Source organism: Micromonospora profundi, assembly GCF_011927785.1.
Classification (GTDB): domain Bacteria; phylum Actinomycetota; class Actinomycetes; order Mycobacteriales; family Micromonosporaceae; genus Micromonospora; species Micromonospora profundi.
The window spans coordinates 5787477-5844513 of sequence record NZ_JAATJK010000001.1 but is presented as its reverse complement, the minus strand read 5'-3'; the positions used below and the strand labels follow the sequence as shown (position 1 = coordinate 5844513).

Genomic DNA, 57037 nt, shown 5'->3' with positions numbered 1-57037 from the left:
AACCGGGTGGGCCATCGATCTGGAGGAGGGTGCGGAATGTCGTGGAGCGTCAGCTCACGTGACGCTGGGCGATGACGAGGAGTTCGTCACGAACCGACGGCGAGTTGGCCGAACGCAGCGCGTGCTCGATGGCACGGGCGCGGCGGGTGGCGACGCGGTGGTTGCGGATTCGCTCGATCATGCTCATTGGTGGGTCCCCCTGGCTTATTCGATTGTCGGCCCCTGATGCGTCTATTTAACCGCATGCCGAGGCGGAAATCCATCGATTGTTAGGTGAGCTGAGACACCTGCCTAACGATCGAAGGCGGAGTGGGCACCTGGCCGACTGTTTCGTCGCTCAACGGACACGGCCGGTGTGCCGGGCGTTAACCCGTGGCACACCGGCCGTGTGGCCTGGCGTTCGAACCTGTCAGGTCCAGGCGAGCAGCGCCGCCTCCGGATCGGTGAGGAAGTCGCCCACGTCGCGCAGGAACTTCGAGCCCAACTCACCGTCGATGATCCGGTGGTCGAAGCTCAGCCCCAGAGTGGTGACCTGACGCGCCTTGACCTTGCCCTTGTGCACCCAGGGCATCTCCCGTACGGCGCCGAAGGCCAGGATCGCCGACTCGCCCGGAGGCAGGATCGGCGTACCTGTGTCCACCCCGAACACGCCGACGTTGGTGATGGTCAGGGTGCCGCCGGACATGGCCGCCGGCGAGGTGCGGCCGGACTTCGCCGTCTGCACCAGCTCGTTCAGCGCGTCCGCCAACTCGCGGAGCGAGAGCCGGCCGGCGTCCTTCACGTTCGGCACGATCAGGCCGCGCTCGGTGGCCGCCGCGATACCGAGGTTGACGTACTCCTTGACCACGATCTCGTCGCCGGCCCAGGTCGAGTTGACCATCGGGTGCCGCTGCACGGCCAGCAGCACGGCCTTCGCCACGAGCAACAACGGCGAGACCCGTACGTCGCGCCACTCCCGCCGGCCACGCAGCCGGTCCAGCGCCTTCATGGCCCGGGTCACGTCGACGGTCAGGAACTCCGTCACGTGCGGGGCCGTGAACGCCGAGCGGGACATGTTCTCGGCGGTGAGCTTGCGTACCCCCTTGACCGGGATGCGCTGCTCGCGGTCGGCGCCGAAGCTCGCGGCGCTCGTCGCCACCGACGTGACGGCAACCGGCTCGGCGGCCGTGGTGGCACCGCTCGCCGCCTGCTGTACGTCCTCCCGGGTGATCGAGCCGAGCGGCCCCGAACCCGTGAGCGCGCGCAGGTCGACGCCAAGGTCCTTGGCGAGCTTGCGCACCGGAGGCTTGGCAAGCACAAGCCCGCCGCCACTCACCTCATCGCGTCGATCATGGACTTGTGGTGCCGGAATCATGGGGATGGCAGCGGGTTTGTCCCCCACCACAACTCCATGATCGACTGCGGCGGAGGTGAGGGCCGGGGCCGGGGCCGGGGTGGGGGGCAGGGCTTTGCGGGGGCGGCGTTTTGCTGTTGTCGTTCGGGGGCCGTAGCCGACCAGGACCGCCGTGCGTCCGCCCGGGGCGGGGCCGCCGATCAGGCCGGGTTCGACCATGCCCTCCGCCGGCGCCACCTCGACCGCGGCCAGGGAGGCCGCCGACGGGGTGGGCAGGTCGCCCGTGGGGGTCGCCGTGGTCGACGGCGCCTCCAGCGGGCCCGCGCCCGGGTCGGTGTCGATCGCGATGATCGGGCTGCCGACCTCGACAGTGGTGCCCTCCGGGTGGAAGATCGCCTGCACCTGCCCGGCCCACTTCGCCGGGATTTCCACCGCGGCCTTGGCGGTTTCGACCTCGACGATCGGCTGGTTCAGCTCGATGGTGTCGCCGACCTTGACGAGCCAGGTCAGGATCTCGCCCTCGGTCAACCCCTCACCCAGGTCGGGCAGGTTGAATTCCTTGATCCGGGACATGGCGCTCACCAACCGAACGTGCGGTCGACGGCGTCGAGCACCCGGTCCAGGTCGGGCAGGAACTCCTCCTCTACCCGGGCCGCCGGGTAGGGGATGTCGAAGCCCGTGACCCGCAGCACCGGCGACTCCAGGGAGTAGAAGCACTCCTCGGTGATCCGGGCTGCCAACTCGGCGCCGAGGCCGATGTTCGACGGCGCCTCGTGCACCACCACCGCGCGGCCGGTGCGCTTCACCGACTCGTACGCGGCCGTCAGGTCCAGCGGGGACAGTGACCGCAGGTCGATTACCTCAAGCTCCCGGCCGTCCTCGGCGGCGACGGTCGCCGCCTCCAGGCACGTCCGCACCATCGGCCCGTAGGCCAGCACTGTCACGTCGCTGCCGGGCCGCACCACGCGGGCCGAGTGCAGGGGGTACGCCTCGGACAGCGGCGCGTCCAGGTCGACCTGGCCCTTCTCCCAGTAGCGCCGCTTGGGCTCCAGGAAGACGATCGGGTCGTCCGAGGCGACAGCCTGCTGGATCATCACGTACGCGTCCTGCGGGTTGGAGCAGGACACCACCTTCAGGCCGGCGGTGTGCGCGAAGTACGCCTCCGGCGACTCGGAGTGGTGCTCGACAGCGCCGATGCCGCCGCCGAACGGAATGCGGATGACCATGGGGATGCTGAGCTTGCCGCGCGAGCGGTAGTGCATCTTTGCCACCTGCGACACGATCTGGTCGTACGCGGGGTAGACGAAGCCGTCGAACTGGATCTCGCAGATCGGCCGGTAGCCACGGATGGCCAGGCCGACGGCGGTGCCGATGATGCCCGACTCGGCGAGCGGGGTGTCGATCACCCGCTGGTCGCCGAAGTCCTTCTGGAGCCCGTCGGTGATCCGGAAGACGCCGCCGAGCTTGCCGACGTCCTCGCCCATGATGATGACCTTGGGGTCGTTCTCCAGGGCGCGGCGCAGACCGGTGTTGAGGGCCTTTCCGAGGGTGAGCGTCTCCGTGGCCATCAGTGTGCGCTCCCCTCGAACGACTCCATGTAGCGGCTGAACTGCGCACGCTGCTCGTCCAGCAGCGGAGACCCGTTGGGGTAGACGTGGTCGAACATCGTCACCGGCTCCGGGTTGGGCATGGCCAGCACCCGCTCGCGCAGGTGCACCGACTCGCGGCGGGCCTGCTCGTCGACCTCGGTGAAGAAGGCGGCGTCGGCGATCTGCTGCTTCTCCAGGAACGCCCGTACCCGGGCGATCGGGTCCTTGGCCTGCCACGCCTCGACCTCGCTGGCGATCCGGTAACGCGTCGGGTCGTCGGAGGTGGTGTGCGCGCCCATCCGGTAGGTGTACGCCTCGATCAGGCTCGGACCCTGCCCGTGCCGGGCGTTGTCCAGCGCCGTGCGGGTGACCGCGTACGTGGCGAGCACGTCGTTGCCGTCCACCCGGATGCCGGGGAAGCCGAAGCCGGCGGCCCGCTGGTAGAGGGGGATGCGGGTCTGCCGCTCCAGCGGCTCGGAGATCGCGTACTGGTTGTTCTGGCAGAAGAAGACCATCGGCGCGTTGAACACGCCGGCCCAGACGAACGCCTCGTTGACGTCACCCTGGCTGGTGGCCCCGTCGCCGAAGTAGGCGATCACTGCTTCGCCGTCCTCGGTGCCGGTCTTGCCGTCCATGGTGATGCCCATGGCGTAACCGGTGGCGTGCAGGGTCTGCGCCCCGATCACGATCGTGTACATGTTGAACTTGAACTCGTTCGGGTCCCAGCCGCCCTGGTCGACGCCGCGGAACAGGCCGAGCGGCATGATCGGGTCGATGCCCCGGCAGTAGAGGACGCCGTGCTCCCGGTAGGTCGGGAAGGCCATGTCCTGCGTACGCAGAGCTCGCCCGGAGCCGACCTGGGCCGCCTCCTGGCCGAGCAGGCTGGCCCAGATGCCCAGCTCGCCCTGCCGCTGCAACGCGGTGGCCTCGGCGTCCAGCTTGCGGACCAGCACCAGGTCGCGGTAGAGCCCGCGGTACTCCTCGTCGGTGAAGTCGACGCGGTACTCGATGCCGTCCGGCCCGATGACGCTGTCGATCCGTTCGCCTTCGGGGGTGAGCAGTTGTACCAGGTCCGGATCGCCGGCCGCGCGCTTCTTGGAGCGGGGTGCAGCCCGCCTGCCGCGGGTGGGGGTACCCCCGGGGTCGCCCTTTGCCATCGGTGTCTCCCTGTCGTGTCTGCGGCGGCACCGGGGGGTCACCCGGCCGCGCAACTCGTGCGCCTGCCCGGCTGCTGCCGGGCCGGTTCCTGGCGGCCGCGCCTAGCCCCGGTGGGGGTTGCCGCGCGGCGTGAGCCGGATTCTTGGCTGAACCCGGTTCGGGAGCGCCGGCGCCGGGCCGCGCCTGCCGCGAGGGTGCGCGGCGGTCACGGCTGCGTTGCCGTCGTGCTCCATATTCGCAGAGCAGGTGAGCGCGCCCACAGTACGCCTGCCCCGCATTCCGAACGTCTACGGTTTGCTGCCGTTTGTCTTCATCGTGCCGTAGCGCGTCCACCGGGCGATCCGGCGATGATTCGTCACCGTTCGGTCAGTGCTGCGTGTCGACACGCGGTGGGGACTAGCTGACGGACGGTAACTAAGTCAGGCTGATTGCCACAGGATCGCGTTGATCGGGTGGTTTGCCGGCTTCCGGGCGACGACGCCTGTTCTCCCGCAGCGACGAACGACAGCAGCGAACGACAGCAGCGAACGACAGCAGCGAACGACAGCAGCGAACGACAGCAGCGAACGACAAGGGGGCGCGGTGGACGAGCCAGGTGACGGTGCCGGTGTACCGCTGCTCGGCCGACACCGGGCCGCTGGTGGTTACCGCCGGGTGGTCGGGGCGCACCGCGCACCAGGCATCGGCGGCCCTTCCCGGGGCTACCTGCTCACCGTCGCGCTACTCGTCGGCACCGCGTCGATGCCCATCCTCGCCGCGATCAGCGCGGGTTCGGCCACCCAGGGCAGCACCGCCCTACCGGACAGCGGCACACCGTTCATCCCGACGCCGTCGGTCGGGCCGGTGGTCATCCCGATGCCGATGACCGCCCAGCCGGCGCTCCCACCACCGGGCACGCCCGGCGCCAATCCGACGACGACCCCTGGCTGGCTGCCCGCGGCTCCCCGACCCGCAGCGGGCGAGTCCAGGTCCGGGCCGACGGCCGACGACAGGGTGCCCGCACACCGGGCTGCCCCCGCGCCGCCGGTACCGCGTGCGACCCGGAGCACCCCACCGGCCGCGCGCCCGCCCAGTCCGTCGCCGGTGCCGTCGCCCACCGGGCCACCGGACCCCGACCCGACCCCGACACCCACGCCGAGCCCGACGCCGACCGACCCGGTAACGCCTACCGCGACCGACCCGGTGACGCCCACGGCCACGGACCCGGTGACACCCACGGCCGTCCCGACGAGCACCTACAGCGTGCCGGCCGGCACACCGCCGTGCACACCTCCCGCCGGGCCACCTACCCGGACCGCCACTCCCACGGCTTCGGCCTCCCGGACCGCCACTCCCACGGTGCCGGCTTTCCGGACCGTCGCCCCCACAGCGCCGGCTTCCCGGCCCTCCCTGACGTCGGGCGCCCGGCTCACCCGGACCGCGCCGCCGCCTACGGTCGGCTCCTAGCCGGCCGGACCGAGGCATCCCACCGCTCCAGCAGCGGTACGGTGACGATCAGGCGCCACCGACACGGGCGGCGACGGTCCACGGTAGGCACGTACCGGAGGGGGTGGCGTGGGCGGCGGTGCGGAGCCCCGCCCGGTCGCCGTCCGGCCCGGCCCGGGGCTGCGGATCGCCCGACTGGTCACCGAGCTGACCGCGCCGGCTGTGCTGGTGTCGCTGCTGATGATCGCGGTGAGCTGGCACAGCTCCCCGGGCGGTGGCCGCGGCCTGGCGTGGGGCCTGCTCGCCACGCTCTTCGTCACCGGCATCCCGTTCGCCTACATCCTCGGCGGGGTGCGCCGGGGCCGGTTCACCGACCACCACATCGGCCGTCGGGAGCAGCGGCGGGTACCGCTGCTGGTCGGCCTCGGCTCGGTCACGGCAGGGCTCGTCCTGCTCACAGTGCTCGGTGCGCCACGGCCGCTGCTGGCGCTGGCGGTGGCCGGGCTGGTGGGGTTGGTGGTCGCGGTGTCGGTGAGCCACTGGTGGAAGATGTCGATCCACTCGGCGGTGGCGGCCGGCACGCTGGTCATCCTGGCGATGACCTTCGGACGCGGCTTCCTCGTCGCCGCACCGCTGCTCGCGGTGGTCGGCTGGTCCCGGGTGCGACTGCGCGACCACACCGTGCCGCAGGTGCTTGCCGGAGGCGTGGTCGGCGCGCTGATCGCCGCTCTCGCCTTCGGTCTGCTGCGCTGAGCGAACCTGCCGCTGCGTGTATCGAGCCGTGCGGAGGCAGGGCGTGCGGGAACCGCGCCGGCCGGCCCGGAGCCGTCAAGCCCCGTGCCGCCCGGCGCCCATCAGACGCACACGCCGCCCGGCGCCCATCAGAACGCACACGCCGCCCGGCGTCGTCAGACGCTCACGCCGCCCGGCGCGAGATCTCCCGCCCGGCGCTGGCGCCGTCAGGCGCCGTCGTCGGCCAGGCGGTGGCGGTTCGCCTCGATCCAGGCGTCGAGCGCGGCCGGGTCGTCCGGATCCACGCCGTCTGCCATCAGCTGGGCTACCGCAGCCGTGGCCGGGCTGCGCCGCTCGCCGGTCGAGTAGAGCCGCGCGAACTCCGGCACCATCTCCTCGATCGCCTCGTCGGTGCGTGTCGCGGCGGCCTCGGGCAGCCCGCGCTGGCGTGACGCGTACCGGGCCCAGGCGCGGAGCACCCGGGGCAGCATGGCCGCGTCGTCCATGTCGAGCACGGCACGGCGGTGCACCCAGTCGAGCAGGAAGAGCCCGGACACCGCAGGGCTCCACCGCATCGGGTCGGCGTCCGGGAAGGTCGCCGAGTGGTCCAGCAGCAGGCTCAGGCAGAAGTGCAGCGAGGCGAGCTCCGGGCCGTCGACGGTGTCGAGGCCGAACCGCGCGGCCTCCGGAGCGGCAAGGAAACGCCGGACCAGGTCGGTGCGCTCGGCGGCGGACAGCGGCTCGACCTCCGCCGGGCTGGTCGGGGCGGCGGCAGTGGGCAGCATCGCCAGCCGGGCGCCCACCAGCGCGCGGTCGGTGGCGAGCGAGCCTTCACCGGGCAGCTCGCTCAGGTCGTCGGTGACCGAGAGATGGCGGGCCACCTCGCCCCGCAGCCGGGACGGGTCCTCGGTGCGGAACCAGGTCAGCTCGTCCTCGGCGCACATCTGCCGGACCTGGTCCAGGATCCGCTCCGCCGGCCCGCCGACGAAGATGTCCTTGGTGACCCCGATGTTGTGGTCGACGAGGGCCACAAGCGCGTGCTCCGGGCCGCCTGCCGCGTCGTCGTACGCGAAGGTGGCGAGGTAGGAGGTCTGGTCGCCGTACACGTCGCCGTACGCCCAGCTGCCGGTGAGGTGGACCCGGCCGAGCTGACCCGACCAGGCGGGCGCCTGGCTGCCGGGACGGACCCGCTCGGCGCCCTCGGCGTTCGGGACGAGGATGGCGAAGACCTGCCGGATGGTGGTCGCCGACGCGATCCGGCGGCGGGCGGTGGCGGCGAGGAACCCGGTCACGAATTCCCGTACGGCGGTGTCGCGGTCGGTCTCCGCGATCGCGTAGACACTGCCCAGCAGGGCACTGCCGAGCATCTCGGCGTCGAGGGCGGACTCCAGCTTGGTCACGTCGCGTGCGGCGTGCAGCACCGCGTCGTAGGGGGTCTGAGGCGTGGCCATGCTCCGACCCTACGCCGCCGGAGGGGCTGTGCAGAGCGGTAGCGATGCGTCAACGGTGGGCGGCGTCCCCCAGCGCCTCCCGTGCCTGCTCGTACGAGGCGAGCACGGTCCGCACCGGAACGAGCACGTACTCGTGCCCCACGTCGGCCACCTTCACCGTCAGTCGCTGCTGCGCCCGACCGCGTGCCCGTCGGGCCGCCCAGCGGGTCACCGGGCGGGTCAGCGCCGCCACCAGAAGCCCGGCCAGCAGCCCGCCGAGCAGCAGCAGGGTGGGCAGCGGCACCTGGCCGACCATCGGGTTGTCCAACGCTGGCAGGCCGAGCACCCGCAGCGCGTACCCGAGCACCAGCCAGCCCAGCCCGACCACGGCGGCGAGGGTGACAAGCCACTGCACAGCGCCGACGACCCGCCACCAGAGCGGCCGCCGGTCCAGGCCGAGGTCGGCGCTGGCGATGGCGCGGTCCAGCGCGTCGGGCAGGTCGTTCAGGCGGGACCGGGCGGCCGCGGTGACAACTGACGGCCAGGCGGCGGGCAGGTGGGCGGCGGCCCGGTCGGCCACCGCGCGGATCGCCAGGCCGAGCGCCGAGCGTTGGGCGGCGGTCGGGTCCGGGACCGAGGTCGCCGCGACAAGGCTCTCCGCCGGGTCGGCCTGGTCGCCGGTCGGGCCGGGTAGGTGCAGGCGCCGCAGCGGGTCGGGCCGGAGCCGACGCCAGCCTCGTACCACGGGCCAGCCGGTGGCCGCGCCGGCCCGGTGCCGGTACGCCTGCTCGACCGCCTCGGCCACCGCCGGCACACCTGCCGCGCCGGCCAGCGCCCGGTTCAGTCCGGCGACGGCCGCGTCGTCCGGCCCGGCCGGGCGTCGCGCCGAGCCGACCAGTTCGTCGAGCCCGGCGACCACCGAGTCGACGTCGCCGGCCAGCCGGCGCAGGGCGGCCTGCCGCTCGGCGACGGTCCGCTCCAGGGCGTTGCGCAGCCCGACCATCCCGGCCGGGTCGATGGCGGTGGTGGCAAGCAGTGGAACTCCGGTCAGCCCGTCGCTGTCGAGCAGCCGGCGCAGGTCGTCCAGGACCCGAGGCAGCTCGGCCGGGGGCAACCGGTCGGCCTGGTTGAGCACGACGAGGGTGACGTCGCGGTGCCTGTGGAACTCGCGCAGGTAGCTGTCGTGGATCACCCGGTCGGCGTACTTCTGCGGGTCGACCACCCAGACCACCTGGTCGACCAGGCCGAGCAGCCGGTCCACCTCCAGCCGGTGGGACCGCTGCACCGAGTCGAAGTCGGGCAGGTCGAGCAGGATCAGCCCGTGCAGGGCCGTCTCGTCGTCCCCGTCGAGGGCGCTCTCGCGGACGAAGCGGTGCCGAGGCAGCACACCAGTCCAGTCGAGCAGCCGGTTGGCGCCCTCCAGCGGACCCCACACGCAGGCATGGGTGACGCCGGTGGTCGGCCGGCGGACCCCTACCGGCGAGAGTTCCAGTTGGGCCAGGGCGTTGAAGAGACTGGACTTGCCGCTGCCGGTGGCGCCTGCGAGGGCGACAACTGTGTGGTCGCGGGACAGCGCGAGCCGGGTGCCGGCCCGTTCGACGAGGGTGTGCGCGGGCACCAGATCGGCGTCGGGCAGCAGGCCGTCGACGGCGGTCAGGAACCGGCGTACCGCGTCGACGCGGGCGATCAACGCATCCGGGTCGATGCGCTGGTCGCCCCGGAACGCCTCGCGTACCCGGCCGGCGATGTTCGTCACCGGGAGTCCTCCTCGTCGCCGCCCGCCGGCAGGTCGCTGCCTGTGGCCAGGCCGCTGCGGTGCCGGGCCAGTTCGACCTGGCCGGCGGCGCGGCGCAGTTCGTCACCGGCCGCCGCGGCGGGCCGGGCTTCGGCGGTGCGGGCCAGGAAGCGGTCGGCCTCCGTGTCCAGCAGCGCCCGTACCCGGGCCAGCAGGTCGGTGCGGGCCTTCGCGGCAAGGGTACGCACCGCCTGGTCGCCGAAGATCGCCTGGAGTACGGCCTGGGCGGCGACGGTCGTGCCGGCCCCGGTGGCCAGCTCCAACCCGGTGGGAATGAACGCGGTGGAGGCGAACACGGCGATCATCACGGCCAGCCCTGTGGCGTTGACCGCGTACGCGGCGGTGCGCGCCACGAACCGCTTGTCGCCGCCCTCGACCCGGACGAGTTCCAGCACGCCGCGCTGCCAGTCCCGGACCATCCGCTCGGCGCGTTCGGGCAGGTCGTCGCTCGGGTGGGCGAGCCCCGGCTCAAGCAGGTCGGTGCCCGCCGGATGCGCCTTCCACCCGGTGTACGCGGCCTCGGCGGCCTCGGACGCCACCCCGCGCAGCAGTGTGACGAGCTGCGACTCGATGGCGTTGCGCAGCTCGGCGGCGGGGGCAGGCCGACCGGTGACGGCGGCCACCAGCCGGTCCCGTATTCGACCGATCCGTGCTTCGAGCGTGCGGAAGAATTCGCCGGTGCCGACGAACTCCTGCCAGCGGGCGAGCACCTCGCCGCGGAGCAGCCGGCCGTCCCGCAGGCCCTGCTCGACAGTCCGCTCGGCGCCCCGGTAGGCGCCCCGGACGCGCTCGTCCAGACCGTCGGCGGCGGCGACCTGCTCGTCGGCGGCGTCGGCCAGCTCCTCGACGGCGGGGTGCAGGGCGGCCAGCGCGCCGTCCAGGGTCTGCCGGACCACGGCGGCGCGGGCGTCGGCGTCGGCGGCCAGCCGGGCGAACCAGTCGGCGAGCGGCGCGGTGACGCCCTCCGGGAGCAGCCCCTGGCCGTCGACCCAGGTCTCCGGGAGGACGAAGAGAGGTGCCCGGCCCAGATCCTGCTCGGCGAGCATCTCGGTCAGGTGCGCGGCGATCTCGTCGCTGGCCTCGGCGGGCACCCGGTCCAGCACCATGGCGATCACCGCGCCCCGGGCCCGCGCGCTGCGCAGCAGTTCCCAGGGCACCGCGTCGGCGTACCGGGCGGCGGTGGTGACGAAGAGCCAGAGGTCGGCGGCGGCGAGCAGTTGGCTCGCGAGCGCCCGGTTGGCGTCGACGACCGAGTCGATGTCGGGTGCGTCGAGGAAGGCCAGGCCGGGCGGCAGGGCCGGGGCGGTGACCAGGTGCAGGGCGCGGGGGTCTTCGCTGGGCTCAGTGGTGCGGGTCAGCCCGGGCAGCAGGTCACCCTGCCGGAACCAGGTGGCGTCGGCCGGGTTGCAGACCAGCACCGGCGAGCGGGTGGTGGGCCGGAGCACACCGGCGGCGCTGACGCGGGCCTTCACCAGGCTGTTGACAAGCGTCGACTTGCCCGCGCCGGTGGAGCCGCCGACCACCACGAGCAGAGGGGCGTCCAGGCGGGCGAGCCGGGGCAGCAGGTAGTCGTCGAGCTGGTCGGTGAGGGCCGTGGCGGTGTGCCGGGCGGAGTTGGCGGAGGGCAGCGCGAGGGGATACCGGGCGGCACCGATCGCGGCCCGGAGGCCCGTCAGCGCGCCGGGGAGGCTGTCGTCCCCGGTGGTGGCGGGCGGCTCCTCCGCGGCGTCCGGCGGGCCGGTGCGGGCTGCGACGGCGGGCGCGCCGGAACGGGTGGCGGAATCGCCGTGCGTCGTCACCGCTAAAGCGTGCCCGACCGATGCAAGGGAAGACAACCGGACGGTAATAACGTCTGGGTTGCGTCGGGTCGGCTCAACTCGACTTGACGATTCGCCAACGCGTGGCACTATTGAGTCAAGTTCACTCAACTTGTGGTGGGGCCCGCTGCGGGCGGCGCCCGCCAGGCAGTCGCGGGCAACACCCGCCACCTGCACAACCTTACGAAGCGAGGAAGCGAAGATGGCACGTGCGGTCGGTATCGACCTCGGCACGACGAACTCCTGCGTCAGCGTTCTCGAGGGCGGTGAGCCCACCGTCATCGCCAACGCTGAGGGCTCGCGGACGACCCCGTCGATCGTCGCGTTCGCCCGTAACGGCGAGGTGCTCGTCGGTGAGGTCGCGAAGCGCCAGGCGGTGACCAACCCGGACCGGACGATTCGTTCGGTCAAGCGGGAGATCGGCACCAACTGGTCCGTCGACATCGACGGCAAGAAGTACACCCCGCAGGAGATCTCGGCCCGGACGCTCATGAAGCTCAAGCGGGACGCCGAGGCGTACCTGGGTGAGCAGATCACCGACGCGGTGATCACCGTCCCGGCCTACTTCAACGACGGCCAGCGCCAGTCGACCAAGGAGGCCGGTGAGATCGCCGGCTTCAACGTGCTGCGGATCGTCAACGAGCCGACCGCGGCCGCCCTGGCGTACGGGCTGGACAAGGGCTCCAAGGAGCAGACCGTCCTGGTCTTCGACCTCGGCGGCGGCACCTTCGACGTGTCGCTGCTCGAACTGGCCGAGGGCGTTGTCGAGGTCAAGTCCACAAGCGGTGACAACCAGCTCGGTGGGGACGACTGGGACCAGCGGATCATCGACCACCTGGTCAAGACGTTCCGCGGCGAGCACGGCATCGACCTGGGCCAGGACAAGATGGCGCTCCAGCGGCTCCGTGAGGCCGCCGAGAAGGCCAAGATCGAGCTGTCCGCCGCCACCACCACCAACATCAACCTGCCGTACATCACCGCTGGCGCGGCCGGCCCGCTGCACCTGGACGTGACGCTCAGCCGCGCCGAGTTCCAGCGGATGACGCAGGACCTGCTGGACCGCTGCAAGGGCCCGTTCGAGCAGGCCGTGAAGGACGCCGGGATCAAGGTCTCCGACGTCGACCACGTGATCCTGGTCGGCGGCTCCACCCGGATGCCGGCCGTCACCGACCTGGTCAAGCAGCTCACCGGTCGCGACCCCAACAAGGGCGTCAACCCGGACGAGGTCGTTGCCGTCGGCGCCGCTCTGCAGGCCGGCGTGCTCAAGGGCGAGGTCAAGGACGTCCTGCTGCTCGACGTGACCCCGCTGAGCCTGGGCATCGAGACCAAGGGCGGCATCTTCACCAAGCTGATCGAGCGCAACACCACAATCCCGACCAAGCGCTCCGAGGTGTTCACCACTGCGGACGACAACCAGCCGTCGGTGCTCATCCAGGTGTTCCAGGGTGAGCGGGAGATCGCGTCCTACAACAAGAAGCTCGGCACCTTCGAGCTGACCGGCCTTCCGCCGGCGCCGCGCGGCGTGCCGCAGATCGAGGTCACCTTCGACATCGACGCCAACGGCATCGTCAACGTGCACGCCAAGGACCTGGGCACTGGCAAGGAACAGAAGATGACGATCACCGGCGGCTCCTCGCTGCCGAAGGACGACATCGAGCGGATGCGCCGGGACGCCGAGGAGCACGCGGAGGAGGACAAGCGCCGCCGCGACGACGCCGAGACCCGCAACGTGGCCGAGGCGCTCCAGTGGCAGACCGAGAAGTTCCTCGCCGAGAGTGGCGACAAGCTGCCCAGCGAGAACCGGGAGCAGCTCAACGAGGCGCTCGGCGAGCTGCGTGGTGCCCTCGGCGGTCAGGACATCGAGAAGATCAAGTCGGCGCACGAGCGCCTGGCGCAGGTCTCCCAGCAGGCCGGCTCGTTGCTCTACGCGCAGCAGTCCGAGCAGGGCCAGCAGCCCGGCGGCGAGGCCGGCCCGGGTGCGGCAGGTCCCGGTGCGACCGGCCCGCAGGCGGGTGCTGCCGGCGGTCCCGACGACGTGGTCGACGCGGAAATCGTGGACGAGGACGGCAAGAAGTGACCGTCGGCCTCCGGCACGTATCCACGGCGAAGGGATGAGGTAGCCGCATGACGCAGAAGTCACGAGCCGCCGACCCGGACGACGCCGGGTCGACGCCGGGTGGCTCCGCGCCCACGGAGCCAGCCACCGGTGACGAGGAGCGGGTGGTCATCCGCAACAACCGCAAGCTCACCGACACGACGGAGCCGGAGGGCACCGCCACCGACGCGGGGAGCGACGTCTCGGCCGAGGGCCTCGTCGAGGATGCCGAGGTAGTGGTCGACGAGATCGAGATCGAGGCGACCTCTGTCGAAGGGTCGACGCCGTCCGGTCCGCCGGTGGTGGACGCCCCGGCGCAGCCCGTCGACGGCGGCGGCACCGGGACGTCACTCGGTGCCGAGCTGGAGGCGCTCCGGGCCGAGTTGGAGGAGCGGACCAGGGACGTGCAGCGGGTGTCGGCGGAGTACGCCAACTACCGCAAGCGGGTCGACCGGGACCGCAGCCTGGTGCAGGAGCAGGCGACCGGCTCTGTGCTGGCCGCGCTGCTGCCGATCCTCGACGACCTCGACCGGGCGAGGGAACACGGCGACCTGGTCGGGCCGTTCGGCTCGGTGGCGGAGCAGCTCACCACCGCGCTGGGCAAGTTCGGCCTGGCCGCCTTCGGCGAGCAGGGCGACCCGTTCGACCCGACCCGGCACGAGGCGGTCGCGCACCAGACCTCGGCCGACGTCAGCGAGCCGACCTGCGTGCAGGTCATGCGCCGCGGCTACCAGCTCGGTGAGCGGCTGCTGCGCCCCGCGCTGGTAGCGGTCGCGGATCCGGAATAGTGCGAGACAGTGACCGGGCCGTCCCGTCCCCCGCGCAGCGGTGGGCGGGACGGCCGGGCCACGACGGTCGAGAGGAGGTGGACCGGTGAGTTCGAAGGACTGGCTCGAGAAGGACTTCTACGCCGTGCTCGGCGTGGACAAGGCCGCCTCCGCGGATGACATCAAGAAGGCGTACCGCAAGCTGGCCCGGGAATCGCATCCGGATCACAACCCGGGCGACCCGAAGGCCGAGGAGCGGTTCAAGGCCGTGTCCGAGGCGTACAACGTGTTGTCGGACGCCGGCCGTCGCCGGGAGTACGACGAGATGCGCTCGCTGTTCGGCTCGGGCGCGTTCCGGCGCAACGCCCGTGGCTCCGGCCAGCCGGGCGGCGTGCCGTTCGACGTGTCCGACCTGTTCGGTGGCGGTGCGGGCGGTGGCGGTGACCGTCGCTTCGGCGGTGCCGGCTTCCAGGACCTGTTCAGCTCGATCTTCTCCGGCGGGCAGGCGGGCGGGCAGGCAACTGCGCGTGGTCCGGCCCGCGGCCGGGACGTGGAGACCGAGGTGGCGCTGGACTTCGGCGACGCGGTCCGCGGGGTGACCCTGCCGCTGACGTTGCGCGCCCCGGGCGTCTGCGACACCTGCCACGGCAACGGTGCCAAGCCCGGCACCCAGCCGCGTACCTGCCCGGTGTGCCACGGCGCTGGCGTGACGACTCGGGACCAGGGGTCGTTCAGCTTCTCCGAGCCGTGCCGCAACTGTCAGGGCGTCGGCACGGTCGTGGAGGAGAAGTGCCCGGAGTGCCACGGCAGCGGCGGTGTCACAAAGACCCGCACGCTTAACGTGCGCTTCCCTGCCGGAGTGGCCGACGGCCAGCGCATCCGGCTTGCCGGGCGCGGTGAGCCAGGTGAGCGCGGCGGACCGGCCGGTGACCTGTTCGTGCACGTCAAGGTTCGACCGGACGAGCTGTTCGGGCGTACCGGAGACGACCTGACTCTGACCGTGCCGGTGACCTTCGCGGAGGCCGTGCTGGGCACGGACCTGCGGGTGCCCACGCTCGACGGTGCGGTGACCCTGCGGGTTCCGCCGGGCACGCCCAGCGGGCGGGTGCTGCGGGCCCGAGGCAAGGGTGTGGTCCGCCGTGACGGGCAGGCCGGCGACCTGCTGGTCACGCTGGAGGTGGTGGTGCCGGCCCGCCTGTCCGACGAGGCGCGCACGGCACTTGAGGCGTTCGCCGAGCAGAGTCCGGCGGCGGCGCGGGAACATCTCGACGCCCGGGTGCGTCGGGTCAGTTAGTCCGGTGGGATGGACGCGGAGGTGAGCGGGATGTCGGGCGAGTTCCTCGGTTCGGGTGACCCGGCCTACGAGGCCAAGGTGCTCATGATCTCGGTCGCGGCACGGATGGCGGGGATGCACCCACAGACCCTGCGCCAGTACGACCGGCTGGGGCTGGTGCAGCCGGGCCGGGCTGCTGGCGGCGGACGCCGGTACAGCGTTCGGGACGTGGTGCTGTTGCGCGAGGTGCAGCGGCTCAGTCAGGACGACGGGATCAACCTTGCCGGCGTCAAGCGGATCATCGGGCTGGAACGGCTGCTGGAGCAGGCGCAGCAGCGGGTGGCCCGGCTGGAGGCGGAGTTGGACGCCGCGTACCGCCGGGTGGCCGAGTTGGAGTCGCTGGCCCGCTTCCCGGGCCGTGACCTGGTGCCGACCAACCGCACGTCCACGGCGCTTGTGGTGTGGCGTCCCCGCCGTACGCCGGACCGTTGACCCGTAGCTCACTTTCGTCGTTCCCGGCTCCCGGCCCGTGTCGATTTTTCGGCGCGGGCCGGACCCTTTCCGTTAGCCTGTCAATACGGGTCCTACCGCCTCAATTCGGGCCTATCGGCCCGATAAGGGGGAACGATGGCGGGGCCGACGAAGAAGCTGGCGGAGCAGACGGAAGACCGGTTGGAACAGTTGGCCGACACCGTCCGCGCGAAGTTCGACAAGGTGACCGAGGGCAGCTTCCGGGACCGGATCGTCGAAGGGCGGTTCGCCGACCACGGTGACCGCGCCGACGAGGCCGACCACGGCGAGCGCGCTGACAACGGCGAGCGCGCTGACCACGGTGGCCGCGCTGACTCCGGCGGACGCGTTCGGCCTGAACCCGGCCGGAAGCACGACTGACCGGTAACGATGTGCGGGCCGGGACCCACGGGGGGTCCCGGCCCGTCGCTCATCGCCTGTTCGGCCGGCGGTCGCGTGTCAGCCGAGGCGGCGGTTCTCGCGGACCAGACCGCCTTCGCACCAGTCCCGGTAGACGAACAGGTCCGGTCGGGCGAGGAGTACCCGGCCGTTGTGCGCCCAGATTCTCATCAACTCGTCGCCGTCGCGTTCGGCCTGCTCGACCAGCTTGCGGAAGCGCCGCTTGGGGTGGGCGCGGAATTTCGTCCGGATGCCGTCGGCGGCGTAGATGTAGAGGCAGTGCAGCGCGAAGCGTCGAGCCGGGCAGGTCGGGTCCATGGCCAGGTCGAAGAGCGTCAGCACCAGCCGGTCGCCGGAGACGAGGAGGTCCCAGTCGGGCGGCATGGAAGCAAGCGGCACCGAATCGGGCTGGAATGCCCAGGCTCGCAACTCCGCCGGAGTCGGATCGACGGGGTTGGCAAAGCCGTGGAACGTCGACTCCTGCACGCTCACCGGCCAACCTTCCGCTCTCGCCCGCGTCGGCACTGGCCACCTGCGGACCGTGGCTGCTGGGGCGAAACGGTAACCTGCCCGCCGGTTGCTGCGGTAGTACCCGCAGGGGCGCAATTCGGCAACCGTTGGCTGTGCTGGTCTGAACGGAAGATCCGCTGACCGTCGCCGCCGCTGTCGTGCCTGTCGACGGCACGACAGCGGCGGCGGCGAGGTCAGTCGGGGACGGGGATCGGCGCGCTTCGTTGGATGAGCGCGCGGCTGCGTAGCCACCGTTTGAACCACTGGAAGTCCGGCAGTCGGGCCAGCATCGGACCGGTCACCACGGTGATCAGGACGTACGCCGTGGCCAGCGCGGCCAGCCGCGGCTCGACGCTGCCGGCCGCCACCGCCAGCCCGGCGATGACGATGGAGAACTCCCCACGGGGTACGAGTGCCAGGCCGGCCCGCCAGCGACCCGGCTCGCCGATGCCGACCCGGCGGGCCGCGAGGTACCCGGTGAGCGTCTTCGTCGCCATCGTGATCACGGCCAACGCGAGCGCCGGCAGCAGCACCGGTGGGATGTCCCGTGGGTCGGTGACCAGGCCGAAGAAGACGAAGAACACTGCGGCGAACAGGTCCCGCAGCGGCGACAGCATCTCGGTGGCGTGGTGCGCCACCGGCCCGGAGAGCGCGATGCCGACCAGGAACGCGCCGACCGCCGCGGACACCTGGAGCTTCGCCGCGATGCCCGCGACCAGCAGGGTCAGACCGAGTACGCCGAGCAGCAGCGCCTCCGGGTCCTTCGCCGACAGCGCGGCCGAGATCAGGTGGCCGTACCGGATGGCGAGGACAAGCACCACCAGGACGGTGCCCACCGCGATGGCGAGGGCTATGCCGCCGCCGATCAGGCCCGTGCCGGCGAGTACGGCGGTGACCAGCGGCAGGTAGAGAGCCATCGCCAGGTCCTCGATGACGAGCACCGAGAGGATCACCGGTGTCTCCCGGTTACCGAGCCGGCCCAGATCGCCGAGGACCTTGGCGATCACGCCGGAGGAGGAGACCCAGGTGATGCCGCCGAGGACCAGGGCGGCGACCCAGTCCCAGCCGAGCAGCAGGGCGAAGGCCGCGCCGGGCAGTGCGTTGAGTACGCCGTCGATGAGGCCGGCCGGAGCAGCCGAGCGGAGGTTGCCGACGAGTTCGTTTGCCGAGTATTCCAACCCGAGCATGACCAGCAGCAGGATGACGCCGATCTCGGCGCCGACAGCGAAGAACTCCTCGCTGGCGCCGAGCGGCAGCAGCCCGCCGTGGCCGAAGGCGAGCCCGGCGAGCAGGTAGAGCGGGATGGGTGACAGGCCCACCCTGCGGCTGAGCCGCCCGAGGATCCCGAGGAGGAGGAGCAGCGCGCCGACTTCGATGAGAAGGGTTGTGGAATCGTGCATCCGCCTCAGCCGTCCGGGTCACTGTCGGCGAGGATGGCGGACACGCCGTCGAGCCCTTTGCGGGTCCCGACGACGACCACCACATCGCCGGCTGCGAAGCGGAAGGTGGGAAGCGGTGAGACGTTGACTTCACCGTCGCGCAGCACCGCCACGATGGAGGCGCTGGTGCGGGTGCGTGCCTTCGTGTCACCGAGCATCCGGTTGACGTACCGCGAGCCGGCCGGGATGGCGATCTGCTCGGTGAGCAGACCGGCGGCCTGCTCGCGCAGCCCGGACAGTTGGCCGAGCATCAGCGACGCGCCGAGGATGTCGGCCAACGCCTCCGCCTCGTCGTCGGTGAGCGGGATGTCCGACTGGCAGGAATCTGGATCGTCCGGATCGTAGAGGACAAGATCGCGGCGGCCGTTCCGGTGGGAAACGACTCCCAGGCGGCGTCCAGACTCCGTCACCAGATCATGACGCACGCCGATGCCCGGCAGGGCGGTTTGCTCGACACGTACTCGCACCGGGCAAGGCTACAGCTTCCGGAACAGGCGGCAGATCCGGAGATGAGTGACCCCTCGGCAATCGAAGGCCCTGACTGGCGGTGGCGTCGCCGCGAGTGATGGGTGTCACAGCGGTAAGGTTGAGTGGAATACGCTCAACTCTGGTTGTGTCCAACCCAATGGACAACGCCGATCCGGGGGAGCCCATGAACGCCGAACGCCTCACCACCAAGAGCCGCGAGACCATCACCGGCGCCGTCGCACTCGCGAACCAGCGCGGCCACGCCACCGTCGAGCCCTGGCACCTGCTGCTGTCGCTGCTGGACACCGACGGTTCGACAGCCACCGGCCTGCTGCGCGCCGTCGGGGCCGACCCCGCCGAGCTGCGTCGGGCAGCCCAGCGCGCTGTCGACGGCCTGCCGGCCGCACGCGGCTCCAGCCTCGCCGAGCCCACCCTGGCCCGGGAGTTCGTCAACGCCATCGGCGCCGCCGAGCAGATCGCCCGTCCGCTGGGCGACGAGTACACCTCCACCGAGCACCTGCTCGCCGGCCTCGCCCGGGTCGGTGGCGCGGTGGCCAGCGCGCTGAAGTCGGCAGGCGTCACCGAGGAGACCCTTGTCGCCGCGTTCCCGACCGTCCGGGGTGGCGACCGTCGGGTCACCACCGCTGACCCCGAGCAGACCTACCAGGCCCTCGCCAAGTACGGCGTCGACCTGACGGCCAGCGCACGGGACGGCAAGATCGATCCGGTCATCGGCCGGGACTCGGAGATCCGCCGGGTCATCCAGGTGCTCTCCCGGCGTACCAAGAACAACCCGGTGCTGATCGGCGAGCCCGGTGTCGGCAAGACCGCGATCGTGGAGGGCCTGGCCCAGCGGATCGTGGCCGGCGACGTCCCCGAGTCGCTGCGCGGCAAGAAGTTGGTATCGCTGGATCTCGGCGCCATGGTCGCCGGCGCCCAGTACCGCGGCCAGTTCGAGGAGCGGCTCAAGTCCGTCCTGGAGGAGATCAAGAACTCTAACGGGCAGGTCATCACGTTCCTCGACGAGCTGCACACGGTCGTCGGCGCCGGCAAGGGCGAGGGCTCGATGGACGCCGGCAACATGCTCAAGCCCATGCTGGCCCGCGGCGAACTGCGGATGGTCGGTGCGACCACGCTTGACGAGTACCGCGAGCACATCGAGAAGGACCCGGCGTTGGAGCGCCGCTTCCAGCCGGTGCTGGTCGGCGAGCCGACGATCGAGGACACCATCGGCATCCTGCGTGGCCTCAAGGAGCGCTACGAGGTGCACCACGGCGTCCGGATCACCGATGCCGCGCTTGTCGCCGCCGCGTCGCTGTCCGACAGGTACATCACCGACCGGTTCCTGCCCGACAAGGCGATCGACCTGGTCGACGAGTCGGCGTCCCGGCTCCGCATGGAGATCGACTCCCGGCCGGTCGAGGTGGACGAGATCGAGCGGGCGGTCCGGCGGCTGGAGATCGAGGAGATGGCGCTGGCCAAGGAGCCGGATGCCGCTTCCGCCGAGCGGCTGGCCCGGCTGCGTCAGGAGTTGGCCGACAAGCGTGAGCAGCTCACTGTGCTCTCCGAGCGCTGGCAGACCGAGAAGAGTCACATCACCAAGCTGTCCACCGCCAAGGAGGAGCTGGAGCGCCTGGGCGGCGAGGCCGAGCGGGCGGAGCGGGACGGCGAGTTGGAGCGCGCCGCCGAGCTGCGCTACGGCCGGATCCCCGCCCTCAAGGTCGAGCTGAAGCAGGCCGAGGAGGAGCTCGCCCAGCTCCAGGCCGACGGGGCGATGCTCAAGGAGGAGGTCGGCGCGGACGACATCGCGGCAGTCGTCGCCTCCTGGACCGGCATCCCCGCGGGCCGGCTGCTGGAAGGTGAGACGGCCAAGCTGCTCCGGATGGAGGAGTCGCTGGGCAGCCGGGTCGTCGGCCAGGCCGAGGCCGTCGGAGCGGTCTCCGACGCGGTACGCCGGGCACGCGCCGGCGTCGCCGACCCCGACCGCCCCACCGGAAGCTTCCTCTTCCTCGGGCCGACCGGTGTCGGTAAGACCGAGCTGGCCAAGGCGCTCGCCGAATTCCTCTTCGACGACGAGCGGGCGATGGTCCGCATCGACATGAGCGAGTACGGCGAGAAGCACTCCGTCGCCCGCCTGGTCGGCGCCCCGCCCGGGTACGTCGGCTACGAGGAGGGCGGGCAGCTCACCGAGGCGGTGCGCCGCCGGCCGTACTCGGTGATCCTGCTGGACGAGGTGGAGAAGGCCCACCCGGACGTCTTCGACGTGCTGCTCCAGGTCCTCGACGACGGTCGGCTCACCGACGGCCAGGGCCGCACCGTGGACTTCCGCAACGCGATCCTGATCCTCACCTCCAACCTCGGGTCGTCGGTGATCAGCGACCTGATGCTGGCCGAGGAGCAGCGCCGCGAGGGGGTTCTCGCGGTGGTCCGCTCGCACTTCAAGCCGGAGTTCCTCAACCGTCTCGACGACATCGTGGTCTTCGCCGCGCTGCGCGGGGAGGATCTGCGCTCCATCGTGGACATCCAGCTCGAACGGATGCGGAACCGCCTCGCCGACCGCCGGTTGGGGCTGGACATCACCGAGCCCGCGCGTCAGTGGCTCGCCGAGCATGGCTACGACCCGATCTACGGCGCTCGCCCGCTGCGTCGCCTGGTCCAGACCGCGATCGGAGACCAGCTCGCCAGGGCCCTGCTCTCCGGCACCATCCGCGACGGCGACACCGTCAAGGTCGACCTCGCCGACAGCAAGGAGGGGTTGGCCGTCAGCGCAGGCTGAGCCGTCCCACCCGGAGCCGACCCCGCCCCGCCGGCGGGGTCGGCTCCGTCTGTCCCCCGAACCTGGGACACCTGATGGAACGCTCGGTAGTCGGGCGATTACCGGCTCGTGCTTGAGTTTCCCCAGGTGCGCGGGGTTGTTACCGTCTGCGCCGACGCACTTGGGGAGGTGGTCGGCATGAACGGTGCCATGGCGTACGTGGTGACGACGCTTGGGTGTCTGGTCGGAGTCGCCGGCATAGTGGTGGCGTTGGTGGCTTTGCGCAAGAGTCGCAAGCAGGCCCCGCCGGCGGCACCCGTGGACCCGTTCCGCGACACCGACAGCGACGCGCTTCGCGGCGACCCGCGCAGGCTCAAGCCCGGCGACATCGTCGAGATCCGCCGCGTGTCGTACGCGGTCCGCGGCTCGGTGTACTTCGCCGAGGGCAGCTGGAGTTGGGCCGAGCACCTGCTGGACACCGTCGACGGTGACAAGCGGTGGCTCTCCGTGGAGGAGGACCCGGACCTGGAGCTGGTGCTCTGGACCGCCGAGCCGGCCGCGACGATCACCCCGGGTGCGCACACCCTCGACTTCGCCGGCCGCCGCTACGCCGCCGAGGAGTCCGGCCAGGCCCGCTACACGGCCGTCGGCAGCACCGGACTCGACCCGAACGGCACCGTCCGCTACCACGACTACCGGACATCGAGTGGCGAGCGGCTCTCCTTCGAGGCGTACGGGCAGGCCGGCTGGGAGGTCGCCCGGGGCGAGCAACTGCACCGCGCCGACGTGATGGTGTACCCGCAGGCCGGACCGGGAGCGGTCTGACGTGCTGGTGAGCCTCGACACCCCTTATGTGGACACCTGCGCGGCGGACCTGAGCCTGGCAATCGGCGGCCCGGAGCGTCCCGCGCTGCACGTCCGCGACCTCACACTGCCCGGCGACGTCCGGCTGCGGCTGCGCCTGCTCGGCGCGTCCCACCAGGTCGTGCTCACCGACTCCGCAGGTGGTGACGGGCTCACCGAGACGGTCGCCTGCCTGCCCGGTCGCCCACCGCACCTGCCTGGCTCCCTGCACGACGAGGCGGGCGGCTACCGGTTCACCGCCACCGTGCTGCGTCCCGCCGCCGGTGAGCTGCACGCCCGTATCGCCGCGCTCCGCGCCGACCTGGCCGCCGACCCGTACGCCCTGGTCGGGGTCTTTCCCGGGGATCCGGACGCGGTCACCGCGCTGGCCGTACGCACCGATCCTCCGGACGGGTCGGTCGGCTGGCGTACCTGGCACGCATACCCCCAGACCAACGAACTGGTCCTGACCGAGACGGTGGTGGCACTGCGATGACGTACCGACGCTGGATCGTGGTGGGCATGGCGGTCGCCGTGGTCGGCGTGCTGGTCGCCGGCTTCGCGATCGTCAACGGCACCTTCTCGCCCCGCGGCTACGTGAAGGACAAGTACACCAGGGCGGCCAGTCGGGACATCGGCAGGGAAGCGATCGCGTACACCTCGTCGAAGTCGCCGACCCGGGTCGCCAAGGAACTGACCGACAAGTGGCGGCCGAGCGACCGCTACACCGACGGCAGCGGTGTGTACCTGCGCTACGACGACGACTCGGTGGTGATCCTGCCGCTCGCCGCCGGCTCGGTGATCCTGCTCGAAGACATGAAAACCGCACACCCCCGCTACCACTCGACCGTCGGGTCGTACTGGGGCTGGGGACGCGGCAGCAGCGTCCGGGGCGGCGGCCCCGGCAGCGGCAAGTAAGCCTGACGACCGACCCCCTCACCCTGGAGCACTCCTATGCAGAATCTCGTCACCGACCTGCTGGTCACCCTCGCCTTCGGGGTGGTCGGCGTCGTCCTGATGGGCGTCGGCTACGGGCTGGTGGATCTGGCCACCCCCGGCAAGCTTCACGAACTGATCTGGGCCGAGCGCAACCGCAACGCGGCGCTGCTGCTCACCTCGAACCTGCTGGGCGTCGGCATCATCGTGGTCGCGGCGATCGTGGCGAGCGACAACGACTTCACCCTCGGCCTGATCGGCGCGGCGGCGTACGGGATCGTCGGCCTGGTCATCATGGCCGCCGCGTTCCTGCTGCTCGACGCGGTGACCCCGGGCCGGCTGGGTGAGCTGCTCGTCGACCCGGAGCCGCACCCCGCCGTGTGGGTGTCGGCCGCGGTGCACCTGGCCACCGGCGCGATCATCGCCGCCGCCATCATCTGATGACCGGGGCAACACAACCGGGCGAAGCCCGCCGGACGTACCCAGGGCAGGCGTGAGCACCGAGGCGCCGGCGGCTGTCGACGGTGGTTCCGAGGCACGGCCGCGCTGGCGGTTCGCCCGCGCGGCCGTGCTGCTCGCGGTCTTCGTCTGCGCGGCCTGCGGGTTGGTCTACGAGCTGGCTCTGGTCGCTCTCGGCAGCTACCTGATCGGCGACACCGTCGGGCAGGCGTCGATAGTGCTCGGCGTGATGGTCTTCGCGATGGGGGTCGGGGCGCTGGCGGCCAAGCCGTTGCAGTCGCGGGCCGCCGCCGCGTTCGCGGTGATCGAGTTGACCCTCGCCCTGCTCGGTGGCCTGTCCGTGCTCGGCCTCTACGCCGCCTTCGCCTGGCTCGACCTGTACGGTCCCGCGCTCGTCGGCACCGCCTTCGTGCTGGGTCTGCTGATCGGCGCGGAGATCCCGCTGCTCATGGTGATGTTGCAGCGCATCCGTGAGCAGGCCGCCGGCAGTGCGGTGGCTGACCTGTTCGCTGCCGACTACGTGGGCGCGTTGCTCGGCGGGCTCGCCTTCCCGTTCCTGCTGATCCCGGTCTTCGGTCAGCTCAAGGGCGCCCTGCTGGTCGGCGCGGTGAACGCGGTGGCCGGTCTCGCCCTGGTCTGCACCGTGTTCCGGGCGGAGCTGAGCCGCCGGGCCCGGCTCGTCATCGGCGCCGGCTCCGTCGTGGTCGCGCTCTGCCTGGGGTACGCGTGGATCACCGCCGCCGATTTCGAGGTGACCAGCCGGCAGCAGCTCTACCGGGATCCGGTGGTGCACGCCGAACGATCCCGTTACCAGGAGATCGTGCTGACCCGGTCGGTGCGCGAGGCCGGTCATGCCAAGTCCGACCTGCGCCTGTTCCTCAACGGCGACCTCCAGTTCAGTTCGATCGACGAGTACCGCTACCACGAGGCGCTCGTGCATCCGGCGTTGAGCGGGTCGCGCGGTGAGGTGCTGGTCCTCGGTGCCGGTGACGGCCTCGCGGTCCGCGAGATCCTGCGTTACCCGGACGTGCGCCGGGTGACAGTGGTCGACCTCGATCCGGCGGTGGTGGCGTTGGCCCGCACCGAGCCGCAGCTGCGGGCGCTAAACGGCGGCGCGCTCGACGACCCTCGGGTACGGGTGTTGAACACCGACGCCTTCGGCTGGCTGCGTACCGCCGCCGAGCGTTTCGACGTGGTGGTCGCCGACCTGCCCGACCCGGACGAGACGGCGACCGCCAAGCTCTACACGGTCGAGTTCTACACGCTGATCCGGTCGGTGCTCGCCGAGCAGGGGCGGCTCGTGGTGCAGTCCGGCTCGCCGTACTTCGCGCCCCGGTCGTACTGGTCGATCGAGGCGTCGCTGCGGGAGGCCGGCTTCGCCACGGTGCCCTACCACGTGGACGTTCCGTCCTTCGGTGACTGGGGGTTCCTGCTCGCGGCGCCGGGAACCGTCCCGCCGGTGCTGGAGTTGCCGGCCGACGCGCCCCGGCTGCGGTTCCTCGACGCGGAGGTGCTGAGGTCGGCGGCGACCTTCCCCGCCGATCGTCCCCGCCTGGACGTGCCCGCCTCCACGTTGTTGCACCCCAGAGTCCTTGACTACGCCCGAGCCGAGTGGCGCGGCTACTGACTCGCCGGGCGTTCTCCACTGATGACGCAAACCTCTTGATCAGGAGGGTGGAGTGGGGCCCGGCGGGGAAAGGATGGGGGCATGTTCGGGATGCGCAAGGCTTGGCAGCGGGACCTCGACGCGGCCATCGACGAGTTGATGAAGGCTGACACGCTCGCCTTCGGCGGCACTGGCTTCGCCGGCACGCTGCTGCCGGTGACCAAGGCGTACCTCCGGGTCGAGGCCGCCCACGGCGAACACCCCGACGAGGTACGCCAGCAGATCGACCGGCTGTTGGACAAGGGGTCGCCTGCCGGCCGGGCGTACGCGGCCACACTGTTGGAGCGGATCGACCCGGCGGCGGCCCGATCGGCCTGGACGTCGCTGCGGGACGACCGCACCGAGTTCACCACGTTCGTCGGCTGCGTCATGGGGCGCTCCACCGTCGGCGACTACGCCACCCAGCGACTCACCGCAGCATGATCCATTCGCCGATCGAGCCTGCCCGATCGGTGCTGCCCATTCCCGGCCTTCCGCCGTACGTTGCCAGCCATGAGTTCGCCAGCCGCCGCGCCGCGTCCGCCCCGCCCCGGCACCGTCACCATCGCGTTCTGGCTGCAACTCGCCGTGGCGCTGATCCTGCTCGGCCTCGCCGCGTTGGCAGTCGCCCAGGCAGTGCACTTCGATGGCCAGATCACCCGTGCCGCACGGCTTGTGCCCGACGCCGACCCGGCCGAGGTGGCCAGCGAGCGCCAGGGCAACGTCCTGATGGCCCTGGTCGTCGGCGTACCGGCCGTGCTGCTGGCGGGGTGGCTCGCCGCCACCGCCGGGCCGCTCCGTCGGGGTTCGAACATCGCGCGGATCCTCGTCTTCGCCGCCAGCGGCGCCCAGCTGCTGGTCTGCTTCGGCCAGTGCTGCTCCGGGTTCCTCGTGTCCATGCTGGTCGCCCCGGAAATCGAGGCCCCGTCGTCGGCGGACTTCGACGACGAGTGGGAGACGTCGAAATTCCTCGACACGCTCTACTCCGGCACCGACCCGTTGGACGAGCTGTTCTTCCCGATGGCGGGCCTGAGCGTGCTCGCCGTTCTCGCCCTCATCGGTGCCGTCGTCCTGCTGCTGGCGCTGCCGCCGGCCGCCGGGTGGTTCGTGCCGCGACCCGCGCCCGCCGACGCGGCACCGCCCTCCGGTTACGCAGTAGCCCCGTTCATTCCGGCCGGCTACGCGTACCCGCCGCTGCCGATCGTGGCGCAGCCCCCCGGCGTGCCCGGTTTCCTTCCACCGGGCCAGTACGTCCCGGCCGGATACCTGATCTGCCCGGACCCGGCCGCGCACCTGACCCCGACGCCACCCGGGACGCCGGATGAACCACCCACCACGCCGTCCACAGTGCCGCCGGCCACTCCCGGAGACAAGCCGGATGCCGAAGGTAGCTGAGCTTTCGGTCACGACGCGACTCGTTTGGGTGCCGACGGTTGTTACCGTCTGCGCCGACGTACCTGGGGAGGTGGTCGCGTGGACGGGGCGCTTGCGTACCTGGTAGCGGTGGTGGCCGTACTCGTCGTGGTCGTGCTGGTGGTCGTCGTGCGGGCCGCGACCCGGCCCGGCGGCGCGTCGCCGGACGGTCGGCCGGCGCGCGGCGGGGCCACGGACGCACCGCGTGGCGGCCGGCACCGGCTGGCCGTGGGCGACCGCGTGCGGATCGGCGAGCGGGAGTACGTCGTGAACGGCACCATCCGCCTCGTCGAGGGGGACTGGAGTTGGGTGCAGTACCTCCTCGACGACAACTCGGGCCCCGCGCGGCGGCTCTCCGTGGAGGGTGCCGGCGGCGCCGACCTGGAGCTGGTGCTCTGGACCGCCGAGCCGGGCGCGACCGTCACCCCCGGCGCTCCGACCATCGACCTCGGCGGGCGGCGGTACACCTGGGCCGAGACCGGGCAGGCACGCTACACAGCCATCGGGGAGACCGGCCTGCCGTCGGCCGGGACGATGCGCTACCACGACTACCAGTCCGGTTCGAACGCCCGGCTCTCCTTCGAGGCGTACGGCGAAGAGGGCTGGCGGGTCGCCCGGGGCGACCTGATCGACCCCGCCGACCTGGCGATCCGGCCGGCCGGCGGGGAGCGCTGAGGCGTATCCCACGGGCGCGGCGTGACCCGCCCGGCATGCCAGGGTGGCTGGTTGTGGATACGGTGTGGGCGCGATCTTAAGGGAAGGAGAATCGTGGTCGATTCCCAGAGCACGCCGGCCCGCCAGCGGCCGTCCGTCGTGACGATTTCCAGCTATCTGCTTTTCCTGTTCCTGGCGTGCCAGGTGATCAGTCTCATCCTCAGCCTCTCCACCCTCGGCAAGTCGCGCGACGTGCTCCGCGACGCGTACGCGGGCAGTACCGCCGAGGGCGCGGACCAGGTGGCGGATGTCTTCTTCGCCTTCGGCCTCGGCAGCAGCATCCTCGTGCTCCTGCTCGCGGTCGTGCTGGGCGTCCTGGCCATCTTCAACAACCAGGGCCGCAACGCCGCACGGATCACCACCTGGATCGTCGGCGGCATCATGGTCTGCTGCGTGGGTGGCACGCTGCTCACCGGCGTGGCGGGCAACTTCACCACCACCGGCGACACCAGCGGTGACATGCCGAGCGGCGAGGAGATCCAGCGACGTCTGGACGAGGCTCTGCCGTCCTGGATCACGCCGGTCAGCGTCCTGCTCGGCGTCGTCAGCCTGCTAGCACTGCTCGCGGCGCTGATCCTGCTGGCCCTGCCCAAGGCCAACGAGTTCTTCCGCAAGCCCGCCGTGGGCTGGGAGCCGCCGACCCCGGGAACCAGCTACCCGGGCTACCCGCAGGCGTCCGGTCAGCCGGGCTACCCGCAGGCTCCGGGCCAGCCTGGCTATCCGCAGGGGTCCGGTCAGCCGGGCTACCCGCAGGCTCCGGGTCAGCCGGGTTATCCGTCGAGTGGCGAGCCGGGCTACCCGTCGACTCCGGGCCAGGCGTCCGGGTCGGATCAGCCGGGCACCCCGCCGTCGGCACCGCCCGGCACGGACCGTCCGGACGACACCCCGCCGGCCGACCGCCCCGGGACGCCCCCGACGAGTTGACCGACCGATAAGCACGACGCCGACGATCCCTCCGAGTAGGTTGCAACCCGATGCCTACCGGAGGGATTCGTCGTGTCGTACCCCGAATCGGTACCGGCCCGCCGGCCCGCGGTGGTCCTGCTGGCCGCGATCGTGCTGCTGGTGATGGCGGTCGTCGCGCTCGCGTACGCCGTGGTCGGCCTGGCGACGGTGGGCGGAACCGTCGACGCGTTCCGTCAGGCGGCCCGGGACACGTCGGCCACCACGCGGCAGATCGACGACGTGGTGACCCTGCTGCGCGTGTCGATGGTGCTGTCGGCGGTTGTGGCGGCGCTGTCCGCCCTGGTGCTCATGGGCCTGTTCCTCTGGTTGCTCACCGGTCGGCCCGGTGCCCGGGTGGCCACCTGGGTGGTCTGCGGACTCGGGCTGCTCGCCGGCTGTTGCAGCGTGGCGGTCCTCGTCGGTGAGCGCTCGGCTCCGCTGCGGCTGGGCGCCGACGAGCGTGCCACCGCCGAGTTGCTGGGCCTGATCGGCGACGCGTACCCGTCCTGGTGGATCCCGCTGAACGCGGGGCTTTCGGCCGGACAGGGCCTCGGTTACCTTGTCGTGGCAACGCTGTTGGTCCTGCCGGCGGCGAACGCCTGGTTCGGTCGACACCGCCGCTCGGCGCCGTCCGTGCACCAGGGCTCCCTGCCCGCCCCGTTCAGCCCTCCGCACCCCCGTACCGCCCAGGTGAGGACCGCCCGTGACGCCCGACCCCACGACCGTTGAGCGACGTGCCCTGGTCACCGGGGCCACCGCTGGCATCGGCGCGGCCTTCGCTCGACGCCTGGCAGCCGACGGTTGGCACCTCGTGCTTGTCGCCCGCGACGCGGGTCGACTGACCGAGCTGGCCGCGGAGTTGGGGTCCCCGCAGGGCCGCGAGGTGGAGACGCTCTCGGCGGACCTGTCCACCGACGACGGCTGTGCCATCGTCGAGCAGCGGCTGACCACCGGAAGCCCCGTGCACCTGCTTGTCAACAACGCCGGCATCAGCCTGAACAAGCCGTTCCTGCGCTCCACTGCGGAGGACGAGGCCCGTCTGCTGCGGCTCAACGTGCACGCGGTCATGCGCTTGACGTTGGCGGCGCTGGGTCCGATGACCAAAAGGCGGGACGGGGCAGTGATAAATGTCTCTTCCGTGGCGGGCTTCGGTGCGGTGATGCCCGGCTCCACATACTCGGCCAGCAAGGCATGGGTGACCAACTTCAGCGAGTCCGTCGGCCAGTCGACGCGCCCGTTCGACGTCCGGGTGATGGCCCTCTGCCCCGGCTACACCCGTACCGAGTTCCATCAACGAGCCGGCATCGACATGTCGAAAACGCCTGAGTGGATGTGGCTGCGGGCCGAGGATGTCGTCGACGAAGCCCTGCGTGACCTGCGGAAAGGCAAGTTGGTAAGCGTTCCGGCGTGGAAATACAAGGTGGCTGTCGCCGGTCTGCGCCACGCGCCGCGTCGGCTCCTGGAGGCGGTCGCCCGGGACACCCGGGGCCGGATCGGCCGCGACGAGCGCTGACCCGCCAGCACCCAACCACGTCGTCCACCCCATCGGCGGGCGTCGCCACGCTGACCGCAGGCCAGTTGCTGAGCGTAGTCGAACATCGCCAGTCATCGGTCCCTCAGGGGCCTGATCAGGGTGGACCCCGCACACGGCGCTCAGACTTGCGCAGTAACCTCTATCGCCATGGGGGACCACGACGACCTGCGTAAATTCATTTCCGACCTGGCTGTTGTCCACGGCCGGGTCGTGCTCTCCTCTGGACGCGAGGCAGACTGGTACGTCGATCTGCGGCGTGTCACGCTCCATCACCAGGCCGCTCCATTGGTCGGCCGGGTGATGCTCGACCTCACCGCCGACTGGGAGTACGAGGCCGTCGGTGGGCTCACCCTGGGCGCGGACCCTGTCGCGCTCTCGATGCTGCACGCCGCCGCTCCGACCGGCCGTGCCCTGGACGCCTTCGTGGTGCGCAAGGCGGGCAAGGCCCACGGTCTACAGCGGCGGATCGAGGGACCGGAGGTGGCCGGCCGTCGGGTGTTGGCAGTGGAGGACACGTCCACAACGGGCGGAAGTGTGTTGACCGCTGTCGAGGCGCTTCGCGAGGCCGGAGCCGAGGTCGTGGGCGTGGCGGTTATTGTTGATCGAGGCGCCGGCGACGCGGTGCGAGCCGCCGGATTGCCGTACAAGGCGGCCTATACGTTGGCTGACCTCGGCCTTGTGGCGTAAAAGTTTGCCGATTCGGATCTGCTGATATGCAGGCGGATCGATGCTGCTGGTGGAAGGATGGAATACGTGGGAACTGCGTTGGCCGAAATGACTATGCCTCAGATCTCGCCGCTTGCCGGTGAGCCGATCGAACGTGCCGATGCCGAGCGTCTCGCAGGGGTCCTCAAGGCCCTTGCCGATCCCGCCCGGTTGCGGCTGCTCAGCCTGATCCAGTCGGCCCCCGAGGGCGAGGCGTGCGTCTGTGACCTGACGGCGCCGCTCGGCCTCTCTCAGCCGACGGTCAGTCACCACCTGCGTATCCTCACCGAGGCCGGCTTGCTGGAGCGGGAGAAGCGCGGTGTCTGGGCGTACTACCGGCTGGTCCCGAGTGCGATCGCGACGATCGCCGACCTGCTGACCCCGCCGCGTAAGCGGGCCACCAAGAAGGCCCGCTGAATTAGGCACTGCGCATCGTCCCTCGCCGGGACGATGTCCGGCGGCGAGCCAGGGGTGGCGCCACCGGTGTGATTTCTGCTCGTCCCCGGTCGCGCACCGCCGGAGGCGGGGCATGACAGGTCGACGGCCGACCCCCTCACCAGGGGGCCGGCCGTCGCCGTACCTCCGACTCAGCGCTCCTGGCCGTGCTCCCGGCCGGTGTGCGGGTGCTCGCGGTGGTCGAACGTCTCGCGCACCGCTTCCACGGCACCGGCAGCGCTTGCCGCCGCGACCACAGCTACCGCTTCGCCGCGCCTGCGGGCCCGCCGGTCCCGGAGGAACTCGAAGAAGATCGGCAGCACCGAGATCACGATGATCAGAGCGACCACCGGCAGGATGTAGTGGTCGATCTTGTCGCCGATGGCTTTGTAGATCCGGTCGGCCAGCAGGTAGCCGATCAACAGGATGCCGTCCACCCAGAGCACCGCGCCGACCACGTTCCACAGCAGGAACTGCCGAGCCGGCATGCCGAGCGCACCGGCGACCGGGTTGAGGAAGGTCCGCACGATCGGGATGAAGCGGGCCAGCACCACGGCCTTCGACGGGCCGAACTTCTTGAAGTAGTGCTCGGCCTTCTCGACGTACTCCCTCTTGAACAGCCGGGAGTTGGGCCGCTCGAACATCCGGCGGCCGTACCGCGCGCCCAGCCAGTGACCCAGCTGCGCGCCGACGATCGCGCAGATCGGCCCGCCGATCAGCAGACCGGCCAGGGCGAGCCGCGTGCCGCCGCCAAAGATGGCGTCCGCCACCGGCGAGGCGGCCACCCCGGCGAGGAAGAGCAGCGAGTCGCCGGGGAAGAAGAAGCCCACAAGCAACCCGGTCTCGGCGAAGAGGATCACCCAGACACCGACCAGCCCGAAGGTCTGCAGCAGATCCTTCGGGTCGAGCGGGTTCAGGGCGACGCTCTCCGTGAGAGCGCGGGTCTTTTCGGCTGTGTCCACGGCCACAAAGGGTACCGAAGTCCGCGTTTCTGGGTGCGCCGGACCGGGCCCCGGCACCCGCCTGCGGAATCTTTCCCCGACGGTGCCGAAACGACCGGTGCCCCGCCGACCGGAAGCGGTCGGCGGGGCACCGGGTGGTTCGGGATGGATCAGGCCACGAAGCGGGTCCGGCGGCGCTTCGCCACCAGGTAGCCACCGACGCCCACGCCGAGCAGCAGGGCGCCGACGCCCGCGATCAGGCCGGTGGACTGACCGGTGATCGGCAGCGCGCCCCCGTCACCCTCGCCGCCGCCCTGACCGCTGGCCGCGTTCACCAGGATCTTGGCGCTGTCGTTGGCCGGCTTCAGGTCCTCGTAGAAGCCGCCCTCGCACTCGCACGGCACATTGACCTTCACAGTGCCCGTGGCGTTGGCGATGACCTTGTCGATCCGGAACTTGAACTCGCCGGTCAACTCCTCGCCGGCTGGCGCGAACGGGCCCGGGTAGCACCGGTACGACGCGGCACCAGGGGTGCCAGCCTTGTCCCACGCGGCGTTGTCGCCGGTACGCGGCGCACACTCCATCGGCACCTCGACGGCGGTGGTGCCGGTCGGGACCGTCACGTCGACGTACGTCACGGCGGAGTCGCTGCGGATGTAGTCCAGCGTTGCCGGCCCGTTGTTGCGGAACCCGAGCGGGGTGCTCAGAACCGCACCCTTCTTGCCGGTGAGCGTGGCACCGATGGCCTCCAGGTCGGCCCCGTTCTTGCCGGTGACGTTGACCGTCAGCCCACTGAAGTTGTTGCTGGGGTCGGTGTCGGTCTGCGCGGCACGGGCCGCACGGGCGGAGACCGTCTTCAGCGACAGCGTCTTGCCGGTGCCGCGACGGGCCTTCTCGGCACCGACGTCTTCGCGGATACCGAGGAGATCCTCCAGGTCGGCCGGGGTCATGAACCGGATGTAGCTGTACTCGCGGCCCGGCGCGTAGGTGTCGGTGGCCAACTCGTAGTTGAGGGTCGCCGTCGCACGCCCGGCGACGGGGATCTTCTCGTCGAACGAGCAGGCGAAGAGGAAGTCATCGACGTAGAGGCAGTTGTCGAACCGCTCCTTGGTCCGGATGCCGTAGTCGCTGTCGAACAGTGCCACGACACCATCGACCTCGGTCGTGCCGGCGTTGATGACCGTCAAGGGAGCCTGGAACTTGCCCCCAGGCGCCGCCGTCGCGGTGGTGTCCGGGCCGCCCTGCAGGTCGACGCCCTCGCCGACCCGGATCCGGGAGGCGTAGCTGGCGATTTCCTTGCCTGCGGCCTTGAGGCTGATCTTCAGCTCGCCGGCGTCGCCGGTTGCCGCCTTGTCGGTTGGCGCGATGACGACCTCGCCGAAGAAGCCGCCGTACAACTCGTCGACGCTGACCGGGAAGGACTCATTGCAGAGCAGGACGCCTTCGCCGTCGGCGGCGCAGTCGTTGCCGAGCCCGCCAGCCAGCGTGATCTTGCCGGTGAGGCTGCGGTAGTCGTAGCGAACCGAGACCTTGTTGAGCACCGTGGACTCGCTGCTGTACAGCGCCGGCGACCGAACGACGCCAGAGGAATCGGCGGCGACGGTGACGTCCTCGAAGTAGAGCTCGAACTCGGCCGCGGGAGCGGCGACGGCCGGGCTGGCGGAGGCGGCGACGAACGCGCCTACTACGCCCAGGCCGGCGAGCCAACGCCGGGTGGAGTGGGTGGGCATGAAGGGGATTCCTCCAACAGGGGGATCGATACGGTGGGTGGATCTTAAGAAGTGATTAAGTTCGCCGCTGCCCTGATCGCCGCCCGGCCGCCAAGACCAACCGAACGGTTGATCAGCGTCATCGCAACGTTCGGTCTGTTCACGACGTGGCCCCACCGTCCTTGGGACGGTGGGGCCACGTGAGGCGGGATCGATCAGGCGACGAAACGGGCGCTGCGGCGTCGGGCGAGCAGGTAGCCACCCGCGCCGGCGACGAGCAGCAGGCCGCCGAGGCTGGCCAGCAGGCCGACGGGAGAGCCGGTGATGGGCAGCGCGCCCCCGTCATCCCCACCGCCACCGCCGCCCGCGCCGCCGCCCGGGCCCGCGTTCACCACGATCGGGGCCTTGTCGTTCGCCGGCTTCGTGTCGCCGGTGAAGATGCCGCCGCTCGGGCACTCGCAGGGCGCGTTCACCTGCACCGCACCGCGGGCGTTGGCGATGACCTTGTCAATGCGCAGCCGGAACTCCATCGTGTACGTCTTGCCGGCCACCAGCAGCATCTCCGAGGGGCACACGTACGTCCGGGTGCCCTGCTGCAGTTCGCAGGTAGCGGGGACCTCGACGGCGCTGGTGCCGGGCGGCAGCTCGACGGCCGTGTGGGTGGGGGCCTCAAAGTCCCCGTTCACCGCGTCGAGCGTGGCCGGCCCGTTGTTGCGGAAGCCGACGGTTGCCGTGACGACGTCGCCGGCTCTGCCCTTGAGCGTGGCGCCGATCGCCGCGAGGTCGATGCCGTTCTTTCCGGTGGTCTTGATGGTCCACCCGGTGTAGTCGTAGCCCGGGCCGACGTCGGTCTGGTCGGCCTGCCGCATCCTGCTGGGCGCCTCGGCCAGTGTCAGCTTCGGGCCGCCGCCACTCGTGGCCGCCCGGGCGCCAGCGGCTTCCCGGACGTGGGTCAGGTCCTCGAAGTCGGCAGTGGTCATGAACTGGGCGTAGCCGGATTGGTTGGACGGGGCGTAGGTGTCCTTCGCCAGCTCGAAGTCGAGCGTGGTGGCGAGGCCCTCGCCGACGGGGATCTCCTCGTCGAACTGGCAGGACAGCAGGTGGTCGCCGGAGTAGAGGCAGTTGCTGAACCGGTCCCTGGTGCGGATCGAGTAGTCGAGATCGAAGACCGCCGCGAACCCCTTGACGACCTTGTCGCCCACGTTGGCCACGGCCAGTGGCACCGTGAACTTGCCACCCGGCTTGGAGGCGTGCTCAGTGAACGGCCCGCCGGCCAGGTCGACGCCTTCCCCGACGCGGACGCGCGAGGTGTAGCTCCCCTGCCGACCGCCGGCGGCCTGGAAGCTGACCGCCACGTCGCCGGAGTCGCCGACCTTCGCATCGTCGGTCGTGGTGATGCGCACCCGCTTGGTCACCCCGCGGTAGAGCCCACTGCCAATGGGTGGCAACTCGTAGAGGGAGACATCCTCGGACTCCGCGCAGACGAGAACGCCCGGCTCCGGGGTCGTGCACTTCTGGCCGTCGTCAGGCGCCACCGTGATCTTGTTGGTGAGGGAGCGGTAGTCGTACCGAACGGAGACGTCGGTGAGGGCCGTCGGCTCGTCGGCGTACAGGAACAGGTTGCGGGTGGTTCCCGTCGATCCGACGGCCAGTGTGGCGTCCTGGAAGTAAGGCTCGATCGCGGCCGCCGCGCCCACGGCCGGGGTGGCGGCCGCGGCGACCAACGCGCCCGCGGCGCCGACAGCGGCCAGCCAACGGGTCGATTGCTTGAGCATTGGGGGGTCCTCCCGTGGGGGATGCAGGTGGCGCCCGTCCAACCTAGTTAGACGACCGGCCCCTACGGTGGCCCTGCGTGATCGTTCTTCGTCTATCGAACCGAACGGTTGAGCACCTCTGCCGCAACGGGCAGCCGGCTGGCGGCGGGATCAGCGGTAGTCGTCCTCGTCGCCGGTGACCACCCGGGCCTGTTCCATGGCGTCCCAGTCACCGACCTCCATGCCGCGGTGCGGCTCCGAATCGACGTCGGTGGGGTCGACCACTGCCGCCTGCTCGACGGCGTCGGCCGGCTCGGCCTCGATGTCGCGTTCGTCGGCTGCGAGGTGGTCGCCGGGGACGAAGTCCTCGTCGGGCTGACCCATGCTGGTCCCTCCCAGGTTCTCGGGGCACGGCTCCCACCACCGTACGGGCTGCGCCGGCAGCGCGCGCGGAAGCCGAGTCGGCGGAATCAACCCGTCGAGGTGGGCCCCGATGCCAGGATGGGGCGGTGGGCTTCCTCATCCGGCTGGTGATCACCGCTGTCGCGCTGTGGGTGACAACGCTCATCGTGCCCGGGGTCGACGTGCATGGCCGCTCGGGCAGCAACACGGCGCTGACACTGATCGTGGTGGCGCTCATCTTCGGTGTGATCAACGCGGTGCTCAAGCCGGTCATCAAGGTCGTCGGCTGCGTGTTCTACCTGCTGACCCTGGGCCTGTTCGCGCTGGTGGTCAACGCCCTGCTGTTCCTGCTCACCGACCGGATCGCCCGAGGGCTCGACCTGCCGTTCCATGTGGACGGCTTCTGGGCGGCGTTCTGGGGAGCGATCGTGATGACAGTGGTGACCTGGCTGATCAGCGTCATCGTCCCGGACAGCCTGGGTGAGCGGTGAACGGCTGGCACCGGGTCGATTGGCCCCGCGCACCTCGCCTACGGGATACTTCCGGACGGAGGACAGCGCGGTCCGGCGCACACGTGAACAACAGCGGCCAGCACGGCCGAGAGTGGTAAGTAAGGAGCACATCACATGCCCATCGCTTCCCCCGAGGCTTACGCGGAGATGCTGGACCGCGCCAAGGCTGGCCGGTACGCGTACCCCGCCATCAACGTGACCTCCTCCCAGACGCTGAACGCGGCGCTCAAGGGCTTCGCCGACGCGGAGAGCGACGGCATCATCCAGGTCTCCACCGGTGGCGCCGAATACCTCTCCGGTCCTTCGATCAAGGACATGGTCACCGGCGCGGTCGCGTTCGCCGCGTACGCGCACGAGGTGGCCAAGAAGTACCCGGTCAACATCGCGCTGCACACCGACCACTGCCCGAAGGACAAGCTGGACGGGTTCGTCCGGCCGCTGATGGGCATCTCCCAGGAGCGGGTGAAGCGCGGTGAGGAGCCGCTGTTCCAGTCGCACATGTGGGACGGTTCGGCAGTGCCGGTCGCCGAGAACCTGGAGATCGCCGCCCAGCTGCTCGACGAGGCCGCCAAGGGCAAGATCGTCCTTGAGATCGAGGTCGGCGTCGTCGGTGGCGAGGAGGACGGCGTCGAGAACGCCATCAACGACAAGCTCTACACCACGGTCGATGACGGTCTGGCCATGGTCGAGGCGCTCGGCCTCGGCGAGAAGGGCCGCTACATGGCGGCGCTGACCTTCGGCAACGTGCACGGCGTCTACAAGCCGGGCAACGTCAAGCTCCGTCCGGAGATCCTGAAGCAGATCCAGGACGCCGTCGGCGCCAAGTACGGCAAGGACAAGCCCCTCAGCCTGGTCTTCCACGGTGGCTCCGGCTCCCTGCTGAGCGAGATCCGCGAGGCGCTCGACTACGGCGTGGTGAAGATGAACATCGACACCGACACCCAGTACGCCTTCACCCGGCCCGTCGCGGACCACATGCTCCGCAACTACGACGGCGTGCTGAAGATCGACGGCGAGGTCGGCAACAAGAAGCAGTACGACCCGCGTACCTGGGGCAAGGCCGCCGAGGCCGGCCTGGCGGCCCGGGTCGTCGAGGCGTGCGAGCACCTGCGCTCCACCGGCACCACGATGGCCAAGTAACGACGTACCTACCGACGGCCGGCTCTCCCTCGGGGGAGCCGGCCGTCGCCGTCAGGCGGTCAGCAGGTGCACGGCCTCACGTACGTCGTCGGTGAGGTGGATCGTCGACGACAGGTCGCCGAACGGGGACGCGGCAAGCAGCGGACGCAACAACGCCTCCACCGGCAGTTCGCGGGTCCAGTAGTCGCGGTCCAGGAAGACGTACGCGCCACTGGCACCGTCGGTGCCGTAGTAGGTCTTGGTGGCCGCCTGGAACACCTCCTGCACAGTGCCGGCCCGCCCCGGGGCGAAGACGATGCCGCCTCGAGCGAGCCGCAGGATGGTGTCCTCCCGGATCGCGTTGGAGAAGTACTTGGCGATCCGCCCGGCGAACAGGTTCGCCGGTTCGTGCCCATACAACCAGGTGGGGATCGCCAGCCCGCCGGCCCGCGCCCAGCTCGCGTCGTCGGTGCCGTCGGAACGCTGCCGGGGCAGGCACGCGTATCGCTGGCGCACCGTCAACGCCACCGCCGTGTACCGCTTGTGGTCGGTGAAATCCGGGGCCGTCGCCAGCAGGTCGATCGCCGCGGTCAGGTCCGCCGCAGGCCGGTCCGCCAGGTAGGCGCCGAGGTTCGCCGCCTCCATCACGCCGGGACCGCCGCCGGTCACCACCAGCCGGTCGGCCCGGGCCAGTTCCCAACCCAGCACGGCCGCCATCCGGTACGCGGGACTGCCGCGCCGTACCGCATGCCCACCCATGATGCCCACAACCGACTGCGGGCCGTGCCCGGCCAGCCAGGCCCGGGTGGCGTCGGCGAGCGCATTGTCGACGCCGTGGTCGTGCAGCCGCTGACCGAGCGCCTCCTTCACGTCCGGCAGCGCGCCGCCGTGCGCCCGGTAGTGCTCGTACACCCGGGTGTCGTACATCCCGGCGAAGCCGCCTTCGGCGAACCCGGCGGCCAACTCCTCCGGCGCGTACAGATGCGTCGGCTGGGTCGGATACGGCAACCCGGAGAACGGCGGGACCACGTTCGCGCCACGCCGGACCAGGTCGGCGCCGACGTCCCGGGAGGCGAACCGGCAACCCACGAAGAGGGCGCCGGTGACCTCGACGCCGGTCAGGTCGGGTGCCGGGGCGAGGTCGAGGCGCAGCCCCTGCACTGTGAACCCGCTGAGGCGGCCGGTGGCCAGTTGCCTGTCGAACTCGTCCCGGGTCTGGATCTCGTTGGCGTGCAGATGCGGCTCGATGACGTCCGCTGGAGGTGGAGTCGGCACCCGGCCATCCTGCCCCCAGCCAGCTGCGGGCCCAAACCTCGGGCGGGGTGGAACCGACAGGAGCCCGGTGGTGGTGGCCACCGGGCTCCTGCGTAACCGGTTCCTGGGGAGGCTCCGGACTAATAGTTGTAGCGGAAAATATCTGTCGCCGGCATGGGCCTCAGGCGTGACCAACTCCTCAGCCGTTCAGCGGAACACGTGGGCCGACCCGCTCGCGCGTCGCCCTGTCCAGCGGGTTGAATGGGGCGATGCAGAACCTTTTGCCAGAGCCACCGGCCACCCTCCTACCCGCGGACGGCGAGGCCGACGCCGCCCTGGCCGGCGCCGAGGAGGCCGGCACCGACGAGGCGTTCGCCCAGGTGGCAGCCCGATTCCCGACCTACAGCGCGGCCTGGGCCGAGCTCGGTGCGCGGGCGTTCGCGACCGGCCAGGTCGTGACGGCGTACGCGTACGCCCGCACCGGCTACCACCGTGGCCTCGACCAATTGCGCCGCAGCGGCTGGAAGGGCCATGGCCCGGTGCCGTGGTCGCACGAGCCCAACCGGGGCTTCCTCCGCTGCCTGTACGTGCTGTCCCGCGCCGCCGACGAGATCGGTGAGGCCGACGAGGCGGCCCGCTGCGCCCAGTTCCTGCGCGACTGCGACCCGGCGGCGGCCGACGCGCTGGCCAGCCACTGACAGGTCCGAAGGCCGGCCCGACACCGGGCCGGCCTTCGGTGGACTACAGCCCTTCGGCGACCGCGGCGGCGATCTTCAGCCAGGCGTCCCGGGTGGCCGAGGACAGCCCTCCGTACCGGATCGGCTCGCCGCTGTCGATGAGCCGCTCGTACGGGGCGAGCAGCACCGCCCGGGTCCGCGCCGCGAAGTGCTCCTGGATGGCCGGCAGGTCGATCTCCTTGCGCGACGGCGGCATCGACACGACAGTCACCGCCTGCCGGACCAGCCGCTGCCGGCCGCTCTGCTCCAGGTGGTCGAGCATCCGGGCGGCGGTCTCGGCCGAGTCGTTACGGGCGGACATGGTGACCACGAGCTGGTCGGTGGCATCCATCGAGGCCTGCCAGTTCTGCGCCCGGACGTTGTTCCCGGTGTCCACGAAAATCAACTTGTAGAACCGGCTGACCACCTCGCGGATCTCGGCGAACGCCGCCGCCGTGAGCATCTCGCCGCCGGTCGCCGACTCGTCCGACGCGAGCACGTCGAACATCCCCTCGCCCTGCGAACGGACGTACTGCGAGAGGTCACCGACCCGCCCGTGCGCGCCCTGGAACTGCCCGAGGTCACGCAGCATGTCCCGCACCGTGCGGGAGTGGAAATCCTGCTGGGCCCGCATCCCGAGGGTGCCCTGGGTCTCGTTGTTGTCCCAGGCCAGCACGTACCCGCCGCGCTTCTGACCGAACGTCATGGCGAGCAGCAGGATGGCCACCGTCTTGCCGGCGCCGCCCTTCGGGTTGACGACCGTCACCTGCCGCAGCCCGCCGAAGTTGCGGCGCACCATCTCGATGTCCCGCTTCAGTTCCTGCTCGTGCCGCCCCGGCGAGAGCCGAACCAGACCGATCTTGTTGACCACCGCTCGTACACCCATTGTGGCCACCGGGTCGGCGGGCCGGACCTGCCGACGCCGGGCGAAATCCTCGGCGGTCGGTGCCGCAGTGGTCTCCGGCGTCCAGGTGGCGTCCTGGTAGCCGGCGGCCGGGACCCTGGCCACCGGATCGGTCTCCTGGTACGACTGCGGCGGCGGTGGAGCCGCGGCCGTGCCCTGCTGCCAGGGCGGCGGATACCAGCCCGGTGACGGCGGGAAGGGGCCCGGAGGCGCAGTCGCAGCGCCCGCCTGCTGCGGGTCGGGTGGCGGCGGGACCGGCGCCGGGCCGACCTGGCCGGGAATCGGGTACGCCTGACCGGAGTAGGCCTGACCGGCGTACGTCTGCCCAGCTCCGGCGGCCGGACCACCGGCCTGTGGTGTCTGCGGGACGGGCGGGGCGGGGATCGGAGGTATCGCGGTGGTGGCCTCGTCGTGCGCCGACGGGGTCGAGTTGGCAGGCCGCTGCGGCGGGTACGCCCACGGCGACTCGGTGGCCGGCCGCGCCGTCCCGACGGCGGTGCCGTTCCCCCCGACGTCGCTACCGTTCCCTGATCCGGCCTGCGGTGCCGGCTTGCCGTCGGCCACTGGACCGTCCGCCGGTTCGCCTGTCGTGGGAGTTGTCGGCCCGGCGACGGCGGGTCCGGTCGTTGCTTCCGGCGTAACGGTGGGGGTCACCGGGGGGCGGTCCAGGGAGAACGGCTGGTCCAGGTCGACGCCGCCCGGCGTGACCGGCGTGGCGGGAACGGACGCCGAACCCCTGCCGCCGGGCTGCGGGGCCCCGAACGCGGTGCCCGCCGCGTGGGTCGCGTTCGGCGTGCTGGTGCCCGCCGCGTCGCTCGCACCCGGCGTGCCCGTGCCCGCTGCTTCGGTCGGGCTGACGGTCACGCCGTTCGGCGGGCCGACATGTGTGGCTGCTGGTCCCGTCGGAGTGTCGGCGTTCGTCGGTGAGCCCGACGACGGCGTCGACGACACGGGCGGCACCGTCGGCTCTGCCGGTGGCCAACTCGGTTGCGCCGGAGCCCAGCCCGAACCCGCGCCGGACGGGCCGGCGGCTCCCCAGCCGGTCGGCGGCGGCACCGCGCCACTCAGCGACGGGTAGTCCGACGGCGACGGCGGCGGCAGGGGCGTGGCCCCGGGCTGCCCCGGGACCGGTGGGCGGCCGATCGGTGGCGCGGCCACAGGCGGTGTAACGGCCGCCGGCGGCGTGGGAGCCGGTTCGCCCCGCTTTTCGGCGACCGCCGCCCACGGTGGCACCACATCCGCGCCCCGGCCGGCGGGATCCGGAGGCCAGAGTGGTTCGATGTCCCGCTCCGGCACCGGCTGCTGGCCGGGCACCTGAGCCCGGTCGGCGTTCTTGTCCATTACGGTTCCTCCCCAGTCCTCCTGCGAGGATAGGCCCATCGACACGCGTCGGCCGCGTGGCGCAGCCAGGGTCAGCTCACCCAGACCGCCCAGGCGCCCGGCTCGATCCACCAGGAACGCTTGCGGGTCAACTCGCCCTCGACACCGTCGTCCAGGTAGGGGACCTTGCCCTCCCGGGGCACCACCGACACGGCCCGGCCGCGAGCCCGGCGCACCTCCAGGCGTACCCGCTTGCGACCGAACGTCGAGCGGACGACCACCGGGACGGCCACCGCGACCTCGACCTGGCCGTCGGCCGGGTCCGGCGCGGGAAGCAACGTCACGTCGTCGAGCGACGCGTACCCGCCGGCGTTGCCGATCGCGCACGCCAGCAACGGCTCCTCGCCGTTGGACAGGATGGCGTCGTCCACCTCCACCCGGGCCCGCCAGTGCAGCGGACGGCCCGCGTCGTCGGCGGCGCCGAGCAGGGCGCCGTCCAGGGTCACCGAGCCGCCGTCGTTGCGCAGCAGGTCCAGCCGGCGTGGCGTGCCGTCCAGCACGGCGACGGCCACGGCAGCCGGGTCGCGGGGCAACCCGAGCTGCGCGGCCAGGTCACGGTGGGTGCCACCACGGGCCGGGTCGAGCGGGAGTACGGCAACCGGCGGCAGGTCGGGCAGCGTCCGGTCGCCGGGCAGGTCCGCTGGGCGACGGCTCGGCGGTGGCGCGTACCGGCGAACCATCCGGCGCAGGACGGCGCGCAACTGCGCGTCGCTCGCCGTAGCGACGACCAGCCGGGTCTTGCTGTCCGAATCGGGCCAGGTGAGGCCGTCCTGGCGGACCGGACCGTCGAGTTGTGCCAGCACCGCGTCGATCTCGGCGTCCGAGCGGGCCGTGACGGTCTGCACACGGGCACCTCGGGCGGTCAGCGCGTCCGCGCAGGCAAGCACCGGCACCCGCGGCCGATCCGTGGAGCACCCGTCGGCGGTGCCCTGCCCACCCTTGCCATTCCCGGCCTCGGCCGGAGCGTCGGCACGCGAGTCGGTGCCGGCCTCGGTTTCGGCTGGTGATTGTGCGCCGGTTTCGGTTGTGCCACCGCAGCAGGCTCCGCCGCTGCCGCAGCCCCCGGGAGCGTCCCGCTCCGAACCGAGGGTGAGCAGCACCACGTCGTACACGGAGGCCTCCTGACTCTCGCCGCGACCCCTGCCGGTCGCGCCGTCACTACTTGTTAACCTGACACCCCGGGCTCGCCAACCGGTCGCCACCTGGCACCCGAGCCTTCTGGAGGCGGAAAAGATGCCAGCGATCGTGCTCCTCGGCGCTCAGTGGGGCGACGAGGGCAAGGGCAAGGTTACCGACCTGCTCGGTGAGCGGGTCGACTACGTCGTGCGCTACTCCGGCGGCAACAACGCAGGCCACACGGTGATCACCCCGGACGGCCAGAAGTACGCGTTGCACCTGATGCCGTCCGGTGCGCTCTCGCCGAACGCGATGATCGTCATCGGCAACGGTGTGGTGGTCGATCCGAAGGTGCTGCTCGCCGAGATCGACGGCCTGGCCGAGCGCGGCGTCGACGTGTCCCGACTGCGGATCTCGGGTGACGCGCACCTCATCATGCCGCACCACCGGGCGTTGGACCGGGTGGTCGAGCGTTACCTCGGCTCGTCCCGCATCGGCACCACCGGGCGGGGCATCGGCCCGGCGTACGGCGACAAGGTCGCCCGCATGGGCATCCGACTCCAGGACCTGCTCGACCCGGGGATCCTGCGCAAGAAGCTGGAACTCGCGCTGCGCGAGAAGAACCAGATGCTGTTCAAGGTCTACAACCGCAAGGCGATCGACCTGGAAGCCACCGTCGAGGAGTACCTGGAGTACGCGGAGCGGCTCACGCCGTACATCGCCGAGACCCGGTCGATGCTCTGGGACGCCCTGGACAGGGGCGAGACGGTGCTGCTGGAGGGCGCCCAGGCCACCATGCTGGACATGGACCACGGCACGTACCCCTTCGTGACGTCGTCCAACCCGACCGCAGGTGGCGCCTGCGTGGGCGCCGGCATCCCGCCCACCGCGATCAACAAGGTGATCGCGGTGAGCAAGGCGTACACCACCCGGGTCGGCTCCGGGCCCTTCCCGACCGAGATCTTCGACGAGAACGGCCAGCACCTGCTCAAGGTCGGCGGCGAGTACGGCACCACCACTGGCCGGGAGCGCCGGTGCGGCTGGTTCGACGCCGTGGTGGCCCGGTACGCGTGCCGCCTCAACGGCGTCACCGACCTGGTCATCACCAAGCTCGACGTGCTCACCGGGCTGCCCAAGGTGCCGATCTGCGTCGGCTATGAGATCAACGGCGTACGGGTCGACGACATGCCGATGAGCCAGACGGACTTCCACCACGCCAAGCCGGTGTACGAGGAGCTCGACGGGTGGTGGGAGGACATCACCAAGGCCCGCACCGCCGACGACCTGCCGGAGAACGCCCGCCGCTACATCGCCCGGGTGGAGGAACTCTGCAACACCAGGGTGAGCGTGGTGGGCGTGGGCCCGGGCCGAGAAGAAAACGTCCTCCTCCACCCCCTCCTGCCCTGATCCCGCACAGATCGTCTGCATTGATCATGAGGTTGGCGGGCCAATGGATCACCGTGGAACCCGTCAGCCTCATGATCAACAGAGGTCGGTGCGGGGGACAGTAGGATCTCGGGCGTGCGCGTTCTTTTGGTGGGTGGTGGTGGGCGGGAGCACGCTCTCGCGCTCGGGTTGGCTTCCGATCCGGCTGTTTCCGCGCTGATCGCGGCACCGGGTAACCCCGGTATCGCTGAGGTGGCTGAGCTGCGGGAGGTGACCGCGACGGATCCGGCCGCGGTGGCGGCGCTCGCCGTGGAGACCGCGGCTGACCTGGTGGTGATCGGGCCGGAGGCGCCGCTGGTCGCCGGTGTCGCCGACGCGGTACGCGCCAAGGGCATCGCCGCTTTCGGCCCCTCGGGCGAGGCCGCCCAGTTGGAGGGCTCCAAGACCTTCGCCAAGGACGTGATGACGGCCGCCGGTGTGCCCACCGCGCGGGCGTACACCTGCACCGACCCGGAGAGCACCGGCCGCGCGCTTGACGAGTTCGGCGCACCGTACGTGGTGAAGAACGACGGGCTCGCCGCCGGCAAGGGCGTGGTGGTGACCGATGACCGGGCCGCCGCCCTGGCGCACGCTCAGGAGTGCGGCCGGGTCGTGGTCGAGGAGTTCCTCGACGGTCCGGAGGTCAGCCTCTTCGTGGTCACCGACGGGGAGGCGGCTCTGCCGCTGCTGCCGGCACAGGACTTCAAGCGGATCGGTGACGGCGACACCGGCCCGAACACCGGCGGCATGGGCGCGTACGCACCGCTGCCGTGGTCACCGCCCGGCCTTGTCGACGAGGTCATGCGCGACGTGGTCCACCCGACCCTGGCCGAGATGCGCCGGCGGGGCACGCCGTTCGCCGGTCTGCTCTACGTCGGGCTGGCGATCACCGCCGCAGGCCCTCGTGTGATCGAGTTCAACGCCCGCTTCGGCGACCCGGAGACCCAGGTGGTGCTCGCGCTGCTGGAGTCCCCGCTGGGCGGGCTGCTGCACGCTGCGGCGACCGGCACGCTTGCCGCGCATCCGCCGCTCCGGTGGCGGGACGGCGCCGCGGTCACAGTGGTGGTCGCCGCGCAGGGCTACCCGGCGGCGCCGCGCACCGGTGACGTGATCACCGGCGCGGACCGTCCGGGCATCATCCACGCGGGGACCACCCGCCGGGCCAGCGACGGCGCGTTGCTGTCCGCCGGTGGCCGGGTCCTCTGCGGTACGGCCACCGGCCCCGACCTGTCCTCCGCGCGGGACGCCGCGTACGCGCTGGTGGACGGGGTGGAGCTGGCCGGCTCGCAGCACCGTACCGACATCGCCGCCGCAGCCGTCGACAACCGGATCACGATCCCCAGCTGATCCCCGCGGCCGGACCGTGGGCAGTGCGGCGGTCCGACAGCCGGCCGGGAGCGGTCAGCTGACGTAGCGGCGTAGTTCCCGGGTGAGCACCTTGCCGGTGGCGTTGCGGGGCAGGTATTTCACGTAGACCACGTCCCTGGGTACGGAGAAACGGGCCAGGTAGCGCCGGACGTACTCGCGGACCGCGTCGGAGTCGAGTGTCTCGCCGGGGTGCAGGGCGAGGAACGCGGCGAGCCGTTGACCGTACTCGGGGTCGGGCACGCCGATCACTGCCGCCTCGCGTACCTGCGGGAGCCCGGCGAGCAGGTCCTCCACCTCGGACGGGAAGACGTTCTCGCCGCCGGAGACGATCATGTCGTCGGCCCGGCCGTCGACGAAGAGCAGCCCGTCGGCGTTGAGCCGGCCGAGGTCACCGGTATCGAGCAGACCGTCGCGGCTCTCCCGGCTGGCGCCGGACGTGTAGCCCTCGAAGAGCATCTCGTTGCCGACGAAGATCCGACCGACGCGTCCCTGCGGCACGGGCCGGCCGTCGTCGTCGAGTATCTGCACGCGGGTGCCGTGCGGTGGTCGGCCCGCCGTGGTGGGGGCCTGGCGCAGTTCGTCCGGACCGGCGATGGACGCCCAGGAGACCTCGGTGGAGCCGTACAGGTTGTAGAGGACGTCGCCGTAGACGTCCATGAACTTCGGTGCGAGCCCGCCCGGCAGTGCCGATCCGCTCACCGCTACGGCCTTGAGGGACGGGCGCGGGTCCGGTGCGGGCACCTCCATGAGCCGCTGGACCATCACCGGTACGGCGAACAGGGCGTCACACTGGTGCGCAGCCAGGGCGGCGAGCGTGGCGGCCGGGTCGAAGCGACGGTGCAGCACGATCGTTGCCCGCAGGGCGAAGCACACCTGGAGGGCGGCGAATCCCCAGGTGTGGAAGATCGGTGCGGCGATCATGACGCGGTCCCGTACGTGCAGCGGGATGCGGTCGATGATGGACACGAGGGGACCGAAGCCGTGCGGCGTGGGCCGGCGGGCGCCCTTGGGTGTGCCGGTGGTGCCGGAGGTGAGCACGATGATCCGGCCGTCGCGCTCCGGTGGCCGCAGTTCGCCAGGCAGCGCTCCGGCGACCAGTTCCTCGCGGGCTCGTTCGTCGAGGCGGGGCAGGTCGGCGGGGAGTGTGAGGACCCGTTCGGCGAATTCGTCGTCGTGCACCAGCAGCCGTAGCTGCTGTTCCTCGGCGACCGTGCGCAGTTGGGCTGCGGAGAGTCCGGTATTGACGAGGACCGCGTCGACGCCGAGCAGGGTGGCCGCCACGATCGTCTCGATGAGCCCGTGGTGGTTGCGGCAGAGCACACCGATCCGGTCGCCGGGCTGCAAACCGTGCCTGGCGCGCATCGACCGGGCCGTTCGCTCAGCCCGTTCGAGGAGGTCCTGGTAGGTCAGCTCGATGCCGTCCTCGTCGATGATCGCCGGACGGCCGGGGTCGCGGGCGGCTGCCTGGCGGAGTTCGCCGGCGAGGCTCCACCCCCAGGTACGTAGCGCGTTGAGCTGCGAGACGATCCGGACGGGCCGGCCGGGGGTGAGCAGGCCGCGACGGGTCAGCGTGGCAACGACGAACGGCAGGTCCATGCCGCAGACCTCCTTGGGATTGGTACGCGGACGGGTTGCTTGCCTGCGCCCGGCGGCTTCTTCCTTGATCATGCGTCCGGGCGCGACGGCAGGCTCAGCTGGCGTCAACGTGGGGTGACGAAGGCAGCACGCATCGTGGCTGGGACGTGTGGTGGTGGCGCCGGTCTCCTGGCCCGGCCCCTGCCAAGGCGAGCCGGGCCAGGAAACCGACGGGTTCGAGACGCGGCCTGGATTACGGCGCAGGCCCGGGCGTCGTCGGTCAGCGGATCTGCATCCCGGAGATCGCGCGGGAGATTACCAGTCGCTGAATCTCTGAGGTGCCCTCGAAGATGGTGTAGATCTTCGCGTCCCGGTACCAGCGCTCCACCGGATGGTCGCGCAGGAAACCGGCCCCACCGAGCAACTGTACGGCCTTCTCGGTGACCGACACCGCGACCTCACCGGCCTTGAGCTTGGACATCGAGCCCTCACCGGCGGTGAACGGGCGGTTGTTGCGGCCCATCCAGGAGGCACGCCAGACCAGCAGCCGTGCCGCGTCGATCTCCATCCGCATGTCGGCCAGCGCGAACGCCACCGCCTGGTTCTCGATGATCGGTCTGCCGAACTGGACGCGGTCCTTGGCGTAGTCCAGCGCGTACTCGTAGGCGGCCCGGGCCACGCCGAGCGCCTGCGCGCCCACCGTCGGTCGGGACAGCTCGAAGGTGCGCATGGCGGCCTGCCCGGTGGATCGCTGTCCGGAGCGTGCCCGGTCGAGTCGTTGCAGCAGCGCGTCCCGACCGCCGAGCAGGCACCGGCCGGGCACCCGTACGTCGTCGAGGAAGACGTCGGCGGTGTGCGAGGCGCGGAGGCCGAGTTTGCGCAGCTTGCGGGTTGCGGTCAGGCCGGGGGTGCCGGGCGGTACGACGAATGCGGCCTGGCCGCGGGAGCCGAGTGTGGGGTCGACCGAGGCGGTGACGACGTGCACTCCGGCGATGCCGCCGTTCGTGGCGTACGCCTTCTGCCCGGAGAGCACCCACTCGTCGGTGGCCTCGTCGTATACGGCCCGGGTGCGCATGGCGCCGACGTCGGAGCCGGCCTCCGGTTCGCTCGTGCAGAACGCGGCGACGGCCGGCGAGTCGACGTCGCCGAAGCACTGCGGCACCCATTCGACAAGTTGGTCGGGGGTGCCGGCGCCGTAGATGGCGGCGACGGCGAGCGAGGTGCCGAAGATGCTCAGCCCGATGCCGGCGTCACCCCAGAAGAGTTCCTCGCTGGCAATCGGCAGGGAGAGCCCGGTCGGATCGGCCCAGCAGGTGGCGAGGAACTCGAAGCCGTAGAGGCCGACCTTTGCGGCTTCCTGGATCACCGGCCACGGGGTTTCCTCGCGCTCGTCCCACTCGGCGGCGGCCGGGCGCACGACCTCGGCGGCGAAGCCGTGCACCCAGTCCCGCAGGTCCCGCTGTTCCTCATTCAGGTCTAGCGAGAACTCGGCCATGTCAGGCCTTGGGGATGTCGAACAGGTTGGCGATGTTGGCGGCGAGACCGAGGTCGCCCTTCGCCTTCAGCTTGCCGGTCATGAACATCATGACCGGGTTGGCGCCACCGGAGACGATCTTCAGGAACTCCACCGGGCCCATGGTGAGGGCAAGCTTCGGGTCGTGCTGCGGGGTCTCGTTCACGTGGCACTTGCCGTCGGCGATGACCACCTCGTAGGTGTCGCTGCCGCCGTCCGGGCGACCGGTGACGATCCAGTGGATGACGGCGTTCGTGGAGCCGGCCCGGTCGGCGCGGAACAGCGACGGCATCCGGTTGAACACCTCGCCGAGGATCTTCCCACGCATGTCACCGGACATCACCTGGGCGATCTTGTCGTCCGGGGTGGACTTGACCAGCTGGGCGAACTCCTTGGGGCCGACGTTGGCGAAGGTGGCCGGGTCGAAGTCAGTCATGAGATGTGCCTTCCGGGGAGATTGCCTACTGGTGCGTAACCCTACGCACCAGTAGGTATGCTCGCAAGGTGTCCTCAGCTCCCGCCTTCAAGCGCCTGCCGCGTGCCGTCCGCGAGCAGCAGATGCTCGACGCGGCAGTGAAGGTCTTCTCCCGGCGCGGCTTCCACCACGCCAGCATGGACGAGATCGCGGAGTACGCGGGCATCTCCAAACCGATGGTCTACGCGTACCTCGGGACCAAGGAGGAACTGTTCGTCGCCTGTCTGCACCGCGAGGGCACCCGGATGATGCAGGCCATCGCCGGTGCCGCCGCCCCCGACCTGCCGGCGGACGTTCGGCTCTGGCGCGGTCTGCGGGCGTTCTTCGGCTTCGTGGGCGCGCATCGCGACGGCTGGGCGGTGCTCTACCGGCAGGCCCGGGGCGAGCAGCCGTTCGCCGGCGAGTTGGCCACGATGCGGACCCGGCTCGTCGAGGTGGTCGCCGAGATGCTCGACCACGCGCTGCGCGCGGAGGGGCACGAGGTCGGCGCCGTCGACCTGGAAGTCGTCGCGTACGCGCTGGTGGGGGCCACCGAGTCGCTTGCCGACTGGCTCGCCGACCGTCCGGAGGCCGACCCGGAGAAGACCGCAACCCGGATGATGAACGTGGCCTGGCTCGGCGCCGCCCAACTCCTGCACGGCGTCACTTGGCGGCCGCCGGAGTGAGAAGGTCCCGCGCCGTCGGAGTGAGAAGGTCCCGCGCCCGCCCGAACCGGGCAGGCGGCAGTGGTTTCAGCGGCCGGCTGCGGCGCGGCGGTGCGCCCGACGGCGCAGCCATCGCACACCTTCCAGACCGAACGTGACGATCAGCGAGAGCCCGATGCCGGCCAGGACGCCCTTCAGCGGGTCACGCTCGAAGGCCAGCCCACCGAAGTAGCCGAGCAGGCCGCAGTACAGCGCCCAGGTGACCGCCGCGATGCTGTCGTACAGCAGAAACGCCCGGCGGGGATAGCGCACCGCGCCCATGGTGAGGGTGACGGCCGTCCGGCCGCCGGGCACGTACCGGCTGGTGGTCAGGATTATCCCGCCGCGCCTGTCAACGGCGCGGCGAGCCCACTCGGAGCCGGCCCGCCGGCGACTGCCATCCGGTAGGTGGGCCAGCCGGTTCGCGCCGCCGCCCCGCCCGATGGCATACGAGATGTGGTCGCCGATCAGCGCGCCGAGGGCGGCGCTGACGATCACCAGAGTCAGATCGGGGTGCCCGCCGTCGGCGGCGAGCACCGCCGCGGTGATCACCGCCGCCTCGCCCGGCACCGCGGGGAAGAACGCGTCGACCGCGGTGAGGCCGAAGATCACCAGGTACACCCACGGTGACGTGACGGTCCCACGGAGAAGGTCGAGCAGGGCTTCCATGCACCAATGCTCGCCGGGTGCGACCCGCCCGGAGGCCGAGTCGGCGGATCATCCGCCTTCGGTCCGGACGTCAGGCCGACCGGGTCAGGAACATCAGACCGACCGGGCCAGGGCCGGTGCCGCGAGCAGCGGCCCGTGCGGTGTCTTGTCCCCGGCGGTGGGGCCGTGAGAGGTCAGCACCACGGGCGCGCCCAGCTCGGCGCGTACCGCCTCCGGCCAGTCCGACGGTGGATCGTCGTACACCGGGCGGGAGCGCAGCAGGCGGGCGGTGAGCGCGGCCTGCCGGTCCAGGTCACCGGGCGGGCCCGGGGTGATCCGGTCGGTGGTGTCGTAGCGGCGGCAGATCCGCAGGCCGGGGCCGGCGAGGTCGAGGTGGGTGAGCGCGAGGCCGTCGACGCCGCCGGCTGCCGCGAGGGCGTACCGGTGGGCGACAGCGTCGAAGTGGCCGAACCGGAACCGGCCCTGCCACGGGTTCGTGGCGTTGTGCCGGTCGGTGAACGGCAGCGCCTGGTCCTCGGTCACCAGCGGGCCGGCCCCGTGCCGGGTGGTGACGATCCGCAGCACCCCGAGCCGGGCCACCTCGCCGGGCAGGCCCGCCTCGGCGAGCAGGCCGTCGACGTTTGTGAACGTGGTGGTGCTCCACGTCGTGTACGGGTGGAAGCCGTGCCACTCGTCCAGCAGCACCCCCTGTGCACCCTCGAAGACGCACGTCCCGGAGCGCAGCGCCCCGGCGAGCCAGCTGCCGTCGACGATCGCGACCCGGCCGGCGAACCCGGTGAACGCGGGCAGGCAGTCCTCGACCGGCGGGGCGTCCAGCGGGCCGAGTTCGGCGGTGAGCCGGTCCCGCAGGACGGTCAGCCGACGGCGCAGCAGCGCTGGGCTGCGGCAGTCGGCGACCCGTGGCGCGTCGTCGGGGTGGGCGAGACCGTACGCGACGGCCTCGCCCACACCCAGCCCGCAGGAGCCGTGCCGGTCGGCTCCCCGGGCGATCTCCCGGGCCCGGTTGGCGGCCCGGTGGTACGGGGTGGCGAGCAGTGCCGACCCGTCCACTGTCAACCTGTCCAGCGCGTCGGGCACCCCGACAGTGGCGAGATGGTCGGCCTCGGCGGCCAGCGCCAGCGGGTCCACCACCACGTGCCGCGACAGGTGCGTACGCACGCCGGGGTGGAAGGTGCCGGCGCCGAACTGTGCGAACGTGTGGTGCCGCCCGTCGCGCAGCACGACGTTGTGCGCCGCCTGCGCGCCCCCGTTGAAGCGGACGACCGTGTGCACGGGTCGGGTGGCGCAGAGCCAGTCCACGACAGTGCCCTTGCCAGCGTCGCCATAGCCGAGGTCGACCACCGCCACGTGCCTCACAGTCGGGTCACCCCGCCTGTGGTGTCGCGGAAGGCCGGCAGCGTCGACACCTCGGCGCGCCGCCCCCGGTTGAGGCGGGCCAGCGCCTTCGACACGGTGCCGGTGGCGGTGGAGCCCGCGCGGTCCAGGTGACGCAGGCCCTCGTCAAGGTCGATGGCCTGCTCACCGAGGCCGATGGTGAGCGCGATGGTCTCGCAGACCGCATCGAGGTCGTCGAGGACCACCGCGTTCTGCCCGAGCAGGTCCCGCCAGAAGTCGAGCACCTTCGCGTTGCCGGCGTAGTGGCTGCCGGCGGGGAGCAGGTAGTAGGTGTCCCAGCGGCTCGTCACCTCGTCGACGATGTGCCGCAGCGGCACGTCCTCGGTCAGGTTGTCACCGATCACGCCGGCAGCCTCCCGCGCCTTCACCGTCGGGTACGCCAGCTCGTCGCCGATGATGAACAGGTAGCCGCGCCGGCCGCGCTTGTCCCAGTTGTCGGTGGCGGTGTGCCGGGCCATGAAGTACATGGCCAGCTCGTACGACTCGGTCATCTGCCCGCCGCCACCGCCTTCGAGGACGATCCGGCCGAGGTCGTCGTCCATTCGGTTGTCCGACTCGAACTGGCCGACCTGCAACGGCACCCGGTCGCAGGTGGCGTCCCCGATCGCCCCGAACATGATCTGCGGGTCGCTTGCGTAGCCCTGCCGTTGCAGCAGCCCGAGCAGCTGCGGCAGCTTGGTCTGCAGGACGCGCGGCACCTTGAGCATCGAGCCTGTCACGTCGAAGAGCACCGCGACGGGCGTCGACCGGGGGTGTTCGTCGGAGTCGCGGCTCTCCCGCGTCGCCTCCCGGGGGTCGAGTGCGGGGTGCACGGTGCGGGCCCCGCTGTCGCTGTAGGAGAAGGCGCTCTTGCCGGTCGACCTGCGGTAGCGGTCGGCGGCGTCGTACACGTCGGTGGACCAGATTCCACTGCCCATGACAGCTCCTTAGGGGGTGAGGGTGAAGGGGCGGAAGGTGCGTGGCCCGTAGAGCCGGCCCAGCACGTTGTCGAATTCGCGTAGCAGGCGCCACGCGTCGTCGGGCCGGTCCTTGAGGAACCGCTGCCGGCAGCCCTGGGCGAAGGCGAGCAGCTCGCGCGGCGCGTGGCGGTTCAGCAGCGAGGTCATGCAGCGGGTCGCCATCCAGATGTCGGTGCCCGGCCCGCACTGCCGCTTCTGGAAGACCTCCGGCGGATACCAGTCCTGGTAGCCGGGCACCATGGCCGGGATCGTGCTGCCGACGGGCGCGGAGAAGCACCAGTCGACGAGCACCACGCCGTGGGCGGCCGGCTCGATCAGCACGTGTCGCGGCAGGACCGCGCCGTGCACCACGCCGGCCCGGTGGGCCAGGCCGAGTGCCACGAGCAGCCGCCGCCACATCCAGGCCACGTCGCGGGCGTCCAGCCCGTCGGGGTACGCGCGCCGCACCGCGTCGAGGTCGTGCAGGCCGGGCGCGGTGGCGAGCACGTTGATCCGCCGTTCGGCGCCGGTCGCGGCGTCGGAGTGCCGGAACTCGTCGACGAGTCGGGGCACGTACGGCAGGTAGCGCGGGTCGCCGCGTTCGGCGATGGTGTGCAGGGCGTGTGCCTCGCGGGCCATGAGGTCGTTGTCGGTGGGCCGCCGGGGCAGCTTGAGCAGCCTGTCGTCTCCGACGTCGTAGAGGTCGGCAAGGTCACCGGAGTGGGCAAGCGCGCCGAGGCGGTAGTCGCCGAGGACTGTGACCTGCCGGGCCTGCCACCGGGTGGTGACGTGGATGAACGCGTCGAGGGCTTCGGCGCGTACCGCCGGGTCGGCCGTCAGGCGGTCGGGGTGCAGGGCCGCGACCAGCTCGCGGTAGCGCCTGGCCGGCTGGTCCGTGCCGAACAGGTCGGTGTCGGTGCGGGCGGCAGTGACCAGGCCGATGGCCTCCGCGGTCCTCATCGCACCGTCTCCTCGCGGGCGGGGCGCAGCAGCGCGGGGTGCAGCAGCCGGGCGTCGCCGGCCCGGTAGAGCCGGGCGCGGGGGCCACCCCGCGAGCCGCCGCGCTCGGTGCTGGCGCCGGTGCTTTCCACGAAGCCCGGCACGGACAGCACCTTGCGGTGGAAGTTGCCGGCGTGCAGGGGGTGACCCCAGACCGTCTCGTAGACGGCGCGTAGCTCGCTGATGGTGAACTCGGCGGCGAGGAAGCGCGTGGCGAGTGGGGTGTATTCGAGCTTGGAGCGGGCGCGCTCAAGCGCGTCGTCGATGATCCGGCCGTGGTCGAAGGCGAGCTGCCGGCTGGTCAGGGCGGTCACCGGCAGCCAGGTCGCCGCGTCGGCGTCGCTGCCGGCGGCCGGGTCGGGCAGGTCGGGGGCGAACGCGAGGTGGGCGACCGAGACGACGCGCATCCGCGGGTCGCGGTCGGGAGCGCCGTAGCTGCCCAACTGCTCCAGGTGTACGCGGCGCAGCCCCTCGCCGCCGAGCCCGGTCTCCTCGGCCAGCTCACGTCGGGCACCGGCGGCGAGGTCCTCGTCGGGTTGGACGAAGCCGCCGGGCAGCGCCCAGTGCCCCTCGAAGGGTGGCTGGCCCCGCTGGATCAGCAAGAGGTGCAGCGCGCCGTCGCGGATGGTCAGCGCTACCACGTCGACGGTCACGGCGACCGACGGGTAGGCCCGGGGGTCGTACGCCTCCAGGAACTCCTGCTCGTTCATCGCGTCACCCTCACTTTGAGAACATCTCTCTGTGAGAACAACTTAGCGCACGAGAACGCCAGTGCCAAGCCCGGATCCGGGATCGGCACTGGCGCGTCAGCGCAGGAGGCCCACCAGGTGCGGTCGGCCACGCGAGTCGTGCAGGGCGAACCCGCCGTCCGGCAGCAGCGCGAAGCTCACGGTGCTCGGCAACGACACCGGCAGCTTGAAGGCGACCTCGACCGTGTAGGCGTCAGGCAGCCGGTTTTCCAGCGCTGCGAGGCATCGCGCCTTGCTCCACATGCCGTGCGCGATCGGCCGGCGGAACCCGAACAGCCGCGCCCCGAGCACTGACGTGTGGATCGGGTTGTGGTCCCCGGAGACCCGCGCGTACTCGGTGCCGACCCGGGGTTCGACACGCCAGCGGGCCGTACCGGCGGGCACCTCGGTGCGCCCGCTCCGGTCGCGCCGCTCACCGCCGCCGGCCGTGGGCTCCCGACCCAGGTACGTGGAGACGCCGCGCCAGACCTCCTCCCCGTCCACCGAGCCGACAAGCACCACGTCCAGTTGCCGCCCCCGGTCGTGCGGGCGCAGATCCTGGGCGTACGTCGTGAAGTCGATGGCCTCGTCGGCGGTGATCGGGCGGTGCACTGTGATCCGGTTGTCGATGTGCACCAGGCCGGTCAGCGGGAGGGGAAAGTCCGGCGCGGTCATCAGCCGCAGGCTCAGTGGAAAGCCCATGACGTGCGGAAACGTCGCGGGGAGCTGATCGGTGAGCCGGAACCCGCAGACCCGGTCGTAGTCGGCAAGGTGCGTCCTGTCGACGCTCACGCCGTCCACTGCCAGCTCGGCCGCCGGCAGGTCGTTCCCGCGCCGCCCCTTGCCGAGGCCCGGCAGCGCACCGAGCAACGCCCGCCGGTACAGCGGTCCGGCCGCCGGCATCCGGGGCAGTTCGATGCGCTCCCGGGTGCGGTTGGCCGGTTGCGCGCCGGAGAGGTCGCGGGTCGCGTCGGTTCCGGCGGCCAGGTCGTGTGTCTGCTCGACGCTCAGGTCGTGACCGGCGGGCTCCGGACGGCGGATCGCGTCCAGGGTCTCCCGCGACAGGATCTCGGTGGGGCCGTCGATCAGTTCGTGGACCGACAGGTCATCCGGCTCCCCGGTGGGCTGTCCTCTTCTCGCCATCACGCCCCCAGCAGGCTCTGGCCGCAGACGCGTACGACGTTGCCGCTGACCGCGCCGGACGCCGGCCACGCCAACCAGCCGATCGCCTCCGCCACGTCGACCGGCAACCCGCCCTGCGACAGGCTGTTCATCCGCCGGCCCGCCTCACGGACGACAAGCGGGATGCGCGCCGTCAGGCGGGTCTCGATGAAGCCGGGGGCCACCGCGTTGACGCTGATCCCCCGCTCGTGCAGAGCCGGGGCGAGCGAGTCGACAAGCCCGATCACGCCGGCCTTGCTGGTGGCGTAGTTGGTCTGCCCCCGGTTGCCGGCGATCCCGGCGATCGACGAGACCGACACGATCCGCCCGCCGGCCGGGATCAGCTCCCGTTCCAGTAGGACGTCGTTGATCCGCTCCTGGCTGGAGAGGTTCACGTCGATCACCTGGTCCCACCGGTCGGCGTCCATCCGGCCGAGCGTCTTGTCCCGGGTGATTCCCGCGTTGTGCACCACCACGTCGACCCGACCGTGGCGGCTGGCCAGGTGGTCGGCGAGCCGGGTCGGGGCGTCCGGCGCGGTCAGGTCGAGCTGCACTGCCGTACCGCCGATGTCGTTCGCCACGGCGGCCAGGGCATCCCCGGCGGCCGGGATGTCCAGCGCCACCACCTGCGCGCCGTCGCGGGCCAGGACCCGGGCCAGCGCCGCGCCGATGCCCCGGGCCGCGCCGGTCACGAGCACGACCTGCCCGTCCAGGGGACGATCCCAGTCCGCCGGGGCGCTCGCCGTGCCGTCGCCAACCCGGATGACCTGCCCCGAGACGTACGCGGAGCGGCCGGACAGCAGGAACCGCAGTGTCGATTCGAGGCTGGTACGGGTCCCGGGGGCGCTGGCGTCGCCTGTCACGTAGACGAGCTGTGCGGTGGTGCCCCTGCCGAACTCCTTGCCGATGCTGCGGACCAACCCCTCCAGAGCGCGTTGGGCCGTGGCCTCGCGCGGCGTCGGGCACTCCGATGGCGGGGTGCCGAGCACGATCACCCGACCGCTGGGCAGCACGGCCCGGGCCTGCGGGTGGAAGAAGTCGTACAGCTGGCGAAGGTCGGTCGAGTCGGTGATCCCGGTGGCGTCGAAGACCAGCGCCCCGTACCGCTGCGGGGTGTCGCTGTGGGCGGCGGTGGCCTGGTCGGCCAGCTCGACCCCGGCGGATGCCAGGATCTTGG

The 57037-nt window shown here is 71.3% G+C and carries 53 protein-coding genes and 1 pseudogene (1 of these 54 running past the window's edge); 26 read left to right on the top strand and 28 right to left on the bottom strand.

The features are described from left to right. Positions 1 to 49 precede the first annotated feature (49 nt). The 5 genes from F4558_RS26045 to F4558_RS26025 all read right to left on the bottom strand — a co-directional run bounded on the left by F4558_RS26045 (position 50) and on the right by F4558_RS26025 (position 5315). Complete coding sequence (locus tag F4558_RS26045; protein WP_167946334.1) at positions 50 to 187, bottom strand: hypothetical protein; 138 nt, start codon at positions 185 to 187, stop codon at positions 50 to 52. 222 nt (positions 188 to 409) lie between these two features. Further along, positions 410 to 1906, bottom strand: coding sequence for a dihydrolipoamide acetyltransferase family protein (locus tag F4558_RS26040; protein WP_167947665.1), 1497 nt, complete (start codon positions 1904 to 1906; stop codon positions 410 to 412). Between the two features lie 5 nt (positions 1907 to 1911). Beyond that, positions 1912 to 2901: an alpha-ketoacid dehydrogenase subunit beta gene (locus F4558_RS26035; protein WP_053651882.1), complete on the bottom strand. Its 990-nt coding sequence runs from the start codon at positions 2899 to 2901 to the stop codon at positions 1912 to 1914. Then, complete coding sequence (gene pdhA / locus F4558_RS26030) at positions 2901 to 4079, bottom strand: pyruvate dehydrogenase (acetyl-transferring) E1 component subunit alpha (RefSeq protein ID WP_167946332.1); 1179 nt, start codon at positions 4077 to 4079, stop codon at positions 2901 to 2903. The genes F4558_RS26035 and pdhA overlap by 1 nt, the downstream gene beginning before the upstream one ends. A 702-nt stretch (positions 4080 to 4781) precedes the next feature. After that, positions 4782 to 5315, bottom strand: coding sequence for a hypothetical protein (locus F4558_RS26025; RefSeq protein ID WP_167946330.1), 534 nt, complete (start codon positions 5313 to 5315; stop codon positions 4782 to 4784). Between the two features lie 319 nt (positions 5316 to 5634). Between F4558_RS26025 and F4558_RS26020 the strand changes: the two genes are divergently transcribed. Then, entirely contained in the window at positions 5635 to 6258 is a 624-nt protein-coding gene (locus F4558_RS26020; RefSeq protein WP_053651888.1) for a phosphatase PAP2 family protein, read from the top strand. A 206-nt stretch (positions 6259 to 6464) separates the two neighbouring features. Here the strand turns inward: F4558_RS26020 and F4558_RS26015 are convergent, their stop codons facing one another. Genes F4558_RS26015 through F4558_RS26005 form a run of 3 tightly spaced genes read right to left on the bottom strand, consistent with a single transcriptional unit; the run spans position 6465 to position 11261 of the window. Further along, positions 6465 to 7688, bottom strand: a complete 1224-nt coding sequence (locus F4558_RS26015) for a hypothetical protein (RefSeq protein ID WP_053651890.1) — start codon at positions 7686 to 7688, stop codon at positions 6465 to 6467. Between the two features lie 49 nt (positions 7689 to 7737). Further along, positions 7738 to 9423 carry a GTPase gene (locus tag F4558_RS26010; RefSeq protein WP_053651892.1) on the bottom strand — a complete coding sequence of 562 codons (1686 nt, stop codon included), beginning with the start codon at positions 9421 to 9423 and terminating at the stop codon, positions 7738 to 7740. Continuing rightward, a complete protein-coding gene (locus F4558_RS26005; protein WP_053651894.1) occupies positions 9420 to 11261 on the bottom strand; it encodes a GTPase family protein in 1842 nt (613 codons plus the stop codon). The genes F4558_RS26010 and F4558_RS26005 overlap by 4 nt, the downstream gene beginning before the upstream one ends. A gap of 220 nt (positions 11262 to 11481) precedes the next feature. Here F4558_RS26005 and dnaK point away from each other — a divergent pair, with 220 nt between their 5' ends. From dnaK to F4558_RS25980, 5 genes are all read left to right on the top strand, one after another. Beyond that, complete coding sequence (dnaK, locus tag F4558_RS26000; protein ID WP_167946328.1) at positions 11482 to 13356, top strand: molecular chaperone DnaK; 1875 nt, start codon at positions 11482 to 11484, stop codon at positions 13354 to 13356. 47 nt (positions 13357 to 13403) lie between these two features. Beyond that, entirely contained in the window at positions 13404 to 14162 is a 759-nt protein-coding gene (gene grpE / locus F4558_RS25995) for a nucleotide exchange factor GrpE (protein ID WP_167946326.1), read from the top strand. Between the two features lie 85 nt (positions 14163 to 14247). Further along, the gene (dnaJ, locus tag F4558_RS25990; protein WP_053651900.1) at positions 14248 to 15435 is read left to right on the top strand and encodes a molecular chaperone DnaJ; all 1188 of its coding nucleotides are present in this window, start codon (positions 14248 to 14250) and stop codon (positions 15433 to 15435) included. Between the two features lie 30 nt (positions 15436 to 15465). After that, positions 15466 to 15906 (top strand): heat shock protein transcriptional repressor HspR, encoded by a 441-nt coding sequence (locus F4558_RS25985; RefSeq protein ID WP_030332087.1) that lies wholly within the window; start codon positions 15466 to 15468, stop codon positions 15904 to 15906. Between the two features lie 135 nt (positions 15907 to 16041). After that, positions 16042 to 16305 carry a hypothetical protein gene (locus F4558_RS25980; RefSeq protein WP_167942856.1) on the top strand — a complete coding sequence of 88 codons (264 nt, stop codon included), beginning with the start codon at positions 16042 to 16044 and terminating at the stop codon, positions 16303 to 16305. Positions 16306 to 16383: 78 nt separating this feature from the next. On the opposite strand, the gene F4558_RS25975 is transcribed toward F4558_RS25980, so the two are convergent. From F4558_RS25975 to F4558_RS25965, 3 genes are all read right to left on the bottom strand, one after another. Then, positions 16384 to 16815, bottom strand: a complete 432-nt coding sequence (locus F4558_RS25975) for a hypothetical protein (RefSeq protein WP_053651904.1) — start codon at positions 16813 to 16815, stop codon at positions 16384 to 16386. A gap of 212 nt (positions 16816 to 17027) precedes the next feature. Then, a complete protein-coding gene (locus F4558_RS25970; RefSeq protein WP_167946324.1) occupies positions 17028 to 18233 on the bottom strand; it encodes a cation:proton antiporter in 1206 nt (401 codons plus the stop codon). 5 nt (positions 18234 to 18238) lie between these two features. Continuing rightward, a complete protein-coding gene (locus F4558_RS25965) occupies positions 18239 to 18739 on the bottom strand; it encodes a cation:proton antiporter regulatory subunit (RefSeq protein ID WP_053651907.1) in 501 nt (166 codons plus the stop codon). 185 nt (positions 18740 to 18924) lie between these two features. On the opposite strand from F4558_RS25965, the gene clpB reads away from it, so the two are divergent. From clpB to F4558_RS25895, 14 genes are all read left to right on the top strand, one after another. Further along, positions 18925 to 21516, top strand: a complete 2592-nt coding sequence (gene clpB, locus F4558_RS25960; RefSeq protein WP_053652342.1) for an ATP-dependent chaperone ClpB — start codon at positions 18925 to 18927, stop codon at positions 21514 to 21516. 177 nt (positions 21517 to 21693) lie between these two features. Next, positions 21694 to 22320 carry a DUF4178 domain-containing protein gene (locus F4558_RS25955; protein ID WP_053652343.1) on the top strand — a complete coding sequence of 209 codons (627 nt, stop codon included), beginning with the start codon at positions 21694 to 21696 and terminating at the stop codon, positions 22318 to 22320. 1 nt (position 22321) lies between these two features. Continuing rightward, entirely contained in the window at positions 22322 to 22834 is a 513-nt protein-coding gene (locus F4558_RS25950) for a DUF2617 family protein (protein ID WP_053651909.1), read from the top strand. Continuing rightward, complete coding sequence (locus F4558_RS25945) at positions 22831 to 23256, top strand: DUF4247 domain-containing protein (protein WP_053651911.1); 426 nt, start codon at positions 22831 to 22833, stop codon at positions 23254 to 23256. Before F4558_RS25950 ends, F4558_RS25945 begins: the two co-directional genes overlap by 4 nt. A gap of 36 nt (positions 23257 to 23292) precedes the next feature. After that, positions 23293 to 23715, top strand: coding sequence for a DUF350 domain-containing protein (locus tag F4558_RS25940; RefSeq protein WP_053651913.1), 423 nt, complete (start codon positions 23293 to 23295; stop codon positions 23713 to 23715). A 52-nt stretch (positions 23716 to 23767) separates the two neighbouring features. Continuing rightward, positions 23768 to 25360, top strand: coding sequence for a polyamine aminopropyltransferase (locus F4558_RS25935; protein ID WP_167946322.1), 1593 nt, complete (start codon positions 23768 to 23770; stop codon positions 25358 to 25360). Between the two features lie 81 nt (positions 25361 to 25441). Further along, positions 25442 to 25822: a hypothetical protein gene (locus F4558_RS25930; protein ID WP_245241364.1), complete on the top strand. Its 381-nt coding sequence runs from the start codon at positions 25442 to 25444 to the stop codon at positions 25820 to 25822. A 69-nt stretch (positions 25823 to 25891) separates the two neighbouring features. Then, positions 25892 to 26773 (top strand): hypothetical protein, encoded by an 882-nt coding sequence (locus F4558_RS25925; RefSeq protein WP_167946320.1) that lies wholly within the window; start codon positions 25892 to 25894, stop codon positions 26771 to 26773. A 78-nt stretch (positions 26774 to 26851) separates the two neighbouring features. Then, positions 26852 to 27466, top strand: a complete 615-nt coding sequence (locus tag F4558_RS25920) for a DUF4178 domain-containing protein (RefSeq protein WP_053651919.1) — start codon at positions 26852 to 26854, stop codon at positions 27464 to 27466. A gap of 93 nt (positions 27467 to 27559) precedes the next feature. Further along, on the top strand, positions 27560 to 28429 hold the full coding sequence (locus tag F4558_RS25915) for a hypothetical protein (protein ID WP_167946318.1): 870 nt from the start codon (positions 27560 to 27562) through the stop codon (positions 28427 to 28429). Between the two features lie 72 nt (positions 28430 to 28501). After that, positions 28502 to 29179 (top strand): hypothetical protein, encoded by a 678-nt coding sequence (locus F4558_RS25910; RefSeq protein ID WP_312877397.1) that lies wholly within the window; start codon positions 28502 to 28504, stop codon positions 29177 to 29179. Continuing rightward, the gene (locus tag F4558_RS25905; RefSeq protein ID WP_053651925.1) at positions 29154 to 29963 is read left to right on the top strand and encodes an SDR family NAD(P)-dependent oxidoreductase; all 810 of its coding nucleotides are present in this window, start codon (positions 29154 to 29156) and stop codon (positions 29961 to 29963) included. The genes F4558_RS25910 and F4558_RS25905 overlap by 26 nt, the downstream gene beginning before the upstream one ends. A 168-nt stretch (positions 29964 to 30131) precedes the next feature. Next, the gene (gene pyrE, locus F4558_RS25900; RefSeq protein WP_053651927.1) at positions 30132 to 30671 is read left to right on the top strand and encodes an orotate phosphoribosyltransferase; all 540 of its coding nucleotides are present in this window, start codon (positions 30132 to 30134) and stop codon (positions 30669 to 30671) included. A gap of 57 nt (positions 30672 to 30728) precedes the next feature. Then, on the top strand, positions 30729 to 31106 hold the full coding sequence (locus F4558_RS25895) for an ArsR/SmtB family transcription factor (protein WP_007454255.1): 378 nt from the start codon (positions 30729 to 30731) through the stop codon (positions 31104 to 31106). A gap of 170 nt (positions 31107 to 31276) precedes the next feature. On the opposite strand, the gene F4558_RS25890 is transcribed toward F4558_RS25895, so the two are convergent. The 4 genes from F4558_RS25890 to F4558_RS25875 form a co-directional block, all read right to left on the bottom strand. After that, on the bottom strand, positions 31277 to 32092 hold the full coding sequence (locus tag F4558_RS25890; protein ID WP_167946316.1) for a DedA family protein: 816 nt from the start codon (positions 32090 to 32092) through the stop codon (positions 31277 to 31279). Between the two features lie 143 nt (positions 32093 to 32235). Then, complete coding sequence (locus F4558_RS25885; RefSeq protein WP_167946314.1) at positions 32236 to 33795, bottom strand: LPXTG cell wall anchor domain-containing protein; 1560 nt, start codon at positions 33793 to 33795, stop codon at positions 32236 to 32238. A gap of 194 nt (positions 33796 to 33989) precedes the next feature. Beyond that, complete coding sequence (locus tag F4558_RS25880; protein ID WP_167946312.1) at positions 33990 to 35549, bottom strand: LPXTG cell wall anchor domain-containing protein; 1560 nt, start codon at positions 35547 to 35549, stop codon at positions 33990 to 33992. Positions 35550 to 35699: 150 nt separating this feature from the next. Beyond that, entirely contained in the window at positions 35700 to 35912 is a 213-nt protein-coding gene (locus F4558_RS25875; protein ID WP_053651935.1) for a hypothetical protein, read from the bottom strand. 125 nt (positions 35913 to 36037) lie between these two features. Between F4558_RS25875 and F4558_RS25870 the strand changes: the two genes are divergently transcribed. Together F4558_RS25870 and fbaA are read left to right on the top strand one after the other, a co-directional pair. Beyond that, entirely contained in the window at positions 36038 to 36421 is a 384-nt protein-coding gene (locus tag F4558_RS25870; RefSeq protein ID WP_053651937.1) for a phage holin family protein, read from the top strand. 135 nt (positions 36422 to 36556) lie between these two features. Continuing rightward, positions 36557 to 37582, top strand: a complete 1026-nt coding sequence (gene fbaA / locus F4558_RS25865; protein WP_053651938.1) for a class II fructose-bisphosphate aldolase — start codon at positions 36557 to 36559, stop codon at positions 37580 to 37582. A 51-nt stretch (positions 37583 to 37633) separates the two neighbouring features. Here fbaA and F4558_RS25860 read toward each other — a convergent pair whose 3' ends face one another. Continuing rightward, positions 37634 to 38836 carry an LOG family protein gene (locus F4558_RS25860; protein ID WP_312877396.1) on the bottom strand — a complete coding sequence of 401 codons (1203 nt, stop codon included), beginning with the start codon at positions 38834 to 38836 and terminating at the stop codon, positions 37634 to 37636. A gap of 248 nt (positions 38837 to 39084) precedes the next feature. Between F4558_RS25860 and F4558_RS25855 the strand changes: the two genes are divergently transcribed. After that, positions 39085 to 39513, top strand: coding sequence for a DUF3151 domain-containing protein (locus F4558_RS25855; RefSeq protein WP_053651942.1), 429 nt, complete (start codon positions 39085 to 39087; stop codon positions 39511 to 39513). Positions 39514 to 39556: 43 nt separating this feature from the next. On the opposite strand, the gene F4558_RS25850 is transcribed toward F4558_RS25855, so the two are convergent. Together F4558_RS25850 and F4558_RS25845 are read right to left on the bottom strand one after the other, a co-directional pair. Next, positions 39557 to 41776 (bottom strand): MinD/ParA family ATP-binding protein, encoded by a 2220-nt coding sequence (locus F4558_RS25850; protein ID WP_167946310.1) that lies wholly within the window; start codon positions 41774 to 41776, stop codon positions 39557 to 39559. A gap of 71 nt (positions 41777 to 41847) precedes the next feature. Then, a pseudogene (locus tag F4558_RS25845) lies at positions 41848 to 42714 on the bottom strand (diacylglycerol kinase family protein); the annotation flags it as partial. A 334-nt stretch (positions 42715 to 43048) separates the two neighbouring features. Between F4558_RS25845 and F4558_RS25840 the strand changes: the two are divergent. Together F4558_RS25840 and purD are read left to right on the top strand one after the other, a co-directional pair. Further along, positions 43049 to 44338, top strand: coding sequence for an adenylosuccinate synthase (locus F4558_RS25840; RefSeq protein WP_167946306.1), 1290 nt, complete (start codon positions 43049 to 43051; stop codon positions 44336 to 44338). 114 nt (positions 44339 to 44452) lie between these two features. Continuing rightward, positions 44453 to 45703 (top strand): phosphoribosylamine--glycine ligase, encoded by a 1251-nt coding sequence (gene purD, locus F4558_RS25835; protein WP_167946304.1) that lies wholly within the window; start codon positions 44453 to 44455, stop codon positions 45701 to 45703. 54 nt (positions 45704 to 45757) lie between these two features. Here purD and F4558_RS25830 read toward each other — a convergent pair whose 3' ends face one another. The 3 genes from F4558_RS25830 to F4558_RS25820 all read right to left on the bottom strand — a co-directional run bounded on the left by F4558_RS25830 (position 45758) and on the right by F4558_RS25820 (position 49248). Beyond that, positions 45758 to 47320, bottom strand: coding sequence for an AMP-binding protein (locus F4558_RS25830; RefSeq protein WP_167947659.1), 1563 nt, complete (start codon positions 47318 to 47320; stop codon positions 45758 to 45760). A 259-nt stretch (positions 47321 to 47579) separates the two neighbouring features. Further along, positions 47580 to 48794 (bottom strand): acyl-CoA dehydrogenase family protein, encoded by a 1215-nt coding sequence (locus F4558_RS25825; RefSeq protein ID WP_167946302.1) that lies wholly within the window; start codon positions 48792 to 48794, stop codon positions 47580 to 47582. Position 48795: 1 nt separating this feature from the next. Continuing rightward, positions 48796 to 49248 carry an SCP2 sterol-binding domain-containing protein gene (locus F4558_RS25820; RefSeq protein WP_053651963.1) on the bottom strand — a complete coding sequence of 151 codons (453 nt, stop codon included), beginning with the start codon at positions 49246 to 49248 and terminating at the stop codon, positions 48796 to 48798. 68 nt (positions 49249 to 49316) lie between these two features. On the opposite strand from F4558_RS25820, the gene F4558_RS25815 reads away from it, so the two are divergent. Beyond that, on the top strand, positions 49317 to 49952 hold the full coding sequence (locus F4558_RS25815; RefSeq protein WP_053651965.1) for a TetR/AcrR family transcriptional regulator: 636 nt from the start codon (positions 49317 to 49319) through the stop codon (positions 49950 to 49952). Positions 49953 to 50018: 66 nt separating this feature from the next. Here F4558_RS25815 and F4558_RS25810 read toward each other — a convergent pair whose 3' ends face one another. The 7 genes from F4558_RS25810 to F4558_RS25780 form a co-directional block, all read right to left on the bottom strand. Further along, complete coding sequence (locus tag F4558_RS25810; RefSeq protein WP_167946300.1) at positions 50019 to 50639, bottom strand: DedA family protein; 621 nt, start codon at positions 50637 to 50639, stop codon at positions 50019 to 50021. 93 nt (positions 50640 to 50732) lie between these two features. Next, a complete protein-coding gene (locus F4558_RS25805; RefSeq protein WP_167946298.1) occupies positions 50733 to 51995 on the bottom strand; it encodes an adenylosuccinate synthetase in 1263 nt (420 codons plus the stop codon). Further along, positions 51992 to 52951 carry a hypothetical protein gene (locus tag F4558_RS25800; RefSeq protein WP_053651970.1) on the bottom strand — a complete coding sequence of 320 codons (960 nt, stop codon included), beginning with the start codon at positions 52949 to 52951 and terminating at the stop codon, positions 51992 to 51994. Before F4558_RS25800 ends, F4558_RS25805 begins: the two co-directional genes overlap by 4 nt. Positions 52952 to 52960: 9 nt before the next feature. Then, positions 52961 to 53932 carry a protein kinase family protein gene (locus tag F4558_RS25795; protein ID WP_167946296.1) on the bottom strand — a complete coding sequence of 324 codons (972 nt, stop codon included), beginning with the start codon at positions 53930 to 53932 and terminating at the stop codon, positions 52961 to 52963. Beyond that, complete coding sequence (locus tag F4558_RS25790) at positions 53929 to 54681, bottom strand: NUDIX hydrolase (RefSeq protein WP_167946294.1); 753 nt, start codon at positions 54679 to 54681, stop codon at positions 53929 to 53931. The genes F4558_RS25795 and F4558_RS25790 overlap by 4 nt, the downstream gene beginning before the upstream one ends. A gap of 96 nt (positions 54682 to 54777) precedes the next feature. Continuing rightward, positions 54778 to 55686 carry a MaoC/PaaZ C-terminal domain-containing protein gene (locus tag F4558_RS25785; RefSeq protein WP_376767600.1) on the bottom strand — a complete coding sequence of 303 codons (909 nt, stop codon included), beginning with the start codon at positions 55684 to 55686 and terminating at the stop codon, positions 54778 to 54780. A 155-nt stretch (positions 55687 to 55841) separates the two neighbouring features. Continuing rightward, positions 55842 to 57037: the 3' portion of a 3-oxoacyl-ACP reductase gene (locus F4558_RS25780; RefSeq protein ID WP_167946292.1), read on the bottom strand. The gene runs 172 nt beyond the window's last position; the window shows 1196 of its 1368 coding nt (coding positions 173-1368); its start codon lies beyond the right edge, outside the window; its stop codon occupies positions 55842 to 55844.

What these genes read in the sequence shown, in the direction of transcription:
- F4558_RS25885 (WP_167946314.1), bottom strand. Translation starts at nt 33,795, where the DNA reads ATGCCCACCCACTCCACCCGGCGTTGGCTCGCCGGCCTGGGCGTAGTA.
- clpB (WP_053652342.1), top strand. Translation starts at nt 18,925, where the DNA reads ATGAACGCCGAACGCCTCACCACCAAGAGCCGCGAGACCATCACCGGC.
- pyrE (WP_053651927.1), top strand. Translation starts at nt 30,132, where the DNA reads ATGGGGGACCACGACGACCTGCGTAAATTCATTTCCGACCTGGCTGTT.
- F4558_RS25800 (WP_053651970.1), bottom strand. Translation starts at nt 52,951, where the DNA reads ATGGGCAGTGGAATCTGGTCCACCGACGTGTACGACGCCGCCGACCGC.
- F4558_RS25955 (WP_053652343.1), top strand. Translation starts at nt 21,694, where the DNA reads ATGAACGGTGCCATGGCGTACGTGGTGACGACGCTTGGGTGTCTGGTC.
- F4558_RS25810 (WP_167946300.1), bottom strand. Translation starts at nt 50,639, where the DNA reads ATGGAAGCCCTGCTCGACCTTCTCCGTGGGACCGTCACGTCACCGTGG.
- F4558_RS25850 (WP_167946310.1), bottom strand. Translation starts at nt 41,776, where the DNA reads ATGGACAAGAACGCCGACCGGGCTCAGGTGCCCGGCCAGCAGCCGGTG.
- F4558_RS25980 (WP_167942856.1), top strand. Translation starts at nt 16,042, where the DNA reads ATGGCGGGGCCGACGAAGAAGCTGGCGGAGCAGACGGAAGACCGGTTG.
- F4558_RS25930 (WP_245241364.1), top strand. Translation starts at nt 25,442, where the DNA reads ATGTTCGGGATGCGCAAGGCTTGGCAGCGGGACCTCGACGCGGCCATC.
- F4558_RS25970 (WP_167946324.1), bottom strand. Translation starts at nt 18,233, where the DNA reads ATGCACGATTCCACAACCCTTCTCATCGAAGTCGGCGCGCTGCTCCTC.
- F4558_RS25820 (WP_053651963.1), bottom strand. Translation starts at nt 49,248, where the DNA reads ATGACTGACTTCGACCCGGCCACCTTCGCCAACGTCGGCCCCAAGGAG.
- fbaA (WP_053651938.1), top strand. Translation starts at nt 36,557, where the DNA reads ATGCCCATCGCTTCCCCCGAGGCTTACGCGGAGATGCTGGACCGCGCC.
- F4558_RS25940 (WP_053651913.1), top strand. Translation starts at nt 23,293, where the DNA reads ATGCAGAATCTCGTCACCGACCTGCTGGTCACCCTCGCCTTCGGGGTG.
- F4558_RS25795 (WP_167946296.1), bottom strand. Translation starts at nt 53,932, where the DNA reads ATGAGGACCGCGGAGGCCATCGGCCTGGTCACTGCCGCCCGCACCGAC.
- F4558_RS25825 (WP_167946302.1), bottom strand. Translation starts at nt 48,794, where the DNA reads ATGGCCGAGTTCTCGCTAGACCTGAATGAGGAACAGCGGGACCTGCGG.
- grpE (WP_167946326.1), top strand. Translation starts at nt 13,404, where the DNA reads ATGACGCAGAAGTCACGAGCCGCCGACCCGGACGACGCCGGGTCGACG.
- F4558_RS25875 (WP_053651935.1), bottom strand. Translation starts at nt 35,912, where the DNA reads ATGGGTCAGCCCGACGAGGACTTCGTCCCCGGCGACCACCTCGCAGCC.
- F4558_RS25985 (WP_030332087.1), top strand. Translation starts at nt 15,466, where the DNA reads ATGTCGGGCGAGTTCCTCGGTTCGGGTGACCCGGCCTACGAGGCCAAG.
- F4558_RS25880 (WP_167946312.1), bottom strand. Translation starts at nt 35,549, where the DNA reads ATGCTCAAGCAATCGACCCGTTGGCTGGCCGCTGTCGGCGCCGCGGGC.
- F4558_RS26045 (WP_167946334.1), bottom strand. Translation starts at nt 187, where the DNA reads ATGAGCATGATCGAGCGAATCCGCAACCACCGCGTCGCCACCCGCCGC.
- F4558_RS25945 (WP_053651911.1), top strand. Translation starts at nt 22,831, where the DNA reads ATGACGTACCGACGCTGGATCGTGGTGGGCATGGCGGTCGCCGTGGTC.
- F4558_RS25840 (WP_167946306.1), top strand. Translation starts at nt 43,049, where the DNA reads ATGCCAGCGATCGTGCTCCTCGGCGCTCAGTGGGGCGACGAGGGCAAG.
- dnaK (WP_167946328.1), top strand. Translation starts at nt 11,482, where the DNA reads ATGGCACGTGCGGTCGGTATCGACCTCGGCACGACGAACTCCTGCGTC.
- F4558_RS25925 (WP_167946320.1), top strand. Translation starts at nt 25,892, where the DNA reads ATGAGTTCGCCAGCCGCCGCGCCGCGTCCGCCCCGCCCCGGCACCGTC.
- F4558_RS25895 (WP_007454255.1), top strand. Translation starts at nt 30,729, where the DNA reads ATGGAATACGTGGGAACTGCGTTGGCCGAAATGACTATGCCTCAGATC.
- F4558_RS25830 (WP_167947659.1), bottom strand. Translation starts at nt 47,320, where the DNA reads ATGGACCTGCCGTTCGTCGTTGCCACGCTGACCCGTCGCGGCCTGCTC.
- F4558_RS25855 (WP_053651942.1), top strand. Translation starts at nt 39,085, where the DNA reads ATGCAGAACCTTTTGCCAGAGCCACCGGCCACCCTCCTACCCGCGGAC.
- F4558_RS26015 (WP_053651890.1), bottom strand. Translation starts at nt 7,688, where the DNA reads ATGGCCACGCCTCAGACCCCCTACGACGCGGTGCTGCACGCCGCACGC.
- F4558_RS25790 (WP_167946294.1), bottom strand. Translation starts at nt 54,681, where the DNA reads ATGAACGAGCAGGAGTTCCTGGAGGCGTACGACCCCCGGGCCTACCCG.
- pdhA (WP_167946332.1), bottom strand. Translation starts at nt 4,079, where the DNA reads ATGGCAAAGGGCGACCCCGGGGGTACCCCCACCCGCGGCAGGCGGGCT.
- F4558_RS26040 (WP_167947665.1), bottom strand. Translation starts at nt 1,906, where the DNA reads ATGTCCCGGATCAAGGAATTCAACCTGCCCGACCTGGGTGAGGGGTTG.
- F4558_RS26035 (WP_053651882.1), bottom strand. Translation starts at nt 2,901, where the DNA reads ATGGCCACGGAGACGCTCACCCTCGGAAAGGCCCTCAACACCGGTCTG.